General features: G+C 71.0%; 52 protein-coding genes, 3 tRNA genes and 1 pseudogene (2 of these 56 running past the window's edge). 27 read left to right on the plus strand and 29 right to left on the minus strand.

Annotated elements, in window-relative coordinates:
• Positions 1–482, minus strand: the 5' portion of a protein-coding gene (locus tag ITJ48_RS14300; RefSeq protein ID WP_194614154.1) for a universal stress protein. It extends 55 nt beyond the left edge of the window; 482 of the gene's 537 nt are visible here — the first part of the coding sequence; its start codon is at positions 480–482; its stop codon lies off the left edge, out of view.
• A 159-nt stretch (positions 483–641) separates the two neighbouring features.
• Here ITJ48_RS14300 and ITJ48_RS14305 point away from each other — a divergent pair, with 159 nt between their 5' ends.
• On the plus strand, positions 642–1325 hold the full coding sequence (locus ITJ48_RS14305; RefSeq protein WP_194614155.1) for an SOS response-associated peptidase: 684 nt from the start codon (positions 642–644) through the stop codon (positions 1323–1325).
• Here ITJ48_RS14305 and ITJ48_RS14310 read toward each other — a convergent pair.
• The 6 genes from ITJ48_RS14310 to ITJ48_RS14335 are packed head-to-tail and all read right to left on the minus strand — an operon-like array spanning position 1306 to position 9786.
• The gene (locus tag ITJ48_RS14310; RefSeq protein ID WP_194614156.1) at positions 1306–2028 is read right to left on the minus strand and encodes a hypothetical protein; all 723 of its coding nucleotides are present in this window, start codon (positions 2026–2028) and stop codon (positions 1306–1308) included. The genes ITJ48_RS14305 and ITJ48_RS14310 overlap by 20 nt on opposite strands.
• On the minus strand, positions 2025–6005 hold the full coding sequence (gene eccCa / locus ITJ48_RS14315) for a type VII secretion protein EccCa (protein ID WP_194614157.1): 3981 nt from the start codon (positions 6003–6005) through the stop codon (positions 2025–2027). Before eccCa ends, ITJ48_RS14310 begins: the two co-directional genes overlap by 4 nt.
• On the minus strand, positions 6002–7003 hold the full coding sequence (locus ITJ48_RS14320; protein WP_194614158.1) for a hypothetical protein: 1002 nt from the start codon (positions 7001–7003) through the stop codon (positions 6002–6004). The genes eccCa and ITJ48_RS14320 overlap by 4 nt, the downstream gene beginning before the upstream one ends.
• Positions 7000–8328 carry an EsaB/YukD family protein gene (locus ITJ48_RS14325; protein ID WP_194614159.1) on the minus strand — a complete coding sequence of 443 codons (1329 nt, stop codon included), beginning with the start codon at positions 8326–8328 and terminating at the stop codon, positions 7000–7002. The genes ITJ48_RS14320 and ITJ48_RS14325 overlap by 4 nt, the downstream gene beginning before the upstream one ends.
• The gene (locus ITJ48_RS14330) at positions 8325–8690 is read right to left on the minus strand and encodes a hypothetical protein (RefSeq protein WP_194614160.1); all 366 of its coding nucleotides are present in this window, start codon (positions 8688–8690) and stop codon (positions 8325–8327) included. Before ITJ48_RS14330 ends, ITJ48_RS14325 begins: the two co-directional genes overlap by 4 nt.
• A complete protein-coding gene (locus ITJ48_RS14335; RefSeq protein WP_194614161.1) occupies positions 8680–9786 on the minus strand; it encodes an FHA domain-containing protein in 1107 nt (368 codons plus the stop codon). Before ITJ48_RS14335 ends, ITJ48_RS14330 begins: the two co-directional genes overlap by 11 nt.
• Positions 9787–9998: 212 nt before the next feature.
• Here ITJ48_RS14335 and ITJ48_RS14340 point away from each other — a divergent pair, with 212 nt between their 5' ends.
• A complete protein-coding gene (locus tag ITJ48_RS14340; RefSeq protein ID WP_314100643.1) occupies positions 9999–10385 on the plus strand; it encodes a hypothetical protein in 387 nt (128 codons plus the stop codon).
• Positions 10386–10403: 18 nt separating this feature from the next.
• Complete coding sequence (locus ITJ48_RS14345; RefSeq protein ID WP_194614162.1) at positions 10404–10712, plus strand: pore-forming ESAT-6 family protein; 309 nt, start codon at positions 10404–10406, stop codon at positions 10710–10712.
• A gap of 216 nt (positions 10713–10928) precedes the next feature.
• Here the strand turns inward: ITJ48_RS14345 and ITJ48_RS14350 are convergent.
• Positions 10929–11012 (minus strand) — tRNA-Leu (locus ITJ48_RS14350).
• 109 nt (positions 11013–11121) lie between these two features.
• On the opposite strand from ITJ48_RS14350, the gene ITJ48_RS14355 reads away from it, so the two are divergent.
• The 7 genes from ITJ48_RS14355 (at position 11122) to pknB (ending at position 20261) form a co-directional block, all read left to right on the plus strand.
• The gene (locus ITJ48_RS14355) at positions 11122–11835 is read left to right on the plus strand and encodes a DUF3662 and FHA domain-containing protein (RefSeq protein WP_123547418.1); all 714 of its coding nucleotides are present in this window, start codon (positions 11122–11124) and stop codon (positions 11833–11835) included.
• On the plus strand, positions 11832–12365 hold the full coding sequence (locus ITJ48_RS14360; protein ID WP_370544942.1) for an FHA domain-containing protein: 534 nt from the start codon (positions 11832–11834) through the stop codon (positions 12363–12365). The genes ITJ48_RS14355 and ITJ48_RS14360 overlap by 4 nt, the downstream gene beginning before the upstream one ends.
• Positions 12366–12372: 7 nt before the next feature.
• The gene (locus tag ITJ48_RS14365; protein ID WP_123547417.1) at positions 12373–13617 is read left to right on the plus strand and encodes a PP2C family serine/threonine-protein phosphatase; all 1245 of its coding nucleotides are present in this window, start codon (positions 12373–12375) and stop codon (positions 13615–13617) included.
• A complete protein-coding gene (locus ITJ48_RS14370; RefSeq protein ID WP_194614163.1) occupies positions 13601–15094 on the plus strand; it encodes an FtsW/RodA/SpoVE family cell cycle protein in 1494 nt (497 codons plus the stop codon). The genes ITJ48_RS14365 and ITJ48_RS14370 overlap by 17 nt, the downstream gene beginning before the upstream one ends.
• Positions 15094–16566, plus strand: coding sequence for a penicillin-binding protein 2 (locus tag ITJ48_RS14375; protein WP_123547415.1), 1473 nt, complete (start codon positions 15094–15096; stop codon positions 16564–16566). The genes ITJ48_RS14370 and ITJ48_RS14375 overlap by 1 nt, the downstream gene beginning before the upstream one ends.
• Positions 16563–18362, plus strand: a complete 1800-nt coding sequence (locus ITJ48_RS14380) for a protein kinase (RefSeq protein WP_194614164.1) — start codon at positions 16563–16565, stop codon at positions 18360–18362. Before ITJ48_RS14375 ends, ITJ48_RS14380 begins: the two co-directional genes overlap by 4 nt.
• A gap of 189 nt (positions 18363–18551) precedes the next feature.
• Positions 18552–20261 carry a Stk1 family PASTA domain-containing Ser/Thr kinase gene (pknB, locus tag ITJ48_RS14385; RefSeq protein WP_194614165.1) on the plus strand — a complete coding sequence of 570 codons (1710 nt, stop codon included), beginning with the start codon at positions 18552–18554 and terminating at the stop codon, positions 20259–20261.
• Between the two features lie 52 nt (positions 20262–20313).
• On the opposite strand, the gene ITJ48_RS14390 is transcribed toward pknB, so the two are convergent.
• Genes ITJ48_RS14390 through ITJ48_RS14400 form a run of 3 tightly spaced genes read right to left on the minus strand, consistent with a single transcriptional unit; the run spans position 20314 to position 21886 of the window.
• Positions 20314–20952, minus strand: a complete 639-nt coding sequence (locus tag ITJ48_RS14390; RefSeq protein WP_123547412.1) for an aminodeoxychorismate/anthranilate synthase component II — start codon at positions 20950–20952, stop codon at positions 20314–20316.
• Positions 20949–21110: a hypothetical protein gene (locus ITJ48_RS14395; protein WP_194614166.1), complete on the minus strand. Its 162-nt coding sequence runs from the start codon at positions 21108–21110 to the stop codon at positions 20949–20951. The genes ITJ48_RS14390 and ITJ48_RS14395 overlap by 4 nt, the downstream gene beginning before the upstream one ends.
• A gap of 2 nt (positions 21111–21112) precedes the next feature.
• The gene (locus tag ITJ48_RS14400; RefSeq protein ID WP_194614167.1) at positions 21113–21886 is read right to left on the minus strand and encodes a class E sortase; all 774 of its coding nucleotides are present in this window, start codon (positions 21884–21886) and stop codon (positions 21113–21115) included.
• A 114-nt stretch (positions 21887–22000) separates the two neighbouring features.
• On the opposite strand from ITJ48_RS14400, the gene ITJ48_RS14405 reads away from it, so the two are divergent.
• On the plus strand, positions 22001–22264 hold the full coding sequence (locus tag ITJ48_RS14405; protein ID WP_123547410.1) for a cell division protein CrgA: 264 nt from the start codon (positions 22001–22003) through the stop codon (positions 22262–22264).
• Positions 22265–22468: 204 nt separating this feature from the next.
• Here the strand turns inward: ITJ48_RS14405 and ITJ48_RS14410 are convergent, their stop codons facing one another.
• Both ITJ48_RS14410 and ITJ48_RS14415 read right to left on the minus strand, forming a co-directional pair.
• Positions 22469–23314 carry a rhomboid family intramembrane serine protease gene (locus tag ITJ48_RS14410; protein ID WP_194614168.1) on the minus strand — a complete coding sequence of 282 codons (846 nt, stop codon included), beginning with the start codon at positions 23312–23314 and terminating at the stop codon, positions 22469–22471.
• On the minus strand, positions 23315–23854 hold the full coding sequence (locus tag ITJ48_RS14415; protein WP_146902103.1) for a peptidylprolyl isomerase: 540 nt from the start codon (positions 23852–23854) through the stop codon (positions 23315–23317). It lies immediately after the preceding gene.
• Positions 23855–23992: 138 nt separating this feature from the next.
• On the opposite strand from ITJ48_RS14415, the gene ITJ48_RS14420 reads away from it, so the two are divergent.
• Complete coding sequence (locus tag ITJ48_RS14420) at positions 23993–24538, plus strand: hypothetical protein (protein ID WP_194614169.1); 546 nt, start codon at positions 23993–23995, stop codon at positions 24536–24538.
• A gap of 440 nt (positions 24539–24978) precedes the next feature.
• Here the strand turns inward: ITJ48_RS14420 and ITJ48_RS14425 are convergent.
• From ITJ48_RS14425 to dnaA, 10 genes are all read right to left on the minus strand, one after another.
• Positions 24979–25051: transfer RNA gene (locus tag ITJ48_RS14425), tRNA-Ala, on the minus strand.
• A 37-nt stretch (positions 25052–25088) separates the two neighbouring features.
• A tRNA-Ile gene (locus ITJ48_RS14430) sits at positions 25089–25162 on the minus strand.
• A gap of 71 nt (positions 25163–25233) precedes the next feature.
• Complete coding sequence (locus tag ITJ48_RS14435) at positions 25234–25641, minus strand: DUF3566 domain-containing protein (protein ID WP_123547406.1); 408 nt, start codon at positions 25639–25641, stop codon at positions 25234–25236.
• Positions 25634–28306 (minus strand): DNA gyrase subunit A, encoded by a 2673-nt coding sequence (gene gyrA, locus ITJ48_RS14440; RefSeq protein WP_194614170.1) that lies wholly within the window; start codon positions 28304–28306, stop codon positions 25634–25636. Before gyrA ends, ITJ48_RS14435 begins: the two co-directional genes overlap by 8 nt.
• Positions 28307–28382: 76 nt before the next feature.
• Positions 28383–30356 carry a DNA topoisomerase (ATP-hydrolyzing) subunit B gene (gene gyrB / locus ITJ48_RS14445; RefSeq protein ID WP_194614171.1) on the minus strand — a complete coding sequence of 658 codons (1974 nt, stop codon included), beginning with the start codon at positions 30354–30356 and terminating at the stop codon, positions 28383–28385.
• A 165-nt stretch (positions 30357–30521) separates the two neighbouring features.
• Positions 30522–31091, minus strand: coding sequence for a DUF721 domain-containing protein (locus ITJ48_RS14450; protein WP_370544943.1), 570 nt, complete (start codon positions 31089–31091; stop codon positions 30522–30524).
• A complete protein-coding gene (gene recF / locus ITJ48_RS14455) occupies positions 31088–32251 on the minus strand; it encodes a DNA replication/repair protein RecF (RefSeq protein ID WP_194614172.1) in 1164 nt (387 codons plus the stop codon). Before recF ends, ITJ48_RS14450 begins: the two co-directional genes overlap by 4 nt.
• Positions 32252–32266: 15 nt before the next feature.
• The gene (gnd, locus tag ITJ48_RS14460) at positions 32267–33151 is read right to left on the minus strand and encodes a phosphogluconate dehydrogenase (NAD(+)-dependent, decarboxylating) (protein WP_194614173.1); all 885 of its coding nucleotides are present in this window, start codon (positions 33149–33151) and stop codon (positions 32267–32269) included.
• A 56-nt stretch (positions 33152–33207) separates the two neighbouring features.
• A complete protein-coding gene (dnaN, locus tag ITJ48_RS14465) occupies positions 33208–34356 on the minus strand; it encodes a DNA polymerase III subunit beta (protein WP_133739079.1) in 1149 nt (382 codons plus the stop codon).
• 490 nt (positions 34357–34846) lie between these two features.
• A complete protein-coding gene (gene dnaA, locus ITJ48_RS14470) occupies positions 34847–36262 on the minus strand; it encodes a chromosomal replication initiator protein DnaA (protein ID WP_123547400.1) in 1416 nt (471 codons plus the stop codon).
• A 307-nt stretch (positions 36263–36569) separates the two neighbouring features.
• Here dnaA and rpmH point away from each other — a divergent pair, with 307 nt between their 5' ends.
• The 8 genes from rpmH (at position 36570) to ITJ48_RS14510 (ending at position 42109) form a co-directional block, all read left to right on the plus strand.
• Positions 36570–36707 (plus strand): 50S ribosomal protein L34, encoded by a 138-nt coding sequence (gene rpmH, locus ITJ48_RS14475; protein ID WP_123356527.1) that lies wholly within the window; start codon positions 36570–36572, stop codon positions 36705–36707.
• Positions 36708–36715: 8 nt separating this feature from the next.
• Complete coding sequence (gene rnpA / locus ITJ48_RS14480) at positions 36716–37051, plus strand: ribonuclease P protein component (RefSeq protein ID WP_123547399.1); 336 nt, start codon at positions 36716–36718, stop codon at positions 37049–37051.
• Positions 37048–37410, plus strand: coding sequence for a membrane protein insertion efficiency factor YidD (gene yidD / locus ITJ48_RS14485; RefSeq protein ID WP_194614174.1), 363 nt, complete (start codon positions 37048–37050; stop codon positions 37408–37410). The genes rnpA and yidD overlap by 4 nt, the downstream gene beginning before the upstream one ends.
• 10 nt (positions 37411–37420) lie before the next feature.
• Positions 37421–38383 (plus strand): membrane protein insertase YidC, encoded by a 963-nt coding sequence (gene yidC, locus ITJ48_RS14490; RefSeq protein ID WP_133739077.1) that lies wholly within the window; start codon positions 37421–37423, stop codon positions 38381–38383.
• 94 nt (positions 38384–38477) lie between these two features.
• Positions 38478–39077 carry a R3H domain-containing nucleic acid-binding protein gene (locus ITJ48_RS14495; protein WP_194614175.1) on the plus strand — a complete coding sequence of 200 codons (600 nt, stop codon included), beginning with the start codon at positions 38478–38480 and terminating at the stop codon, positions 39075–39077.
• Between the two features lie 7 nt (positions 39078–39084).
• Entirely contained in the window at positions 39085–39735 is a 651-nt protein-coding gene (gene rsmG / locus ITJ48_RS14500; protein ID WP_194614176.1) for a 16S rRNA (guanine(527)-N(7))-methyltransferase RsmG, read from the plus strand.
• Positions 39736–40244: 509 nt separating this feature from the next.
• Entirely contained in the window at positions 40245–41147 is a 903-nt protein-coding gene (locus tag ITJ48_RS14505; RefSeq protein ID WP_370544944.1) for a ParA family protein, read from the plus strand.
• Entirely contained in the window at positions 41147–42109 is a 963-nt protein-coding gene (locus tag ITJ48_RS14510; RefSeq protein ID WP_194614178.1) for a ParB/RepB/Spo0J family partition protein, read from the plus strand. The genes ITJ48_RS14505 and ITJ48_RS14510 overlap by 1 nt, the downstream gene beginning before the upstream one ends.
• Positions 42110–42532: 423 nt before the next feature.
• Here ITJ48_RS14510 and ITJ48_RS14515 read toward each other — a convergent pair whose 3' ends face one another.
• The 6 genes from ITJ48_RS14515 to ITJ48_RS14540 all read right to left on the minus strand — a co-directional run bounded on the left by ITJ48_RS14515 (position 42533) and on the right by ITJ48_RS14540 (position 50531).
• The gene (locus tag ITJ48_RS14515) at positions 42533–43492 is read right to left on the minus strand and encodes a D-alanine--D-alanine ligase (RefSeq protein ID WP_192040487.1); all 960 of its coding nucleotides are present in this window, start codon (positions 43490–43492) and stop codon (positions 42533–42535) included.
• 64 nt (positions 43493–43556) lie between these two features.
• The gene (locus tag ITJ48_RS14520; protein WP_123547391.1) at positions 43557–44864 is read right to left on the minus strand and encodes a PLP-dependent aminotransferase family protein; all 1308 of its coding nucleotides are present in this window, start codon (positions 44862–44864) and stop codon (positions 43557–43559) included.
• A 123-nt stretch (positions 44865–44987) separates the two neighbouring features.
• Entirely contained in the window at positions 44988–45314 is a 327-nt protein-coding gene (gene trxA, locus ITJ48_RS14525) for a thioredoxin (RefSeq protein WP_123547390.1), read from the minus strand.
• A 71-nt stretch (positions 45315–45385) separates the two neighbouring features.
• The gene (gene trxB, locus ITJ48_RS14530) at positions 45386–46393 is read right to left on the minus strand and encodes a thioredoxin-disulfide reductase (protein ID WP_194614179.1); all 1008 of its coding nucleotides are present in this window, start codon (positions 46391–46393) and stop codon (positions 45386–45388) included.
• A gap of 209 nt (positions 46394–46602) precedes the next feature.
• Positions 46603–48276, minus strand: coding sequence for a murein biosynthesis integral membrane protein MurJ (murJ, locus tag ITJ48_RS14535; protein WP_194614180.1), 1674 nt, complete (start codon positions 48274–48276; stop codon positions 46603–46605).
• Positions 48273–50531: a DUF6049 family protein gene (locus ITJ48_RS14540; RefSeq protein WP_194614181.1), complete on the minus strand. Its 2259-nt coding sequence runs from the start codon at positions 50529–50531 to the stop codon at positions 48273–48275. Before ITJ48_RS14540 ends, murJ begins: the two co-directional genes overlap by 4 nt.
• A gap of 173 nt (positions 50532–50704) precedes the next feature.
• Here ITJ48_RS14540 and ITJ48_RS14545 point away from each other — a divergent pair, with 173 nt between their 5' ends.
• The 7 genes and pseudogenes from ITJ48_RS14545 to dnaB form a co-directional block, all read left to right on the plus strand.
• Positions 50705–52135 (plus strand): CCA tRNA nucleotidyltransferase, encoded by a 1431-nt coding sequence (locus ITJ48_RS14545; protein WP_194614182.1) that lies wholly within the window; start codon positions 50705–50707, stop codon positions 52133–52135.
• A 16-nt stretch (positions 52136–52151) separates the two neighbouring features.
• Positions 52152–53558, plus strand: a complete 1407-nt coding sequence (locus ITJ48_RS14550) for a sugar ABC transporter substrate-binding protein (protein ID WP_194614183.1) — start codon at positions 52152–52154, stop codon at positions 53556–53558.
• Between the two features lie 203 nt (positions 53559–53761).
• Positions 53762–54124, plus strand: a pseudogene (rpsF, locus tag ITJ48_RS14555) (30S ribosomal protein S6); the annotation flags it as partial.
• Positions 54125–54217: 93 nt separating this feature from the next.
• Positions 54218–54793: a single-stranded DNA-binding protein gene (locus tag ITJ48_RS14560; protein ID WP_192040481.1), complete on the plus strand. Its 576-nt coding sequence runs from the start codon at positions 54218–54220 to the stop codon at positions 54791–54793.
• A 51-nt stretch (positions 54794–54844) separates the two neighbouring features.
• Positions 54845–55105 (plus strand): 30S ribosomal protein S18, encoded by a 261-nt coding sequence (gene rpsR / locus ITJ48_RS14565; RefSeq protein WP_055964231.1) that lies wholly within the window; start codon positions 54845–54847, stop codon positions 55103–55105.
• 28 nt (positions 55106–55133) lie between these two features.
• Positions 55134–55586 (plus strand): 50S ribosomal protein L9, encoded by a 453-nt coding sequence (rplI, locus tag ITJ48_RS14570; RefSeq protein ID WP_194614185.1) that lies wholly within the window; start codon positions 55134–55136, stop codon positions 55584–55586.
• 679 nt (positions 55587–56265) lie between these two features.
• Positions 56266–57030 carry the 5' portion of a replicative DNA helicase gene (gene dnaB, locus ITJ48_RS14575; protein ID WP_194614186.1) on the plus strand. The gene runs 639 nt beyond the window's last position, so 765 of the gene's 1404 nt are visible here — the first part of the coding sequence; its start codon is at positions 56266–56268; its stop codon lies off the right edge, out of view.

A 57030-nucleotide genomic window follows, 5' to 3' on the forward strand; every position in this document is an offset into this window, starting at 1 on the left:
ACGACGACCACGGGCCGCGTCTGCCGGTGGCTGAGGTGCAGCGCCACGGAGCCGGCGAAGAACTCGCGCAGGCTCCCCCGGAGCCCCGCCTCCCGGCTGCCCACCACGATCATCGGCGCGTCGATCGTCCCGGCGAACGACGCGAGGCCGGTCGCGGGGTCGCCCGTGAGCGCCACGAAGGCGACGGGGCCGGCGTGGTCCACGAGCACGGTGAGCAGGCGCTCGCGCAGCTCCGGCTCGAAGGCGATCTCGTCGGCCCAGTCCTCCGGCGCGATCGGGTACGAGAGCACGGTCCCGTCGATGCTCTCGGCGAAGGCCATCCGGTCGGGCTCGACGGCCACGCAGGCGAGGCCCGTGCCGAAGCGGCGGGCGAACTCCGCGGCCCGGGCGACGACGGCCTCGGCTGTGGCGGGGACGACGCCCACGACCACCCAGCCGCGCAGCTCCTCCGCCGGGTCCGGGATCTCTCCTGAGCGAGCCACGGCGACCACCTCTCCTGCTCCCGGACGGCGGCGGCGCCGCCGAGCGTGGCCACAGTGAACCACGCGGGTGCCCCTGAGGGGAACCGTCGGACGCCCCGTCGGCCACGGGTCGTGGTCCGGCCTCTTCCCCCGACGTCCCGACGGGAGCAGACTGACGCCATGTGCGGCCGCTACGTCATCGCGAAGGCCACGTCCGACCTGATGCCCGACCTGCTCGCCGGCCTCGGCACCCTGCCGGACGACTTCAACGTCGCCCCGACGACGACGGTGCCCGTGGTGCGCACGCGCCACGGCGGCCGTGAGCTCGCCCAGGCGCGCTGGGGGCTGACGCCCTCGTGGTACCCCGACCTGAAGAAACGGCCCCAGCCGATCAACGCCCGCGTCGAGACCGTCGCGACGAGCGGGATGTTCCGCCGGCCGTTCGCGCAGGCACGCTGCATCGTGCCTGCCCTCGGGTACTACGAGTGGGTCGTCACCGAGACGGGCAAGCAGCCGCACTTCGTGCACCAGCCGGACGCCGGCCTCGCGATGGCCGGCGTGATGAGCGCCTGGCCCGACCCCGCCAAGGACGAGGACGACCCGACGCGGTGGGTGCTCTCGATGTCGATCATCACCCGCGACGCCCACGTCGCGCCCGGCGAGGTCCACGACCGGATGCCGTCCTGTCTCACGCCCGACGCCTACGACGACTGGCTGGGCGACCACCTCGACACGGGCGAGCTGCTCTCGCTGCTCGACCGCGCCTCCTTCGAGGTGGCCCACGACCTCGTGCACCACGAGGTCACGCGCGACGTCGGCTCGGTGCGGAACACCGGGCCGAGGCTCATCGAGCCGGTGGGCTGAGGCCCGGACCGTCCACCGGGCCCCCCGCCGGACCAGCGGGCGCCTCGCCCGGCACGCCGCCGGGCGACACCGGAGGCGAGGAGCCCGGGGCGACCGGGGGCGGAGCGGTCGTGGTCGCGCCCGCGTGGCTCACGAGCCGCTCGCGCAGGTACGAGGCCAGGGTGCCCTGAGCACGGCGCGACTCGGCGTTCACGCGGTTGAGCGGCACCCGACCGCCCGCGGCGAGCGCCGGGTCGCGCGGGACGACCACGAGCGACCGCCGGCCGAACTCGTTCTGGAGCGCCTCCTCGGCACGCGCGGTCGAGTGCTGGCCGAAGGTCCCCACGACGACCACGAGGATGCGCCGCAGCCCGCCGCTGCCGTGGCGCTCGCGCACCTTCTCGAGCACGCGGCGGACGTCGGCCGTGCCGGCCTCGGTGGTCGGCCCGACGACGACGCCGAACACGTCGGGCTCGGCCAGCAGGTCGATCAGGGCCCCGTCGGCGTGCGCCCCGAGGTCGTGCAGCGACAGCGACCGGTCCACGCGGCCCGCGTCGTCCCCTCCGGTCAGGCGTGCGCCCAGGTCGCCTCCCGAGTGGTCGACGAGCCGGGGCGACGAGTCGCCGGAGAGCGTCGTGAAGAGCAGGGCCGTGACGGTGGTGGTGCCCACGCCCCCCGCCACGCCCGCGACGACGACGCGACGGCTGCCGGCGACGGCGCTCACGACGCCGTCCCGGACGCGGAGGACTCGCCCGCACCGGCAGGCCCGCCCGCACCAGGAGGCCCGGCAGGCCGGAAGTCGGCCACCTGCACGATGCGGGGAGACTGCCCCCGGCGGACGAGCCGGCCGCGCCCCGCGGTCATCTGCTCCGCGTAGACCTGCGGCAGGATCTGCCCCTCGCTCCGCTCGCCGGACATCACCAGCGACGACCCGCCCGTGTCGCGGAGCGTCTGCAGCGCGGAGTCGTAGAGCGCGCGCGAGGCCCCGGCGACGGGCCGGCTGAGCAGCACGTGCAGCCGCAGGTCCCGAGCCGACGGCAGGAACGGGAGCAGGGGACGCAGCGGCTCGGTGCCGCCGGACGCGACGATGTCGTAGTCGTCGACCACCACGACGATGCGCGGCCCCGCCGCCCGGTCCCCCGCCTGCCGCGCCGCGAGCTCGCCCGCGACGGCCGTGGCGAGCGCCCTGGCGTCCGTCGAGGTCGAGGCGTGTCCGCCCAGGTAGTCGTCGGGCACCTCCGAGACGAGGTCGCCGCGGAGGTCCATCAGGGCGACGACGAGCTCGTCCGGCGAGGCGCGCTCGACGAAGCCGCGCACCAGCCCGCGCAGCACGGTGGACTTGCCCGAGCGGGAGTCGCCGAACACGAGCAGGTGCTGCTCGAGCGCAGGATCGAGCAGCACGGGCTGCATCGTGTCCTGCCGCAGGCCGAAGGGCACCGCGACGGGCTCGTCGTGGACGTCCGGCAGCTCGTCGGGCGAGAGCTCCGTCGGGAGGAGGCGGATCGGCGCGGCGGCCGGTCCGTTCCAGCTCGTCGCCGAGCGGCGCGCGAGGGCCTCCAGGGCCGCCCCGAGGTCGTCGTCGTCCGTGTCGTCGAGCACCGGGAGGGCGACCTGGGCGAACAGGTGGTCGTCCGTCAGCGCGCGGCCGGGCTGGTCGGAGCGGATCGTCTGGGCGAGCTTCCGGCCGATGACCGAGTCGGCAGGGTCGTTCAGGCGCAGCTCGACCCGCGTCCCGACGAGCGGCTGCTGCGCCATCCGCAGCTCGTTCCAGCGGGTCATGCCGAGCACGACGTGCAGGCCGTAGCCGCCGCCGCGCTGCAGCAGGTCGCCGAAGGGCGTCTCGAGCTCGGCGAAGTCGTTCCGCAGCGCGCCCGTGCCGTCGACGACGAGCACGACGTCGGCCGAGATCAGCTCGGGCACCTCGCCCGCCGCGTGCAGGCGACGCAGCATGGCGAGGGAGTCGATGCCGTGGTCGCGGAACACGCGCTCGCGCACCACGAGCATCGCGGCGAGCTCCTCGAGCAGCCGGAGGAGGCGGTCCTTGCTGGCCCGCGTCGCGACGCCTCCCACGTGCGGGAACCCCTCGATCCGCGCGAGCCCGCCGCCCGTCAGGTCCATGCCGTAGACGGTGACCTCGCGGGGGGTGTGCGTGAGGGCGAGGGAGGCGACGACCGTGCGCAGGAACGTGCTGCGGCCGGTCTGCGGGGCGCCGATCACGGCGACGTGCCCGCCGGCCCGGGAGAGGTCGAGGAGCCAGGGGTCCTGACGCTGGCGCACGGGGTCGTCGAGCAGCCCGACGGGCACGCGCAGCCCGCCCGCGCCGGGCTCGCCGACGACCCGCGAGAGGGCGAGCCGGTCGGGCAGCGGCGGCAGCCAGACGGGGTCGACCGCCGGTCCGCCGGCCATGAGGCGGTCGACGGCCTCGTCGATGACCGCACGCCCGACGTCGGGCCGGCTCAGCTCCTCCTCGCCCTGGTCGTCGTCGGACGACGCGATGCCGTTGTAGGTCGGCAGCAGCAGGGGCACGGGACGCACGTCCTCCGTCGACAGGGCGCGTGCCGCCTCCGAGGGGAGGGGACCCGAGACGAAGCCCGCGCGGAAGCGCCGGTACACCGACGTGTCGACCTTGAGGAACCCGTAGCCCGGCACGGCGGGCAGGTGGAACGCGTCGGGCCGGTCGAGCACGATCGAGCTCTCGGCCTCGGAGAAGGTGCGGAGGCCGATCCGGTACGAGAGGTAGGTGTCGAGTCCGCGCAGCTTGCCAGCCTCGATGCGCTGGCTGGAGAGCAGCAGGTGCACGCCGATCGACCGGCCGATGCGACCGATCGTCAGCAGCAGGTCGACGAACTCGGGCTCGGCGGTGAGCAGCTCGCCGAACTCGTCGATGACGACGAAGAGGTGCGGCATCGGCGGCAGCTCCGGCCGCTCGGCCCGCATCTCGCGGTAGTGGCTGATCGAGGCGGCCCCGCCCGCGTCGCGGAGCTGCTCCTGGCGCCGGACGACCTCGCCCTGGATGCTGACCCGGGCACGCTCGGTCAGCTGGGCGTCGTCGGCGAGGTTGTCGATCAGTCCCGCGACGTGCGGGAGGCCCTGGAAGGGCGCGAAGGCCGCCCCTCCCTTGTAGTCGACGAGCACCATGCTGAGGTCCTCCGGGGGGTGCGACAGGGCGAGCCCCAGCACGAGCGTGCGCAGCAGCTCGCTCTTGCCCGAGCCGGTCGCGCCGATGCAGATGCCGTGCGGGCCCATGCCGAGCTGCGCCGACTCCTTGAGGTCGAGCAGCACGGGCGCGCCGAAGTCGTCGAGCCCGATCGGCACCCGCAGGAAGTCCCGCGGCGAGCGCGGCGTCCACGCCGTCGCGGGGGTCAGCGTGGTGACGTCGTCGATGCCGAGCAGCTCGGTGACGCTGATCGAGCGGGCGGAGTCGACCTCGTCCTGGCGGCTGAGGCTGAGGCGCAGCGGCGTGAGCGTGCGGGCGACGGCCTCGAAGAGCTGGGGGGTCGTGGTGTCGACGACGGCCCGCTGCACGCGCACCTGGCCGTCGTCCTCGACCCGCGCGTCGGTGACGACCGCCTCCTCGCCCTCGACCGTGATGCGGAGCGTCACGTCCGACGGCTCGTGCAGGCGGTCGCTGAGCAGGTGGACCGTGGTGACGCCGAGGTCGGTCAGCGACAGGTCGGCGTCGGGCACGGGGATGCTCGAGGCGACGTGGCCCCAGTCGTCGACGAAGACGACCAGCCGGGAGCCGTCGGTGCGCGCGGTCGTGCCGATCGAGCGCTTCGTGGTCGCCGCCTCCTGCGCCCTGTCGCCCAGCTCGCCGCCGATCACCGAGAGCAACGAGGAGGCGCTGGGCGCGACGCGGCGCGCCGGCACCGGCCCGTCGAAGAGCGAGTCGACCACGGCGTGGGGCAGCAGGTCGACGCCCTTCCAGTCGGCGGCAGCGCTCTCGGGGAAGGCCGCGGCGATGTGCACGTCGTCGGGCGAGTGCAGGGCGGCCAGCTGCAGGATCATCGAGCGCGCGACGCGCAGGGCGGACTCGCGGTCGCCGAGCACGGCGACCGAGCCGGCACGGTCGAGGTCGACGGTGATCGGCATGCCGCGCACCGTCGAGAGGTGGTCGACGACCGACTGGGCCTCGCTCACCATGATCGGGTCGAACGGCTGGACGGGGTCGGGGTCGTCGGGGACGGACATCGGGAACCAGGCCAGGTCGCCCTCGCCGATCCGGACGGAGAGGAAGTCGTCGTGCTGACGGCGGCGCTCCCAGAGCCGTGCGGGGTCGCGGACGAGCTCGAGCAGCGCTGCGGGCTCGGGGTCGAGCACGGCCGCCGTCGCGCGCACGGCCCGGCCCTTGGTCCGCATGGCGGCGCGCAGCCGCTCGAGGAAGTCGAGGTAGCGCTCACGCTGCACCCGGCGCTGCCGCACGGCGTTGCCGCGCTGGCTGAGGGTGACCGCCAGGCCGCCGATCAGGGCGACGAGCAGCAGCACGCCGCCCACGAGCAGGAACAGCGGGTTGGAGCTGCCGCGGTAGACGACGATCATCACGACGGACGAGAGCGCCCCGACCACGGGCAGCAGCGCCTGCACGGGAACGCCGCCGACCTTGCCGTCGGCCAGCTGGGGCGGCGGCGTGACGTCCTGGTGCTCGGCCGGCTTCACCGGCCGGGTGATCCGGGTCGGACGGTGGACGAGCTTGACGGTCATCGCCGTGCCTCCTGGCTCCGCGTGGCGGTGGTCGACCCGGCTGACCGGCGCCCGCTGCGGCGCTCGGGGTCGCGCCCGGCGGTGGCCTGCGGGTCGCGGCCCCGCACGGCGTCCCGGGCGGACGACGCCTCCGCCCGCGGCGACGCGGCCGACCCTGCTGCTGCCGACGAGCCGGCCGCGGGCATGAGCGCCGCGGCCAGCCGCGCGTACGCGATGCGGGTCCGCGTGCCGAGGGCGGCGCTGCCCACGGGACGGGCCGCTCCGCGCCGGGCGTCGTAGGGCACGTGGACGACGGGCACGGTCGGGTCGTCGCCCACCGTCGTCGGGGCCGCCCGCCCGGCCGCCCCCACGTCGACGAGCGCGATCACGACGTCGGGCCGGTCGGGGTGGTCCTTGATCGCGGGCACGAGGGCCGCCGCCTCCTCGGCCGAGTGCCGGTCGGCGCGGGCGACGATGCAGACCGTGCGGCTGGCCGAGACGACGTCCGCCAGGTCGGCCCGCCAGTCGCGGACGCCCCAGTCGGTGACGACGAGCTCGAAGAACCGGCTGACGGGCGTCACCTCGTCGAACCAGGTCTCGGCGGACGCGACGGCGCGCGACTCGTCCCGCGGGTCGAGGTCGAGGGCCCACAGTCCGGACGGGGTCCGGGCCAGGCCGTCGACCGCCTCCGCCGAGCTCGTGGCGCCGCGTCGACGGCCCCGGTGCGCCGAGCCCCCGCCCGTGGGCGCCCCGGCGTGCCAGAGCATGCCGCGCGGCCCACGGGACGCGTCGACCCCGAGCACGAGCCCGGGGCGACGACGGGCGAGCAAGGACGCGACGTAGCCGGCGGTCGAGCTGGCGCCCGCGCCGCCCCGCGTCTGCACGACGCCGATGCGCCGCGACACCGGGAGGGGCCTCCGCAGCACCTCGTCGACGGTGCTGAGCTCGTGCACCCGCGCCGACACGCTGCCCAGCAGGGCGAGCGGCGCCGACCGGACGAACGCGTCGAAGGCGGTCACGAGAAGGCCGCCAGGAGCTCGCCGTACACGCCGAACACGCCCACGAGGACGGGCAGCAGCGCGACGACGCCGAGGGCCTCGACCGTGTTGCCGAACCGGCGGAGCGAGGCGCGCTGGTGGGCGACCGGGTCGACGCCGCCCGCGACGACGGCCACGACCACGCCGGCCGCGAGCACGACGACGAGCAGCCACGTGGGGGCGAGGGCCTGCACGAGCACGCCGCCGGCGAGGCCGACGAGGGCCGCGGCCCAGAGCGCCCAGCCCTGCACGGCCACGGGCAGGGCGCGGGTGCGGGCCGCGACGACGAGCACCACGGCGACGCCGAGCCCGACCTGCCAGAGGTCGTCGGCACCGACGAGGGCCACGGTCGTCACGGCGATCGGTCCGGCGACCGCGAACGTCGCCCAGGTGAGCGTGCGGTACGCCTCCGAGACGGTGACGAGCACCTCGTCGCGCCGCCCCCGTCGACCGTCGACGACCTGGTCGTCGAGCCCGGTCAGGCCGGAGGCGCTCATCGCGTACCAGGGCAGCAGTCCGCAGACGACGACGGTCAGCACGGCCCCCGTCCCGACGGCCCCGGCGTCGTCGACGCCGAGCAGCCGCAGCACGACCGGGGTCGCGGCGAGCACCGTGCCGAGCACGCCCGCCCACCACGCCGACCGGTGGCCGAGGCCCGCTCCGACCCCGAGGGCGAGGGCCGCCCAGACCAGCACCAGCGCGACGAGCGGCAGGTCCACGGCGGGCACGAGCAGGCCGGAGGTGCCGCTCGCGACGATCGTCGCGGCCAACGGCACCGAGGTGCCGAGCGCGACGGCGGTCGCGGCGACCGAGAGCCAGCGGCCGCGGAACCGGCCCGCGACGATCGCGACGGCGACGGCGAACAGCCAGGCGCCGCCGAGCGACCCGAGCGGCTCGACCTCGTCGAGCCGCACGGCGACCAGCGAGAGCACCCCGGAGAGCGCACCGATCGTGACGGCCGCGGTGGCCGTCCTCGAACGACGGGTCCAGAGTCCCGGTCGCGAGGCGAGCGACTCGGCGAGCACGTCGGTGACGTCGGCGACCTCGGGAGGCGGCGGGGCGGCGTCCTCGCGCAGCAGACGCAGCAGCTCGCCGTCCACCACGCGCTGCTCCGCCGCCGACAGCGACGAGTCGAGCTGCTCGCCCGTCGAGCGCACGAGGGCGAGCGGGCGCGACACCGCGCCGGGCACCTCGCCGAGCAGCTCCATGAGCCGGGGCACGAGGCCGCCGATCGGCTCGTCGGCGGGCACGACGAGATCGGCGCGCCGCGTGGACCCGACGATGGTCAGACGGGTGTAGTCGGTCATCGGGGCTCCGTGGTCGGGATCTGGCTGGGGTCGGGACCGTCGGTCCGGACGATGTCGGCGGGGGCGGTGTCGGCCGGCGTCGGCGACGTCGTCGCACCTCCCGTGCTGCCGAACCGCTGCTGCTGCTCGAGCTGCTGCTGCGCCTGGGCCTCGCGCTGGTCCGCGAGGACCGAGAGCACGAACGAGGTGCCGGCACAGCCCGCGCAGGCGACGGCGGCGACGACGAGGCTCACCACGAGGCGGCGCACGTTGTCGACGACGGGCCGGCGCTCCTCTAGCTCGCCGAAGAGCAGGGCCGAGACGAGTCGTGACCGGTGGGTCTTGACGGTCTCGAGCAGGACGACGTCGCGGTCACCGCTCACGGGACGCTCCTTCCCCGGGGGCCGCGTGCGCGCCGGCGCCGACGGACGCGGCGGCCCGGGTGGGCGCCCCTGCGGCGAGGCGGCGGTCGTCGACGACGCCGGACGGCTGCACCACGACCGTCCGCTCGCCGAGCTCGATCGTGTACCCCACGGCGGCCGGGCCGCGGAGCCCCGGCACGAGCGGCTGCCGCGTGCCGTCGGGCGCGACGAGCGACGACCCGTTGGTCGAGCCGAGGTCGGTCACCCAGAGCACGGGGCCCTGCCACTCGAGCAGGGCGTGGGTCTTGGTGAGGCTCCGCCCGAGGTCGGCCCAGGCGAACACGGGGTGGTCGTCGCCGTCGCGGACGACGGGCGCGCGGCCGATCAACAACGACGTCTCGAGCTCGAGCCGTTCGCCGCTGTCGAGCACCAGCACGACGACGGCGTCGCCCTGGGTCGCCCGTCCCGAGCCGGTCCGCCCGAGCGTGGCCTCGTCGGGGCGCCAGGCCGGGTCGGCAGCGTCGTGCTGCCGCACGGGACCGGCACCGATGCCGGCTCCGGGAGGCGCGAGCACGGGACGCCGGACCACCGGCGCCGACGACGTGAGCGGGTCGCGCCCGCGCCGCAGGTCGACGGTCACGGTCTGTCGGCGGATCGAGAACCTCCCGCGACGGTCGACGCGGAGCACCGCGGGCGGTCGCCCGGTGAGGTCGTCGACGGTGCGGAGGGAGAGGGCGAGTCGGCCGAGCGAACGGCCTCGGGTGACGAACGCGGCGACGTCGACCACGACGAGCGCCACGGCGGCGACGGCGACGGCGACCTCGACGGGCAGGGGCACGAGGGCGGCGCCGGGAGCAGCCGAGGAGGCGCCCGTCACGACCCCGAGGACGAGCACGGCCAGCAGCGCGAGGGGCACGCCCCAGTCGAGCGCGACGGCGGCGCGACGTCGCGAGGGAGCAGCGGGCTGCACGCCGGCGAGCAGGCCCGAGTAGGTGCCGATGGCGCTGCCGGGCGCGGCCGGGACGATGCGGACGCCGCAGGAGGAGCACCACGAGCCGCCTGTGGCGAGCGGGGCCCCGCACCGACCGCAGCTCCGCGCGCCCACCAGAGCACCCATCGGCGCCGCCTCTCGTCCCCGGGACCAGCCGTGCCGCCCGCCGCGACCGGCGGCGCGCCCGGCGAGGTCCCCTCGACCGCCGAACCGCCTCAATCTAACGGATCACGAGCTGCGCGGGTCGGTCACGGCCGAAGGGGGGAGCAGACCGATCTGTCCGTCCTCCTCGGCGCACGAGATGTACCCCTCCGACGGGTGGCGGAGGGGTCGTCCTCGTGGTTTCCTCATATGTCGACCACCAGTTCGAGACGCACGAGGAGACGATGATGAAGTTCGCCATGGGGAGCGAGACACTCACGCAGCTGAGCCAGAAGACGAGCGGGGCCGGCGACGACCTCGGCGCCCTGGTCCGCCAGCTGGCCGACGCCGCCGAGCCGCTCGAGGGGCGCTTCAACGGCGCCGGACGAGCGGCCTTCGACCGCTTCAAGAACGAGGTCGACGGCATCTCCGTCGAGCTCAACGCGGCCCTGTCGTCGGTGCTCACCGGCATCACGGGCCAGAACCGCGCGTTCCTCGAGGGGGAGCAGCAGATCGCCGACGAGACCTCGTCGGCCCAGGCGGGCGCCGGCTTCGAGTCGGCCCGTTTCGGCACGCAGGCATAAGGCGAGGGGAGCAGACAGATGGCCAACGCAACGGACCGCCGCGACTACGACCTCGCGGCCTCGGGCAACGCCCAGGACAACTTCAACGCCGTCGCCGGTCGGCTCGAGGCGCTCATCACGCAGCGCGACGCCGACGTCAAGACGGCGATGGCCGACTACCAGGCCGACGGCTCGAGCGAGGAGTACGCCACCAAGGAGCAGCGCTGGAACCGCGTCGCGACCGAGGTGCGCACGATCATCAACACCCTCCGCACGTCCCTGCAGTCGAACGACGAGTCGGCCCAGACCGCCATGCAGCGCGCCAAGGCAGCCGTCGACGGCATCTGAGGCACGTCCGCGCCCGTGACCCGCTCACGGACCGACCGAGAAGGGCCCTCCACCGGAGGGCCCTTCGTCGTCGCGCCGCACGCCCGGCGGCGCAGCCTGACGAACACGAAGGAAATGGCCCACCCGCAGGGGTGAGCCATCTTCGCGACGTGGCGGCGGCGCGACAGAAGACACCGCGAATGGAAAAGGCCCTCCAGAGGAGGGCCTTTTCGTTCGTGCGCGAGGGGGGACTTGAACCCCCACGCCCTTTCGAGCACTGGCACCTGAAGCCAGCGCGTCTGCCAATTCCGCCACTCGCGCGAACTCGAGAACATTATCATGTCCGAGCGCCCCGTCAGAGCACCTGCGGGGGCCGTCCACGCCGTCCGGCTAAGATCGGGCGACCAGCGACCCCCGAACCTGGAGACCCATGGGACTGCTCGACAACTTCGAACGCGGGCTGGAGCGCGCCGTGAACGGCGCCTTCGCCAAGACGTTCCGTTCGAGCGTGCAGCCCCTCGAGATCACGAGCGCGCTGCGGCGCGAGCTCGACACGAAGGCGGCCGTGGTCTCCCGTGACCGCATCCTCGTGCCGAACGAGCTCCTGGTCCGGCTGTCCCCGGCCGACCACGAGGCGATGGCCTCCGTGGGACCGGCCCTGATCGACGAGCTCACGCAGCTCACGCAGCGTCACGCGACGGCACAGGGCTACCAGTTCGCCGGGCCGCTCCGGGTCCAGCTCCGGGAGGACGAGGCGCTGAGCGTCGGCATCCTCGCCGTCGACTCGCGCAACGTGCAGGGCGACGTGAAGTGGCGCCCGTTCGTCGACGTCGACGGGACGCGCCACGCGATCACCGGCCAGCGCACCGTCATCGGCCGGGGCAGCGACGCGGACATCACCGTGCAGGACACGGGCACGAGCCGCAAGCACGTCGAGATCCTCTGGGACGGCCAGCGCGCGCAGGCTCGCGACCTGGGCTCCACGAACGGCTCGAAGCTGAACGGCGCACCGCTCTCGAAGGCGGCCCTGCAGCCCGACTCGGTCATCGAGATCGGTCGTACGCGTATCGTGTTCCGGGTGCTCCCCCAGTCATCGACGCCCGACCCCTTCGACGGGCCCGACGTCCGAGGGGGATCCTGGTGACCAGTGAGCTGACCCTCTTCGCCCTGCGCTTCGCCTTCCTGGCCGTGCTGTGGCTCTTCGTCTTCGCCGTCGTCTTCGCCCTGCGGTCCGACCTCTTCGGGCAGCGGGCGCGCAAGATGCCGACCGACCAGCAGCCGGGACGGGCCTCGTCGGCCGCCGCCGCGCCTCCTGCGCCCCGGCCCGTGTCCACGCCGGCGCCCGCGCAGCAGCGCCCGCCTGCCGCCCCCTCGTCCGACGGGGCCGCGACGCGCCTCGTCATCACGAAGGGCGCCAAGGCGGGTCTCGAGATGCCGCTCGGCGACGGCCCCCTCACGATCGGTCGGTCGCAGGAGAGCAACCTGGTCATCCGCGACGACTACACCTCCACGCACCACGCCCGGCTGATGCTCTGGAACGGACGCTGGGTCGTGCAGGACCTGGACAGCACGAACGGGACGTTCCTCGCGGACGAGCGCGTCACCGTCCCCACTCCGGTGCCGACGGGCGCCACGGTGACGATCGGGCAGACGAGCTTCGAGCTGCGACGGTAGCCGCCCGATGACGACGCCCAAGAGTGCCGCCCTGTCCAACGTGGGCAAGATCCGGTCCAACAACCAGGACAGCGGCTACGCCGGTCAGCAGCTGTTCGTCGTCGCGGACGGCATGGGCGGCCACGCCGGCGGCGACGTCGCCTCGGCCATCGCCATCCGCCGCATCCGCGAGACCGACAAGCAGTACACGTCGCCGGGCGACGCGGAGTTCGCGCTGCAGTCGTCGCTGATCGCGGCCAACCAGCTGCTCGCCGAGACGGTCTTCGAGCACCAGGAGCTCACCGGCATGGGCACGACCGTGAGCGCGCTGCTCCGCGTCGGCGACAGCATGACGATCGCCCACATCGGCGACTCCCGCATCTACCTGTGGCGCGACGGCGAGCTGAGCCAGATCACCGCCGACCACACCTTCGTCCAGCGGCTCGTCGACAGCGGCCGGATCACGGCCGAGGAGGCGGCGGTCCACCCCCGCAGGAGCGTCCTGATGCGCGTCCTCGGCGACGTCGACGCGGCCCCCGAGATCGACACGGCCATCATCGGCACCCAGCCGGGCGACCGCTGGCTCATCTGCTCCGACGGACTGAGCAGCTACCTCGCCGAGGACCGCATCAAGAAGGCCCTCGCCGCCGGCCTCGACGCCGACCAGACCACGCGCCGCCTCGTCAAGGAGACCCTCGACCACGGCGCCCCCGACAACGTGACGGTGGTGGTCGTCGACGTCGACGACACCGGCGACTCGTCCGTCGAGCCCCCGGTCACGGTCGGCTCGGCCTCGGCCCCGCTCACCTTCGAGGGCGAGGCCGGTCGCAAGTCGCTGCGCCTGCCGACGATCCTGCTGCACCCCCTCAAGGTCGCGTCGACCCCGGAGGACAGCCACTTCGAGCCCGAGTCCGACGAGTACCTCGCCGAGCTCATCGCAGAGGACAGACGTCGGCGTCGCCGTCGTCGCGTCACCTGGCTGGTGGCGCTCGTCGTCGCCGTCGGCGCCCTCGTCGCGGGCCTGTTCCTCGCCTACCAGTGGACCCAGGACCACTACTACGTCGGCGAGCGGAACGGCACGGTCGTGATCTACAAGGGCGTCCAGCAGACGCTCGGCCCGATCACCCTGAGCGAGGTGCACGAGGTCACCGACGTCCGGGTGGACGACCTGCCGAACTACACGCAGCAGACCGTCGAGGACACGATCAACGCGGACTCGCTCGGCGACGCCCGCGCCATCGTCGAGAGGCTGGCCGATGCCGTCGCTCGATGACCAGCGGTCCGACGAGGCCTCCACCGAGCTGATCGGCCGTCCCGCAGGAGGCGCGGGGGCGTCCCGCGGACCCGCCCGCTCCTCCGGCGCCTCGGCCGGTGGCCCCGGGCAGGCCCAGAACCTGACGCAGGCGATCACGCTGCGGCTGCGCCAGCCCGCGAAGCTGCGGAACCTCGAGCTGCTGCTGCTCGTCGTCGCGGCCGGCATCTGCGCCGGGGCCATCGTGCTCGTGCAGCTCGGCGCGACCGGGGCGATCGACGCCTCCGTGCTGGTGGCCGGCTCCGCCGTGCTCGGCCTCGGGCTGATCTTCCACCTCGTGCTCCGGGTCGTCGCCCGCGAGGCCGACCCGTTCCTCCTGCCGATCGCTCTGACGCTCAACGGCATCGGCATCTCGATGATCTACCGCATCGACCTCGCCTACGGGCGCGAGGGCTGGGCCGCCTTCGGCATCAAGCAGATCGCGTGGACGGTCATGGCCATGACGATCGCGCTCGTCGCGCTGATCGTGGTCCGCAACTACCGGGTGCTCTCGCGGTACCGCTACATCGCGATGTTCGTCTCCATCGCCCTGCTCCTGCTCCCCTTGATCCCCGGTCTCGGCCGTGAGGGGCTGAACGCGCGCGTCTGGATCGACATCGGCCCGTTCTCGTTCCAGCCGGGCGAGATCGCGAAGATCACGCTGGCGATCTTCTTCGCGGGGTACCTGGTCACCGCCCGGGACAACCTCTCGCTGATGGGGCCCAAGATCCTCGGCATGCGGTTCCCGCGCGCGCGCGACCTCGGGCCGATCCTCATCGTGTGGGTGGTCGCCATGGGCGTGCTCATCTTCCAGCGCGACCTCGGCACCTCGCTGCTGTACTTCGGCCTGTTCCTGGTCATGATCTACATCGGCACGGGCCGCGGCAGCTGGATCGTGCTGGGCCTCACGATGTTCCTCGGGGGCGCCATCGTCGCCAGCACGTTCCTCGGGTACGTCCAGGGGCGCTTCCGGGCCTGGCTGAACCCGTTCGACCCTGCCGAGTACACGGCGGACGGCGGCTCGTTCCAGCTCGTGACGGGCCTGTTCGGCTTCGCGAACGGCGGCCTCGTCGGCACCGGGCTCGGCCAGGGCCGTCCGCAGACGACGCCCCTCGCCGAGAGCGACTACATCTTCGCCTCGCTCGGCGAGGAGCTCGGCCTGGCCGGGATCTTCGCGATCCTGGCGCTCTACCTGCTGCTGGTCTCCCGCGGCTTCCGCATCGGCTTCGTCGGCCAGGACGACTTCGGGCGGATGCTCGGCGTCGGCATCGCCTTCGTCATCGCCCTGCAGGTGTTCGTCGTGATGGGCGGCGTCACGCGGGTGATCCCCCTGACCGGGCTGACGGCTCCCTTCATGGCCGCGGGCGGCTCCTCCCTCGTGGCGAACTGGATCATCGTGGCGCTCCTGCTGCGGCTGTCCGACTCCGTCCGCGACCAACCGAGGCTGGTGATCGGCTGATGAACAAAGAACTCAAGCGCGTGAGCTTCGTGGTGCTCGCCATGTTCGTGGCGCTCTTCATCTCGAGCTCGTACATCACGACGATCCAGGCCGACACCCTGCGGGCCGACGGGCGCAACTACCGATCGCTGCTGGCGAGCTACTCGGCCCAGCGCGGCCCGATCCTCGTGGGCGGCCAGCCCGTGGCGCAGTCGGTGCCCGTCGACGACGTCTACGAGTTCCAGCGGACCTACCCGCAGCCCGAGCTCTACGCCCCCGTGACGGGCTACTACACGCTCGGCCAGGGCTCGCGCGGCGTCGAGGACGCCATGAACCAGCAGCTGACCGGCAACGCGAACTCGCAGTTCTTCGACCAGATCAACTCGCTGCTCACCGGACAGGACCCGGAGGGCGCCACGGTCAACCTCACGCTCGACCCCGCGGTGCAGCAGGCGGCGTACGACGCGCTCGGCGACAACTCGGGCTCGGTCGTCGCCATGGACCCGGCGACGGGCAAGATCCTCGCCATGGTGTCGAAGCAGAGCTACGACCCCAACCCGCTGGCGTCGCACGACCCCGCCGCGGTCAAGAGCTCGTACGACGCCCTCGTCGCCGACCCGTCCGACCCGCTGCAGAACAGGGCCATCCAGGGCGACCTCTACGCCCCCGGCTCCACCTTCAAGCTCGTCACGGTCGCCGCGGCCCTCGAGAGCGGCGACTACACGCCCGACAGCGAGTTCCCGAACCCCGCGACCCTGCAGCTGCCCGGATCCACCTTCAGCATCAACAACGCCGAGGGCGGCAGCTGCGGAGGCGGCGAGACGGCCACCATCGCCACCGCCCTCCGCCTGTCGTGCAACATCCCCATGGCCCAGCTCGGACAGGCGCTCGGCGCCGACGCCATGGCCGACCAGGCCGCGGCGTTCGGCTTCGGCGACGACTCGATCGACATCCCCCAGGCCGTGACGCCGAGCCGTTTCCCGGTCGAGCGCGACGGAGAGCCGATCGACGACGCCACGCTCATGCTGCAGTCGTTCGGCCAGGGCTCGGACCGGGTCACGCCGCTCCAGATGGCCATGGTCTCGTCCGCGATCGCCAACGGCGGCACGCTCATGGACCCGACGCTGATCGAGAGCGTCCTCAACCCCGACCTCAGCCCTGTGGAGGACTTCTCGCCCAGCGAGTACGGGAAGCCCGTCAGCACGGCGACGGCTCAGACGATGACCGACATGATGGTGCAGGACGTCGCGGACGGCGCCGCCAGCGGTGCGAGAATCGCTGGTGTCGACGTCGCGGGCAAGACGGGAACGGCCGAGAACGGCCCAGGCGACCCCTACACGTTGTGGTTCACCGGCTTCGCGCCGGCGGCGGACCCAGAAGTGGCCATCTCGGTGGTCGTCGAGAACGGCGGCGGACTCGGACAGTCCGCGTTCGGGAACAGTGTCGCGTCACCAATCGCGAAGAAAGTACTAGAGGCGGTGCTGAACAAATGAGACCTTCCGGCGGAATCACCTTCGGTGGGCGATACCAGTTGTCGACCCGCGTCGCCATCGGCGGCATGGGCGAGGTCTGGGAAGCCACGGACCTGGTCATCGGCCGCACGGTCGCGATCAAGATCCTCAAGGACGAGTACCTCGGCGACCCCGGCTTCCTCGAGCGCTTCCGCGCCGAGGCACGGCACGCCGCCCTCGTCAACCACGAGGGCATCGCGAACGTCTTCGACTACGGCGAGGAGGAGGGCAGCGCCTACCTCGTGATGGAGCTCGTCCCCGGCGAGGCCATGTCGACCGTGCTCGAGCGCGACCGGGTGCTGCCCACCGACAAGGTGCTCGACATCGTCGCGCAGACCGCGTCCGCCCTGCAGGCTGCCCACGCCGCGGGCCTCGTGCACCGCGACATCAAGCCGGGCAACCTGCTCGTCACGCCCGACGGCCGCGTCAAGATCACCGACTTCGGCATCGCGCGCATCGCCGACCAGGTGCCGCTCACCGCCACCGGCCAGGTCATGGGCACCGTGCAGTACCTGTCGCCCGAGCAGGCGAGCGGGCACCCCGCGTCGCCGAGCACCGACATCTACTCGCTCGGCATCGTGGCGTACGAGGCACTGGCCGGCCGACGTCCGTTCACGGGCGAGTCGCAGGTCGCCATCGCGATGGCGCAGATCAACGAGCAGCCGCCGGACCTGCCCTCGACGGTGTCCGAGCCCGTGCGTCGCCTCGTGCTCTCCTGCATCGCCAAGAAGCCGGCCGACCGCCCCGCCAGCGCCTCCGCGCTCGCCCAGGCCGCTCGGGCCCTGCGTCGCGGCGACGTGGCCGCGGCGACCGTCGCGGTCCCGATGATCGGCATGGCCGCCGCCGGGGCAGGCGACGCCGCGACCCAGGCCTTCAGCGCACAGGACGCCACCACCCAGCTCTACGACCCCACCGGCAGCACGCGCCAGCAGCCGGGCGCCGCCGCCTGGACGCCCGGCGCCGCCGACCCCGAGGCCCAGCGCGGCGAGGGCGACGAGCCGGACGACGAGAAGAAGCCGCGCAGCCCGTGGTTCTGGCCCCTCATCGTGCTGGGCGTGATCGTCCTGGCCGGTGTCGGTGCCCTCATCGCCTTCGCCGTGAACTCGGACGGTCCGGCGCCGGCCCCGACCACGCCGTCGTCGTCGGCCCCCGCGCCGTCCCCGTCGACCACGACGCCGGAGCCCGAGCCGAGCCCCACGACGGTCGCCGTCGACGAGAACGCCTACATCGGCCTCGCCGAGGACGACGCCCGCGCGCGCCTCGGCGACCTGGGCCTCGACGTCCTGTCCGTCGACGCGACGACCGCCGCTCCCGACGAGGCGAGGGTCGGCACCGTGGCGGGCCTCGACCGCAGCGGCAACGTGCCCATCGGCGCCACGGTGACGATGTCCATCTACCGGGCGGCACCGACGCCCCCGCAGCCGACGGCGCCGACGGCCTCCGCGACCACCGTTAAGGGGGACGGCCAGCAGACCGTGACCATCTCGTGGCAGGCGTACGGCAACTGCCCCGTGGGCTACACGCTGACCGGGTACACCTACTCGGTCACGGGCGGCTCGGACACGGCAGGCCAGACCACGGGCCAGCTCGGCACCAACGTCACGAGCGTCTCCGTGAAGTCGGCGACGCCCGGCAACATGACCGTGCAGTACGTCGCGGTGTGCGGCCAGCTGAGCTCGGCTCCCTCGGCCGGCGTGACGGTCGCCGTCACGGCTGACGAGGCTTCTCCGGGCACTGACCCTGACGAGCCGGGCACCGGCATCAGCCCGAGCGCCTGAAAGAGCCACAGAGAGGCCGCGACCGTCACGACGGTGGCGGCCTCCGTCGCGTCCCGGGGCGTCACGAAGCGCTGACAATCATCCCTCTGGCGTAGGCGACGGCCCCGTCCGGGGGTCGACGCCCGGATACACTGGGTCCGGTTCGGAAGGGTCGCGCAGGCAGCGGGGTCCCAGAGGGGAGACTGGCGCGTGGCTGAAGGCGTGAGAGAGGGCATCCACCTCCTCGCCAACCGGTACCAGATCGGCGAGCTGATCGGCCGGGGCGGGATGGCCGACGTCCACGTCGGCACCGACGCGCGGCTCGGCCGCCGCGTGGCGATCAAGCTGATGAAGCCGTCGCTCGCCACCGACCCCGCGTTCCGCACCCGCTTCCGCCAGGAGGCGCAGGCCGCGGCCCGCATGGCGCACCCCACCATCGTCCGCGTCTTCGACGCCGGCGAGGAGTCGACGCGCGACCGCAGCGGCCACGAGGTGCAGGTCCCCTTCATCGTCATGGAGTACGTCGAGGGGCGGCTCCTCAAGGATGTCGTCCGCGAGGGCCCGATGGACCCGACCGAGGCCGTGCGCATCACCGAGGGCATCCTGACCGCCCTCGAGTACTCGCACCGGGCGGGCGTCGTGCACCGCGACATCAAGCCCGGCAACGTCATGATCACGCACTCCGGCCAGGTCAAGGTCATGGACTTCGGCATCGCCCGCGCCATCTCCGACTCCTCCGCCACGGTCGCGCAGACGACGACCATCCTCGGCACGGCCCAGTACTTCAGCCCCGAGCAGGCACGGGGCGAGACGGTCGACGCCCGCTCCGACCTCTACTCGACCGGCGTCCTGCTCTTCGAGCTGCTCACCGGTCGGGCGCCGTTCCGCGGCGACTCCCCCGTGGCGGTCGCCTACCAGCACGTCAGCGAAGCACCCGTGCCCCCGAGCACCGTGGCGCCCGCGGTCTCCCCGGCCCTGGACGCCGTGGTGCTCCGTGCCCTCGCGAAGGACCGCTTCGAGCGCTTCCAGACGGCCGCGGACTTCCGGGCCGACGTCCACGCCGCCGGCGAGGGGCGCGCGCCCGAGCGACGCCGGGCCGCGCCCGAGGCCGGCTCGACGCTGTTCGGCGTCGACCCGCACAGCCGGGTCGGCAGCGAGGCGGCGCTCAAAGAGCTCTCCTCCGACGACAACGACCGACCCCAGCGGACCCAGACACGACCCCCGGTCGCCTGGATCTGGGCGGGCATCGTGCTCGTCGGCATCGTGATCGTGGCCGTGGTGTTCTGGGTGGTGAACCTCCAGCCGCCCCAGATCGACAACGCCCAGACCTCGACCATCCCCGTGGTCGCGGGCAGCACCTACGACGACGTCGCCGCTCAGCTGGGCGACCTCGACCTCACGGTGACGCGGACCGACGCCCCGAGCGACACCGTCGACGAGGGCCTCGTCATCTCCACCGACCCGGAGGCGGGCACGGCCGTGCTCAAGAACTCCGCCGTCGCCGTGACGGTCTCGTCGGGCCCCGTCACGGTCGCCATGCCCTCCGTGGACGGCCAACAGCTCGACGCAGCCTGGGCGGCGATCACCGCGGCGGGGCTCGTCCAGGGGCAGCAGACCTCCGACTACTCTCCCGACGTCCCCGAGAACGCCGTGCTCGAGTCGACGCCGGCGGCCGCCAGCGATGTGCCCGAGGGGACGACCGTCGACCTCGTCGTCAGCAACGGCAAGGTGAACGTGCCCGACGTGACCCGCCAGTCGTTCGAGCAGGCAGTCTCCGTCCTCGGCGACCAGCTCGGCCTGACGGTCAAGTCGTACGTCGACCCCGGCTGCTCCGGCGGCAGCGTGTCCGCCCAGTCCCTGCCGCCGGGCGACCAGCCGCAGGGCTCGGAGATCACCCTCGGCGTGTGCAGCGCAGGCTGAACCACCGCTGCTGACGCTCGCGGGCCCGATCGCCGACGCCGCGGGGCCGCCGTCAGCTCAGGTCGACCAGCGGGCTCAGGGAGCGCGCGGTGACCGCCGCCTCCGGCAGGCCGGCGACGCCGAGCCAGTTGCCGATCATCTGGTATCCGCCCTGGGTGAGCACGGACTCCGGGTGGAACTGCACGCCGTAGAGCGGCGCGGAACGGTGCTGCAGGCCCATGATCACCCCGCCGGAGGTGCGGGACGTGACCTCGAGGTCGCCCGGCACCGTCTCGTCGACGACAGCCAGCGAGTGGTACCGGGTGGCCGTGAAGGGCTGGGGCACGTCGGCGTAGAAGGCGCTGTCGTCGTGCTCGACGCGCGACGTCTTGCCGTGCATGAGTTCCTCCGCGTGGGTGACGGTGGCGCCGAGGGCCTCGGCGATGGCCTGGTGGCCCAGGCAGACGCCGAGCAGCGGCTTGTCGACGGCGAGGGCGGCGTGCACGACGTCGACAGAGACGCCCGCCGCCGCCGGCGTGCCCGGGCCGGGCGAGAGCAGCACGGCGTCGTACTCGGCGATGCGACCGGCGATCTCGTCGCGGCCGAAGGCGTCGTTGCGGACGACGTCGGTCTCGGCCCCGAGCTGCTGCAGGTAGCCGTTCAGCGTGTAGACGAAGCTGTCGTAGTTGTCGACGACCAGGATGCGCGTCATTGTTCCTCCACGGTGACGTCGGGGGCGGGGACGATCTCGTTCACGAGCGGGAAGACCCACTCGACCAGGGCGAACAGCACGGCGGCCAGCAGCACGAGCACCACCAGGAGCCGCAGCCACCAGGGGCCCGGGAGCACGCGCCAGAGGGCGCCGTACACGGTCAGCCCCCGATCCCGGCCGCGGCCAGGGCGGCGGGCGGGCCGTCCGAGAGCGGCTGCCACGAGTCGAAGACGCCGTAGGCGACGATGCGCTCCTGGGCGGTGAACATGGGGTTGCAGCTGGTGAGGGTGATGAGGCGCTCCCCGGAGGCGGCGGACACGTCGGGCGAGTCGGGCACGGGCTGCAGCACCGAGACCTGGGTCGCCTGCACGTACTGGAGGTTGCGGAAGGTGTAGGTGTACCAGCCGTCGGCCGTCTGGACGTAGAGCTCGTCGCCCGGACGCAGGTCGGCGACCTTGTTGAAGGGGGCGCCGTAGGTCGTCCGGTGCGCCGCGATCCCGAAGTTGCCGACCTCGCCGGGCATCTGCGTGTCGTCGTAGTGCCCGATGCCGATCTTGTTCAGGGTGCGGACCGTGCTCGTGCCGCCCGCGATCGGCACGGCGTAGTCGGCGCCGAAACGCGGCACGTACAGGTTCCCGAACTGCTCGGCCTCGGCGGGGGCGGCGGTGACCGGGGGGTCGCCGGCCTCGTCCGCGGTGGCGGGAGGCGCCTCCTGCGCCTGGCGCTCGAGCTGCTGCGAGAGCTGCGACGCCTGGTCCCGGTGCTCGCCCGCCACGACCAGGTCGTTGAACCACTGCTGCCACGCGATGAAGAGCAGCACCAGGACGCCGGCGGTGATGAGGAGCTCGCCCAGCACGCCGACGAACGACACGGGGCGACGCCGTCGCCGGGGACGACGGCCGTCGGCGGGGGCGATGCGCGCGTCGACGGTCATGGGGTCGATCCTAACGGCGGCGCCTGGGGTGTCGGCGGCTACTCGCAGGAGCCTGTGGACGAGGTCCCGGCCGGCCGAGGGGCCCGTCAGGGCCGCCACGCTAGGATGTGCGCCATGGCTGCAGACAAGAACCCCACCTCGAAGCCCGCCCGCGCCCGCGCGGACCGCTCCGCCGAGGCGCGCCCCGCGGCCGACGCCCCGAACCCGGTGTGGTTCAAGCCGGTCATGTTCGGCTTCATGCTGATCGGCCTCGCCTGGATCGTCGTCTTCTACGTGAGCCAGAGCGCCCTGCCGATCGGCTCGCTCGGCTCGTGGAACATCCTGATCGGCTTCGGGATCATGTTCATCGGGTTCCTCATGACGACCCGCTGGCGCTAGGCACCCGCGACTCCGGCCCTCTCGAACAGGCGTTCGCACTTACACGGCTGTAACTATCCCCACTGTGGACAGTCCTGTGGACAAGTCGGTGGAGAACCCCGCTCGCCGGGTCTGGACCGGTCCGACGACGAAGGAGGCGGCACCCACGTGGGTGCCGCCTCCTTCGTTCTCCTCGCCTCGCGTCGGAGGCGCCGGGGCGCTGCGTCAGAGATAGCCGAGGTACATCGCCGAGCGCCCGAGGACGATCAGCAGGCAGGCCACGCCGATCGCGACGAGCCCCGCCGTCTGCAGACCGGCCTTCGAGCGGTGGCGAGTCTTCGTGTAGAGGAACGACACGAGAGCGCCCACGACGAGCCCGCCGACGTGCGCCTGCCACGAGATGTTCGGGGACACGAAGCCGATGGCGAGGTTGATGCCCAGCAGGACGAGCAGCTGGACGCCGTTCGAGCCGCCCAGGCTGCGCGCGATCACGAAGAAGCCCGCCATGAGGCCGAAGATCGCCCCGGAGGCGCCCACCACCGGGGTGGTCGGCGACAGGAGCGTCACCGCGGCCGCGCCGCCCAGCCCGCTGATGAAGTAGAGCGCCGCGTAGCGGGCCCTGCCCAGCGTCCGCTCGAGTTGTGCTCCGAAGATGTACAGCGCGTACATGTTGAAGAGGATGTGCAGGACGCTGCCGTGGGTGAACATCGACGTGACGATGCGCCACGGCTCGACGAGCGCGATCGGCGCGTAGTACGAGAACGCCGAGCTGACGACGCCGCCCGTGAGCACCTGTGCGAGGTACACGACGAGGCTGACGCCGATGAGGCCGTAGGTGACGACCGGGGCCCCGCCGCGGGAGGCGCTGCGGATGCTGCCCATGACACGAGGCTGCACACGCGGAGCGGAGGCCTGGGCCTCGCGCACGCACTCGGGGCAGTGCACGCCCACCGCGGCCGGGGTCTGGCACTGGCCGCAGATGGTGCGCCCGCACCGCTGGCAGAGCACGAAGCTCTGCCTGTCGGGGTGCCGGTAGCAGTAGTTCGCTGCGTCGGCGGGGACCTGTGTCACCTAGACCTCGTCGATGGTGACGCTCTCGATCACGACGTCCTCGAGGGGCTTGTCGCGCGCGTCGGTGGGGACGCCCTCGATGGCGTCGACGACCTTCTTGGACTCGTCGTCGGCGACGACGCCGAAGATGGTGTGCTTGCCCTGCAGCCAGGGGGTCGCCACGGTCGTGATGAAGAACTGCGAGCCGTTGGTGCCGCGGCCGCCCTGCTTGCCGGCGTTCGCCATGGCGAGGACGTAGGGCTCGCCGAAGGTGAGCTCGGGGTGGATCTCGTCGTCGAACTGGTAGCCGGGGCCGCCGATGCCCTGGCCGAGCGGGTCGCCGCCCTGGAGCATGAAGTCCTTGATGATGCGGTGGAACACGACGCCGTCGTAGAGCGGGTCGGTGCTGACCTTGCCCGTGGAGGGGTGGGTCCACTCGATGGTGCCGGTCGCGAGACCGGTGAAGTTGGCGACGGTCTTGGGTGCGTGGTCGCCGAAGAGGTTCACGGTGATGGTGCCGTGGTTGGTCTTGATGGTGGCGACAGCGGTGTGCGTAGACATGCCGCCATTCTCCCACAGGGCCCCCGGCACCTCAGCGGGTGCCCAGCGAGCACGGTGTTACCTGCCAGGAAGCCTCGTGCCAGACTGGGAAGCCAGCATCGAACCGAGCCGTTGCCTACTAGTCGTTGGAGGAACACTGTGGCCCTGTCACGCAAGCAGAAGAAAGAACTGAAGAAGTTCAAGAAGCACGCGTTCGACGTGTGGTCCGAGCAGCGCGAGGTCGTCAGCCACGCAGGCAAGGTCATCGGCGACGCCCGCGACCACGGCGTCCGCTACGCCAACAAGAACGTGACGCCGCGCATCAAGCACGCCGTCGACCAGAACGTCCGCCCTGCCGTGTCGCAGGGCCTGTCGGCCGGCAGCCACGCCGCGACCGTCGCCCAGGACCGTCTGAAGCACGACGTCTACCCCGCCCTCTCCTCCTACTTCGGCGGTCTCGACCTGGTCAACGACCCCAAGGTCAAGAAGGCCGTCAAGAAGGCCAAGAAGCAGGGCGGCAAGTTCGCCTCGCAGGCGTCGAAGTACGCGCCGACCAAGAAGAAGTCGGGCCCCGGCGTCGGCGGCGTGCTGCTGATCGGCCTCGGCGTCGTGGCGCTCGGCGGTCTCGTGTTCGCCGCGGTGCAGACGCTCCGCGCCGACGACGAGCTCTGGGTCGCCGACGACGACGCCGACACGAAGGCCTAGCCACCCGCACCCCGCACCACCCCGCAGGGCCCGCCTCCTCCCCGGAGCCGGGCCCTCCGTGCACCCGTGCCCGCCCGCCCCGCCGCAACGAGCGAAGCGACGTTGCGACCACCAACGAGCGAGGCGAAGTTGCGGCCACCAACGAGCGAAGCGAAGTTGCGGCCACCAACGAGCGAAGCGAAGTTGCGGCCAGCGACGAGCGAAGCGACGTCGCCCCCGTGACGAGCGAAGCGACGTCGCCCCCGTGACGAGCGAAGCGACGTCACCAGCTGCGCAGGCGGCTGTGCCGTCTGGGTCGGCGGAGCCGACACGCTGCGCCGCAGGAGCGGCGGCGCAGCCGACACGCTGCGCCGCAGGAGCGGCGGCGCAGCCGAACCAGCACGAACGAAAAATCCCCGCGAACCCACGACGTGGGCGAGCAGGGAAGAGCCTATTTTTCGTGGAGCCTAGGAGAATCGAACTCCTGACATCCTGCTTGCAAAGCAGGCGCTCTACCAACTGAGCTAAGGCCCCGAGGTACCGGGTGCACCCGTCGGAGGACCTTCGGGAGTGGGGCTAACAGGACTTGAACCTGTGACCTCTTCGTTATCAGCGAAGCGCTCTAACCGCCTGAGCTATAGCCCCCGGACCGTCGTAAAGCCTACAGCACCACGACGGAGATGACGAATCGGCCGCAGGGGCCGATCCGACCCGGATCAGTTGTTCGTGAAGCCGACCAGGAGGCCGCCGGTGACGCGGACGCTCAGGTTGTAGAGCACGGCGACGACGGCACCGAGCACGGTGCCGACGACGACGTTCAGCACGGCCACGACGATCGAGAACAGCATGACCTGGCCGACGTTGAAGCTGTCCTGGATGGTGAAGTTCTGGTCGCCCAGGATGTCGCGCAGCACCTGGTCGAGGTCGTTGAAGATGCCCGTCTGGTTGAGGATCAGCCAGATGAGGAACGTCGCCACGACGGTGACGATCCCCAGCGCGACGGCGATCAGGAACGACAGCTTCACGACGGACCAGAAGTCGATGTAGACGAGCTTCAGGCGCACCTGCTTGGTGCCGGACGGGCGCGCGGTCTTGCGCTGAAGCTTCTCGGCGACGCTACTCATTGGTCGGTTCCTCTCCGGTGCTGCTGTCGTCGGCCGTGTCCGCGGGCGCCTCCGTGACGGGCTCGACGGCGTCGATCACGTCTCCGGGGCTGACCGCGGGCACGGCGTCGTTGTCGCCGACGGCGTCGATGACGGCCTCGTCGGACGGTGCCACGAGGTTGCGCTCGGTGTTGCGCGCCAGTGCGATGATTCGGTCGTCGGCGGCGAACCGCGCGAAGACGACACCCATGGTGTCACGTCCCTTCGCCGGTACCTCGGCCACGGCAGAACGTACCACCTTGCCGCTCGAGAGCACCACGAGCACCTCGTCGTCGTCGCCGACGATCAGGGCGCCGGCCAGGTCGCCCCGGGCCTCGGCGAGCTTGGCGACCTTGATGCCGAGGCCGCCGCGGTTCTGCACGCGGTACTGGTCCGCACCGGTGCGCTTGGCGTAGCCGCCCTCGGTGACGACGAAGACGTAGCCCGTGTCGTCGGCCACGGAGGCCGACAGCAGCGTGTCGCCCTCGCGGAAGGTCATGCCCTTCACGCCGGACGTGGAGCGGCCCATCGGGCGCAGCGAGTCGTTGGTGGCCGTGAACCGCAGCGACATGCCGTGGCGCGAGACGAGCAGCAGGTCGTCGCTCTCGTCGACGAGCAGCGCCGAGACGAGCTCGTCGTCGTCGCGGAGGTTGATGGCGATGATGCCGCCGGTGCGGTTCGTGTCGTACTCGGTCAGGGCCGTCTTCTTGATCAGGCCGTCGCGGGTCGCGAGCACGAGGTACTGGGCGACCTCGTAGTCGCGGATGTCGAGCACCTGCGAGATCGACTCGTCCGGCTGCATGGCGAGGAGGTTCGCGACGTGCTGTCCCTTGGCGTCGCGTCCCGCCTCCTGCAGCTCGTAGGTCTTGGCCCGGTAGACGCGTCCCTTGTCGGTGAGGAAGAGCAGCCAGTGGTGGGTCGTCGTGACGAAGAAGTGGTCGACGACGTCGTCGGCACGCAGCTGCGCGCCGCGGACGCCCTTGCCGCCGCGGTGCTGGCTGCGGTAGTTGTCGCTGCGGGTGCGCTTCACGTAGCCGCCGCGGGTGATGGTGACGACCATCTCCTCCTCGGGGATCAGGTCCTCGACGCTCATGTCGCCGTCGAAGCCGAGCATGATCTCGGTGCGCCGGTCGTCGCCGAACTTGTCGGTGATCTCGCGCAGCTCGTCGCTGACGATCGTGCGCTGGCGCTCGGGCTTGGCGAGGATGTCCTTGTAGTCGGCGATCTCGCGCTCGAGCTTGTCGGCGTCGTCCTGGATCTTCTGGCGCTCGAGGGCGGCCAGGCGGCGCAGCTGGAGGTTGAGGATGGCGGAGGCCTGGACCTCGTCGACGTCGAGCAGGTCCATGAGGCCGGCGCGCGCCTCCTCGACCGTGGGCGAGCGGCGGATGAGCGCGATGACCTCGTCGAGGGCGTCGAGGGCCTTGAGGTAGCCGCGGAGGATGTGGGCGTCCGCCTCGGCCTTGCGCAGGCGGAACTGCGTGCGCCGGACGATGACGTCGATCTGGTGCGCCACCCAGGCGGAGATGAAACCGTCGAGCGCCAGCGTGCGGGGGACGCCGTCGACGATGGCCAGCATGTTGGCGCCGAAGTTCTCCTGGAGGGAGGTGTGCTTGTACAGGTTGTTGAGGACGACCTTCGCGACGGCGTCGCGCTTGAGGACGATGACGAGGCGCTGCCCGGTCCGGCCCGAGGTCTCGTCGCGGATGTCGGCGATGCCGCCGATGCGGCCGTCCTTGACGAGCTCGGCGATCTTGATCGCGAGGTTGTCGGGGTTGACCTGGTACGGCAGCTCGGTGACGACGAGGCAGGTGCGGCCCTGGATCTCCTCGACGTTCACGACGGCGCGCATGGTGATCGAGCCACGGCCCGTGCGGTAGGCGTCCTGGATGCCGCGGACGCCGAGGATCTGGGCACCGGTGGGGAAGTCGGGCCCCTTGATGCGCTCCATCAGCGCCTCGAGCAGCTCCTCGCGGGAGGCCTCGGGGTGGGCGAGCGACCACTGCGCGCCCTCGGCGACCTCGCGGAGGTTGTGCGGCGGGATGTTCGTCGCCATGCCGACGGCGATGCCGACCGAGCCGTTGACGAGGAGGTTCGGGAAGCGTGCCGGCAGGATGGCCGGCTCCTGGGTGCGGCCGTCGTAGTTGTCCTGGAAGTCGACGGTGTCCTCGTCGATGTCGCGGACCATCTCGAGCGCGAGCGGGGCCATCTTCGTCTCGGTGTACCGGGGGGCGGCGGCGCCGTCGTTGCCCGGCGAGCCGAAGTTGCCCTGGCCGAGCGCCAGCGGGTAGCGGAGGCTCCACGGCTGGACCAGCCGGACGAGCGCGTCGTAGATCGCCGTGTCGCCGTGCGGGTGGAACTGGCCCATCACGTCGCCGACGACGCGCGAGCACTTCGAGAACGCGCGGTCGGGACGGTACCCGCCGTCGTACATCGCGTAGATCACGCGACGGTGGACGGGCTTGAGGCCGTCGCGCACCTCGGGCAGCGCACGGCCGACGATGACGCTCATCGCGTAGTCGAGGTACGAGCGCTGCATCTCGAGCTGCAGGTCGACCTGCTCGATGCTGTCGCGCTTGATCGCCGCGGGGAACGCGGTGGTGCCCTCGGCGTCGGTGCCCTCGGGGGTGTCGTTCGGCTCGTCGGCCATGATTCTCCGTCTGTCGTGGTCTGCCCCGGTGTCCGCCGCGGGGCGCGGGCGTGCTCCGGCTCAGCCGGCGCACGCGTCAGATGTCGAGGAAGCGGACGTCTTTCGCGTTCTGCTGGATGAAGTTGCGTCGCGACTCGACGTTCTCGCCCATGAGCGTGTCGAAGGTCGTGTCGGCCGCCGCGGCGTCCTCCAGGGTCACCTGCAGCAGGGTGCGCGTGTCGGGGTCCATGGTCGTCTCCCACAGCTCCTTGTAGTCCATCTCGCCGAGGCCCTTGTAGCGCTGGATCGCGTTCTCCTTGGGGATGCGCTTGCCGGCGGCCTTGCCCGAGACGAGGACGGCGTCGCGCTCGGCGTCGCTGTAGACGTACTCGTGCGCGGCGTTGCTCCACTTGAGCTTGTAGAGCGGCGGCTGCGCGAGGTAGACGTAGCCGAGGTCGATCAGCGGGCGCATGTACCGGAACAGCAGGGTCAGCAGCAGGGTCGTGATGTGCTGGCCGTCGACGTCGGCGTCGGCCATCAGCACGATCTTGTGGTACCTGGCCTTGTCGGGATCGAAGTCCTCGCCGATGTCGGCGCCGAACGCCTTGATCATCGCCTGGACCTCGTTGTTGCCGAGCGCCCGGTCGAGCCGCGCCTTCTCGACGTTGAGGATCTTGCCGCGGAGGGGCAGGATCGCCTGGGTCTCGGGGTTGCGGCCCTGCACGGCGGAGCCGCCGGCCGAGTCGCCCTCGACGATGAAGATCTCGCTGCGCGACGGATCCTTGCTCTGGCAGTCCTTGAGCTTGCCGGGCATGCCGTTCGACTCGAGCACGCCCTTGCGTCGCGTCTGCTCGCGCGCCTTGCGGGCGGCCATCCGCGCCTGCCCGGCCAGGATGCCCTTGCGGACGATCTCGGCGGCCTGCTTGGGGTTGCGGTCGAACCAGTCGGTGATCTGGTCGAAGGTGACCTTCTGCACGAACGACTTCGCCTCGGTGTTGCCGAGCTTGGTCTTGGTCTGGCCCTCGAACTGCGGCTCGCCGAGCTTGATCGAGATGACGGCCGTCAGGCCCTCGCGGACGTCGTCGCCCGTGAGGTTGTCGTCCTTCTCCTTGAGCAGGTTCTTCTCGCGCGCGTACCGGTTGATGAGCGTCGTGAGCGCCGCCCGGAAGCCCTCTTCGTGGGTGCCGCCCTCGTGCGTGTTGATCGTGTTGGCGTAGGTGTGGACGCTCTCCTGGTACGAGGTGTTCCACTGCATGGCGACCTCGAGCGAGATCTTCTTCTCGGTGTCCTCCTGCTCGAAGGCGAGGATGTCGTCGTGCACCGTCTCGACCTTCTTGACCGCGTTCAGGTACTGGACGTAGTCGACCAGGCCCTTCTCGTAGTGGAAGACGTCGTGACGGGCCTCGGCGTCGTCGGGCTGCGGGCGCTCGTCGCTGAGCTCGATCCGCAGGCCCTTGTTGAGGAACGCCATCTGCTGGAACCGCGTGCGGAGCGTCTCGTAGTCGAACTCGACCGTCTCGAAGATCTCGGCGTTGGGCCAGAAGGTGATCGTCGTGCCGGTGGTGTCGTCCTCCTCGCCCTTGGCGAGCGGCGCGACGGGGACGCCGTCGGTGAAGCTCTGGCGGTAGACGTTCCCCTGGCGGCGGACCTCGACGTCGAGCTCGCTCGAGAGCGCGTTCACGACCGAGCTGCCGACGCCGTGCAGGCCGCCGGAGACCGCGTAGCCGCCGCCGCCGAACTTGCCGCCGGCGTGCAGCACCGTGAGGACGACCTCGACGGTCGACCGGCCCTCGACCGGGTGGACGTCGACGGGGATGCCACGACCGTTGTCGACGACGCGGACGCCGCCGTCCTCGCGCATGGTGATCTCGATGTGGTCGCACCAGCCGGCCAGGGCCTCGTCGACCGAGTTGTCGACGATCTCGTAGACCAGGTGGTGCAGACCGCGCGGGCCCGTCGAGCCGATGTACATGCCCGGTCGCTTGCGCACCGCCTCGAGGCCCTCGAGCACCTGGATCGCGCTGGCGCCGTAGGAGTCGTCGGGCTGGGCGTCGGCGGGGTTCGGTGTCATGTTCGCGGGGGCTCCTGGCGTCTGGGACGAGGGTCGTCGCCCGGCCACGACCTCGCTGAGGACGGCTCGCGGACGACCTTGTGAGTCTACCGCAGGCCTGTCCCCCACGGGGCAGATTCCGCCCTCAGAGGGATTTTCCCGAGCCGGGTGGACGATTCACCCTCCCTAGCCGTAGGTATCGCGAGGGCCACGCCCTGGGACCGATCTGGGGCCGCGTTTCCAGGACGGGGCGTTGGGTGCCAGGAAACGCACCGACTGGATGCCGGCGTCGGGGTACCGCTGGACGATGGTCGTCGTCACCGTGCCGCGCATCAGGCGGAGCTGCGTCGCCCAGGCCGTCGAGTCGCACTGCACGGTCAGGGTGCCGTCGTCGATGGACACCGGGTGCGAGTGCGCGGACAGCTCGTCGCCGACCATGTCGGGCCACGCCGCCATGAGGTCGGACTGCGCCAGGGGCGACTTCCAGCCCAGCTCGGACGTGACGCTCGCGAGCACGTCGGCGATGCCCCGGGGCTCGCGTCCCGTGCCGAACGGCTGGCTCGGCGAGCCGAGCTTGATCGCCTTCCGCCGCCGGCCGTCGCGCGAGCGTCCGTTCGGGTCGCCGAAGACGCGGCGGAACCTCAGGTAGACGCGCTGCGCCTCGTCGTCCGGCAGCGGCTCGGGGAGCGCAGGAGGCGGCGGTCCCGTCGTCGAGGAGGGCGCCTCCTCCGCGGGTCGATCGTCGTCGACGCTCACGACTCGTCCTCGACGATGGTGCCCGCCGAGATCCGGACGGTGTGCGCGGCGAGCCGGTCGGGCACGTCCTCCTCGACCGCCGCGGTGATGAGGACCTGCTCGTAGTCGGCCACGGCGTCGGCCAGTCGCTCGCGGCGGGACCCGTCGAGCTCGGCGAACACGTCGTCGAGCACGATGACGGGGTCGCCCGTGGTCGCCTCCGCTCGGACGACGGCCGCGGACGCGAGCTTCAGGGCGAGGGCGAACGACCAGGACTCGCCGTGGCTCGCGTAGCCGCGGGCAGGGAGGCCGTTGAGCGAGAGGAAGAGGTCGTCGCGGTGCGGCCCGACCAGGGTGAGGCCGCGGTCGAGCTCGCTGGGCCGGACCCGGGCGAGCGCCTCGCGGAACACGTCGGCGACCTCGGCCGGCGCCACCTGCTCGGTGGGCGCCTCCGGTGCCGGAGCGTCGTCGTCGACCGTCGCGCCCCGGATGCTCAGGACGGTCGAGAGCCGTGCCGCGTGGTCCTCGCCCGCGACGGCGGCGTACGACCGTGCCACCTCGGGGGCGAGATCGGCGACGAGCCTCTCGCGCGCGACGACGATCTCCGTGCCGAGCGCCACCAGGCGCTCGTCCCAGATGTCCAGGGTGCCCAGCTGCCCCGCCTTGACACCGGAGGCGCGGGCCGACTTGAGGAGCGTGTTCCGCTGGCGGAGCACCCGGTCGTAGTCGGCCTGGACCCCGGCGAACCGGGGCGCCCGGGTCACGAGCAACTCGTCGAGGAACCGGCGACGGCCCGACGGCTCCCCGCGGACGAGCGCGAGGTCCTCCGGGGCGAACAGCACGCTGGTGAAGTAGCGCGGCAGCTCGCGGGGCTTGATCGCGCTGCGGTTGACCTGGGCCCGGTTGGCGCCGGTGCGGTTGATCTGCACCTCGGCGAGGAGCTCGCGCCCCTCGGACTCGAGGCGCGCCCGGACGATCGCCGAGTCGGTGCCCTGCCGGATCATCGCGGCGTCGGACGAGACGCGGTGCGACCCGAGGGTCGCCAGGTAGCCGAGCGACTCGACCAGGTTGGTCTTGCCCTGGCCGTTCCGGCCGACGAAGAGGTTGGGCCCGCGCGCGAGTGCGACTTCTGCGGAAGCGTAGTTCCGGAAGTCGGTCAGGCTCAGATGGAGTACTCGCACGCGGGCCGGAGGCGACTAGGCCTTCTTGACCGCGTGGCCGCCGAACTGGTTGCGCAGCGCGGCGACGGCCTTCATGGTGGGCGAGCCCTCGCCCTGGCGCGACACGAAGCGCGCGAAGATCGACGCGCTCAGGGCCGGCATCGGGACGGCGTGGGCGATGCCCTCCTCGAGCGTCCAGCGACCCTCGCCGCTGTCGTCGACGTAGCCCGAGAGAGCGTCGAGCTTGGGGTCGGCGTCGAGCGCGAGGACCATGAGCTCGAGCAGCCAGGAACGGACGACCGTGCCGCGCTGCCACGCCTTGAAGACCGCGGGGACGTCCTCGACGAGGCCCTTGGCCTCGAGGAGCTCGTAGCCCTCGCCGTAGGCCTGCATGATCGCGTACTCGATGCCGTTGTGGACCATCTTCGCGTAGTGGCCGGCGCCGACGGGGCCCGCGTGGCTGAAGCCCTCCTCGCGGGGGCCCTCGGGGCGCAGCGCGTCGAAGACGGGCATCGCGCGCTCGACGTCGGCGGAGTCGCCGCCGACCATGAGGCCGTAGCCGTTGTCGAGGCCCCACACGCCGCCGGAGACGCCGGCGTCCATGTAGCGGATGCCCTTGGCGTCGAGGAGGGTCGCGTGGACCTCGTCGTCGAGCCACTTCGAGTTGCCGCCGTCGATGACGAGGTCGCCGGGCTCGAGGACCTCGCCGAGGTCCTTGATGACGGCGTCGGTGATCTGGCCGTGGGGGACCATCACCCAGACGAGGCGAGGCGACGGGAGCGCCTGGGCCAGGGCGCCCAGGTCGGCGACGTCGGAGACCGCGGGGTTGGCGTCGTAGCCGGTCACCTCGATGCCCGCGTTGCGCAGGCGAGCGCGCATGTTGTTGCCCATTTTGCCGAGACCGACGAGGCCGATGTGCATGAGGATCCTTCGTTCTGTGGAGGCGTCGAACGTGGCGCCTCCGTCGTGTCGCGCTGTCAGCGCAGGAGGAGGTTGGGCTGCAGCAGGTAGCGGTAGCTGTCAGCCCCCGCCTGGTCCTTGGAGGACTGACTGGTGATCAGCACAGGACCGGGCTTGTTCGGGTTCTCCGTCTTGGTGAAGGAGATCCGCACGAACTCGGAGTGGACGGCTCCGAGGCCGTCGAGGAGGAACTGGGGCTTCAACGAGACCACCGTGTCCTCTCCCGTCAACAACGCGTCGATCGACTCTGATGCCTGCGCTTGTTCGCTGCCGACCGCCTCGAGGGTGAGGCCGTCGATCGTGAACGTGAACCTGAGGGCCGCCTCGCGCTCGAGCACGAGCGAGACGCGACGGATGGACTCGACGAGCTCGGCGGTGTTGATCACCGCGAAGTTCTCGACGGTCTCGGGGAAGAGCCGCTTCACCGGGGGGAAGTTGCCCTTGATCAGCAACGACGTGACGGTCTTGTCGCCGGCCTGGAACGCGATCAGCTCGCGGTCGTCGCTGCCGGTGATCGAGACGGACACGGTGCTGGCGCTGCCGAAGGTCTTGCCGACCTCCTGCAGGGTGCGGGCCGGGACGAGTGCCGTCGTCGTCTCGGTGCTCGCGGCGGTGCCGGGATCGAACTCGATGCCCCGGACGGCCACCCGGTAGCGGTCGGTGGCCACGAGCGACAGCGCGTTCTCGGTGACCTCGAGCTGCACGCCCGTGATGACCGGCGTCACGTCGTCGCGCGAGGCGGCGACGGCGACCTGCGAGATGGCAAGCGAGAAGGCGTCCCCGGGCACGACTCCCGACCGCTCGCCGACCGTGGGCAGCGTCGGGTACTCCTCGACGGGCATGCTCAGCAGCGAGAAGTTGGCGGAGCCGCAGCTCACGGCGATGCGGTTCTCGTCCGTCGAGAACGTCACGGGCGCGTTGGGCAGACGGTTGGCGATGTCGGCGAGGAGGCGCCCCGAGACGAGGATCGTTCCTGGTTCGTCGACCTCGGCGGCGATGCTCGTCTGGGCCGAGACCTCGTAGTCGAACGACGAGAGCGTGAGGCCGTCGGCGTCCGCCTCGATCAGCACGCCGCTGAGGATCGGCAGCGTCGTCCGCTGGGGCAGGAGCTTCACGGCGAAGGAGACGGCATCGCTGAAGACGTCGCGGTTGACCTGGAACTTCACGCGGGGACCCCTGTTCGACTACTCGCTCGTGGATGGCCCGCCAATACTGCCACAGCGAGGAGGCGGGCGGTCCCTGGCCCGAGGACCGCCGCCGGCTGTCCACAAGGTTGTCTCTCCAACAATTTCTTGTAATCAGGATTAACAGTCTTAACCGTTGTGCACAGTGTGGATAACCTGTTTAAAACCCCGAGGCCAGAGGGAACTACACGATTGTGACTTGTGCACGGAGTGTGGATTCGACGGGGTGATCGGACCACGTCCTCCTCGTGCACCGAGGTCCATTCCCACAGGCCCGACCGATCCGTGAACACCTGAGCCGTAGTTGTCCACGTGTTTCCACAAGTTATCCACACTGTGGGATCGATGGCTCTCCCCAGGTGCTGCAGGCCGCCTCCTGCGGGCTCGTGGACGCACGAACGGGCGCCGACCCGAGGTCGACGCCCGTCCGGGGCACGCGGCGAGGAGGCGCCGGCAGGGCGCCTCGACTCGCCTACTTGTAGCGGGTGTCCTGCTTGATCCGGCTCGTCAGCTCGGTCACCTGGTTGTAGATCGAGCGGCGCTCCTTCATGAGCTCGCTGATCTTCTTGTTCGCGTACATGACCGTGGTGTGGTCGCGGTTGCCGAAGAGCTGGCCGATCTTGGGGAGGGACAGGCTGGTCAGCTCGCGGCAGAGGTACATCGCGATCTGTCGAGCCGTGGCGATCGCCTGCGAGCGGGACGACCCGTAGAGGTCGTCGACCGAGAGCTTGAAGTAGTCGGCGGTGTGGTTGATGATGTCGACCGGCGCGACGATGTTGTCCTCGTCGAGCGTGATCAGGTCCTTCAGGACTGTCTGCACGAGGGCCATGTCGACCGCGGTGCGGTTCAGGCTGGCGAACGCCGTGACCCGGATGAGCGTGCCCTCGAGCTCCCGGATGTTGCTCGACACCTTCGTGGCGATGAACTCGAGCACCTCGTCGCGGACCTGCAGCTTCTCGCTCTGCGCCTTCTTGCGGAGGATCGCGATGCGGGTCTCGAGGTCGGGCGCCTGCACGTCGGTGATCAGGCCCCACTCGAACCGCGAGCGCATCCTGTCCTCGAAGCCCGTCAGGTGCTTCGGGGGCAGGTCGCTCGTGATCACGAGCTGCTTGTCGTGGTCGTGCAGGGTGTTGAAGGTGTGGAAGAAGGCCTCCTGCGTCGAGTCCTTGCCCTGCAGGAACTGGATGTCGTCGATCAGGAGGATGTCGATCTCGCGGTAGCGCTGCTGGAACAGGTTCGAGCGGTTGTTGGCGATCGAGTTGATGAAGTCGTTCGTGAACTCCTCGCTGCTCACGTAGCGGACCCGGATGCCCGGGTACATCGTCTCGGCGTAGTGGCCGATGGCGTGGAGGAGGTGCGTCTTGCCCAGCCCGGACGACCCGTAGATGAAGAGGGGGTTGTACGCCTTGGCCGGCGCCTCGGCGACGGCCACCGCCGCGGCGTGGGCGAACCGGTTCGAGGCGCCGATCACGAAGTTGTCGAAGCTGTACTTGGGGTTCAGTCGCGAGTCGTTGCGCTTGCCCGTCGAGGGCGACTCGACCGGGGCCGGCACGAACGGGGCCTCGATGTAGTGGGCCGGCTCCGACTCCTCGGGCTGCTGGGTGAGGGTGTCCGGCGTGATGTCGGGGTTGACGGTGATGGCGAAGCTCGCGACGGAGGTGTCGCCGAGCGCGGCGATCGACTCGAGCAGCGGGGTGCGGATGCGCTGCTCGAGCATGCCGCGGGTCAGGTCGTTGGGCACCTCGAGGTAGAGGGTGCCGCCCAGCACGCCCTTGGGCTCGACCAGGCTGATGAAGCCGTGCAGCTGAGGAGTGATGCGATCGTCGGTCGTCAGGGTCGCGAGCACGGATCGCCAGAGGTCCTGGACCGGATCGACGGTGTTCGCCACGGGGCTCTTCCTACCTACTTATGCACAGGTTTCTCCACCGGCCGACGATCGTCGTCAGAGCCAGGAACACTGCTACTTCCCCAGAACTACGCGGATGCGGAGCGGGAGGTGCCCACTTTAGTTCGTCGAGCCGCACCCTCCGCAACCGAGGTTGTCAACACTGTGGAGAACTCCGGGGAGGGCTGTCGTTTGACCACAGGACAGAACCCGCGTACTTTTAATCAGTTGAATCCCAGCCGACTCGGCTGACGAAGACTTCTCGGATCACGGCACCAGGCCAGGTCCGCATCCCCCTGGAGAGAACACCATGAGCAAGAGAACGTTCCAGCCGAACAACCGCCGCCGCGCCAAGAAGCACGGTTTCCGTGCCCGCATGCGCACCCGTGCCGGTCGCGCCATCCTGGCTCACCGCCGCGGCAAGGGCCGCACCGAACTCTCCGCGTAGCAGCCTCCGTGTTGGCCCGGGCCAACCGGATCGTCCGCGCAGACGACTACCGCAACACAGTGCGCCGTGGCCGCAAGTCGGGCACGGCGCACTCGGTCGTCTACGTGCGTCGTCGAGACGACGACCTGGTCCGGTTCGGCTTCATCGTGGCCAAGACGGTCGGCAACGCCGTGGCGCGCAACACCGTCCGTCGGCGTCTCAAGCACGTGTGCCACGACATCCTCCCGGGGGTGCCTCCGGGCACCGACGTGGTCGTCCGGGCGCTGCCAGGCAGCCTCGACGTTCCGTGGTCTACCCTGCTCAGGGACATCTCAGGGGTCGTCGACAAGGTCGTGGGACAGTGAAGCAAGCGGTGCAGTTCGTGACGTTGCTGCCGCGCAACGTGTGCGTCGTGCTGCTCCGCGCCTACCGGGCCGTCGTCTCCCCCCTCTACGGCGAGGTCTGCCGGTACCACCCGTCCTGCTCGCGGTACGCGCTCGAGGCCATCCAGCAGCACGGCGTCGTGCGGGGCTCGGCGATGGGCGCGTGGCGGATCGGCCGCTGCAACCCCTGGGCTGCCGGCGGCATCGACGACGTCACCCCGCCCCGGCGACAGAAGTACACCACCACGGCCTTCGGCTTCGTGGTCCCTCGATCCGACGCGGTCGCGTCCGCCCCGAGCGGCGTGCCCCGTCTCATCGTCCAGAGCCACGGAAAGGGCTGACCCGAACACCATGGACTTCATCGGAACCATCCTCTGGCCCCTCAGGTGGGTCGTCGAGGCGATCCTCGTGGGCTTCCACAACGTGCTCACCGCGCTCGGCATGGACACCGCCGCCGGCAGCACCTGGGTCCTGTCGATCGTCGGCCTCGTGCTCGTCGTCCGAGCTGCCCTCATCCCGATCTTCGTCCGCCAGATCAAGAGCCAGCGACGCATGATGGAGATCGCGCCCCGGCTCAAGAAGATCCAGGACAAGTACAAGGGCAAGCGCGACCAGTTCAGCCGCGAGGCGATGTCGCGCGAGACCATGGCGCTCTACAAGGACACGGGCACGAACCCGCTCAGCTCCTGCCTGCCGCTCCTGATCCAGATGCCGATCTTCTTCAGCCTCTACACGGTGCTGCACAACGCCCAGCAGGACAAGGTCGGCATCGGCCTCCTCAGCCAGGCCCTCTCCACCTCCTTCGGCGAGTCGTCGCTCTTCGGCGCGCCGCTCAAGGAGACCTTCCTCGGCGCCACGACCTGGGAGGTCCGCCTGATGGCCGGCATCATGGTCGTCGTCATGACCGCGTCGCAGTTCATCACGCAGCTGCAGATCGTCTCGAAGAACATGTCGCCCGAGACCAAGGCGAGCCCCATGTTCAAGCAGCAGCGGATGCTGCTCTACTTCCTCCCCCTCGTGTTCGTCTTCTCGGGCCTCTCGTTCCCCCTCGGCGTCATGTTCTACTGGCTGACCTCGAACATCTGGACGATGGCGCAGCAGTTCATCGTCATCCGGAACATGCCCACCCCCGGCAGCGAGGCGGCCCTCGCCCGCGAGGAACGTCTCGCGAAGAAGGCCCAGCGCAAGGGCCTCGGGCTCGGCGACATCACCGTCACCGAGATCGAGTCCGCCCCCGCCGTGCCGAAGGCGACGCAGCGCGCGCAGCCCGTCGGCAAGAACCGCGCCAAGAAGCAGAACGGCGCCAAGAAGTAAGCAGCGCGTTCTCCCCCGGCGTCGTGCGGGGGGAGCACCTCCGGCAGGCGATGCCGGCGACGTGTGACCGATCTACCCGGAAGAGGCGACGAGCATGACCGACAACGACACAGCCGACACGGACACCAGCGGCGCCGACCTCCCCGAGGGCACCGCGGCAGCACCCGAGGAGGCGACGGTCACGGACGACCGGCAGCGCACCTCCGGCGCGGCCGCCTCGGTCGACGGGGCCGACGCGGCGTCCGTCATCGACGAGGGCGAGATCGCCGCCGACTACATCGAGGAGCTCCTCGACATCTGCGACTTCGACGGCGACATCGACATCGAGGTCCGCGGCGGCCGGTCGTACATCTCGGTCGACGCCTCCGGTGAGGGGTCACTCCGGACGCTGTCGAAGCCCGACACGGTCACGGCCCTCCAGGAGCTGACCCGCATCGCGGTGCAGACGAAGACGGGCGAGTTCTCCCGTCTCATCCTCGACATCGGCGGATCGCGGCAGACCCGCGAGGCCGAGCTCGGGGCCATGGTCGACCGGGCCGTCGAGCGTCTGGAGGAGGGCGCCGAGGCGGCGTCGCTGCCTCCCATGTCGTCGTACGAGCGCAAGCTGGTGCACGACATCGTCGCCGCCCGCGGCTTCGTCTCGGAGTCCGAGGGCGAGGGCCGCGACCGGCACACCGTCATCAAGCGCGGCTGACCCGATCGTGAGCACCGACCAGGCGGGCCTCCTCGAGGCCGAGCCCGCCGTCGCGCGGGAGATCTTCGGCGACCGCCTCGAGGTCGTCCGGCAGTTCACCGCCGACCTCGCACAGCACGGCGAAGAGCTCGGGCTGATCGGACCCCTCGAGCTCCCCCGCTTGTGGACACGTCACGTGGTCAACTCGGGGCTGGTCGCGCCGCTCCTCCGATCGGGTGCGCGTGTGGGCGACATCGGCTCCGGCGCCGGCCTGCCCGGCTTGGTGCTGGCAGCCGCGCGCCCGGACACGACGCTCCTGCTCATCGAGCCGATGGAGCGACGGACCGACTGGCTCTCCGCCGAGGCCGAGCGTCTCGGCCTGACCAACGTCGAGGTGATCCGGGCCCGCGCGGAGGACGTCGAGCTCGACGCCTGGCTCGACCAGGCGACGGCCCGCGCCGTGTCGGCGTTGACCAAGCTCATCCCCCTGACGGCCAGACTGGTGCGGACCGGCGGCGAGCTGATCCTCATGAAGGGCGCGCGCGTCGACCAGGAGGTCGAGGCGGCCCGCAAGGTCATCGCGCGGACGCACCTGGTGGACGTCGAGGTGCTCGAGCTCGGCGTCGGGGTCGTCGACCCCGCGGAGACGACCCGGGTGTTCCGAGCCACCCTCGACTGACGACGGTCGAGGAGGCGCGGTTCGGCTCCACAGGAAGCGATCTGAGCGCGCCGGGTGATCCACCGTCAGGCATGTCGACGCTCACGGTCTGAGAGTGGCTTCTAGGGCGATCGGGTTGAAAATGCCGCCTGATCAGCTAATTCAGCATTCACTGTCGAAATCACGCTGATTTCGGTGTTCTCGGGTCCGGAGCACGACTCCCCGTCCGACCTAACTCGTCATGGGGGCCGGGACGAGCTGCCAGCGACCTGCTCGACGCGCCTGTGACACAGTTATGCACATGTTGGCGAGCCTGTGCACAAACATGTCTCGCGTCCTTCCCGCACATCCCGCGCCAGCGCTCGCCTCTCGTTTCACGTGAAACGCGGACATGATCGGAGGGGCTTCGATGCCTGTCAGCACGACCCGGCGAGATAGAGTAGAGGCTCGGCTCAGCAGTGATGATCACCGTCGATCGTGACCATGCGCGAGGCCGTTTCACGTGAAACACAGCGATGCGGAGATCCCCGGTGAGTTCATCCACGGAGTACGACGACAGCACTCCCCTGGCGCGCGAGCTCGCTGACCTCCGCCGCCGGCGTGAGGCATTGTCGAAGGATCCGCTCCCCGCGCCGGCCAACACTCGCATCCTGACCGTCTCGAACCAGAAGGGCGGGGTGGGCAAGACGACGACGACGGTCAACCTGGCCGCCGCCCTCGCCCGGAGTGGCGCTCGCGTGCTCGTGATCGACCTCGACCCGCAGGGGAACGCGTCGACGGCCCTCGGGGTGGAGCACCGAGCGGAGACGCCCAGTGTCTACGACGTGATCGTCAACGAGGGCGACATCTCGGACGTCGTGCAGCAGAGTCCTGAGTTCCCTGACCTGTACTGCGTGCCGGCGACGATCCACCTGGCGGGTGCCGAGATCGAGCTCGTGTCGCTCGTGGCCCGGGAGCAGAGGCTGCGTACTCAGCTCGACGCCTACCTGTCGGCCACGGAGGCGGCGGGCGAGCGGTTCGACTACGTCTTCATCGACTGCCCGCCGTCGCTCGGACTGCTGACCATCAACGCGTTCGTCGCGGCCGGCGAGGTGCTCATCCCGATCCAGTGCGAGTACTACGCGCTGGAGGGGCTCAGTCAGCTGCTCCGCAACATCCAGTTGATCGAGAAGCACCTCAATCCGACCCTCCAGGTCTCGAGCATCCTGTTGACCATGTACGACGGGCGCACGAACCTGGCGCGGCAGGTCGTCGCGGACGTGCGCGAGCATTTCCCGGCCGAGGCGCTGGACACTCTCATCCCCCGGTCCGTCCGCATCAGCGAGGCGCCCGGCTATGGCCAGACGGTCATCAGCTACGACACGAACTCACCCGGCTCGATCTCGTACCTCGAGGCCGCAGCGGAACTAGCACGACGAGGAGCACCCCAGTAGTGGCAACCAAGAGAACGGGTCTCGGGCGCGGCATCGGCGCCCTCATCCCCGTGGCAGAAGAAGGCCAGGACAGGCCTGTCGACGTCTTCTTCCCGACCGGACAGCAGACGGCGGACGAGCTGGTGGCGGTGCCGGGTGCACGGCTCGCCAACCTGAACCCGCTGGACGTCGTGCCCAATGCGCAGCAGCCCCGTGCGGAGTTCCGCGAGGAGGAGCTGGCTGAGCTGGTCACCAGCATCCGTGAGGTCGGCGTCCTGCAGCCCATCGTCGTGCGTCCCCTCCCCCGGGACGCGTCCGCGAAGGGGGCCACCGCGGCCCCGCAGTACGAGCTCGTCATGGGGGAAAGACGGCTGCGGGCGACGAAGCAGCTCGGTCTCGCGACGATCCCCGCCATCGTCAAGGAGACGGCCGACGAGTCCATGCTCCGCGACGCCCTGCTCGAGAACCTGCACCGGGCAGAGCTGAACCCGCTCGAAGAAGCGTCGGCCTATCAGCAACTCCTTGCGGACTTCGGCATCACGCAGGACGAGCTGTCGAGCCGCATCGGCCGCAGCCGGCCGCAGATCTCGAACACCCTCCGCCTCCTCCGCCTCCCCGCGAGCGTGCAACGACGAGTGGCTTCGGGTGTGCTGTCGGCAGGACACGCTCGGGCCATCCTGTCGACCGGTGATTCGCTCCTGATGGAGCGCCTCGCGGACAAGATCGTCAACGAGGACCTCTCGGTGCGCGCTGCCGAGGCTGCAGCTGCCGGCACGAGCATCAAGCCGCGCACAACCCGCGGGGCCGTGGGACGTCACCAGGCTCACCTCGACGAGGTAGCCGAGAACCTCGGTGATCGGCTCGAGACCAAGGTGAAGGTCAAGATGGGTGCGAGGAAGGGGTCGATCGCCATCGACTTCGCCTCGATGCAGGACCTCAATCGGATCCTCGCTGCCCTGGGCCAGGATCCGTTCTCCCAGTAGTCCTCGCCCGTGGCTGACTCAGCCACGGTGTGTTCCCCGTGAAACGCCCGCTCTACTTCTCGGAGGAGGCGGGCGTTTCGCCGTCGACGGCGTCGTTGTCCGCCGGACCATCGCTGTTTCACGTGAAACGCTCGCCCATGCCAGAAAGGAAGGCTCGCGATGGTCGGCGTCTCGCGGGCCCGGCGGGTTGTGCGTGTGCACGGTACGAGTTCGCCCTGCCCGAGCTAGAGGACCACGATGTCGGGGTGGGCGATCGGGCCCGGTTGATCGGGCCGGTCTCCTGTCTGGTGTGCAGGTCTGCGCTCCCATGGCAGCAAGCTCTCGATGTGGGTGGATCTGGCAGGGGCCTGCTTGGCCACGAGTGTTTCACGTGAAACGCCCGCCCTCTCGACCGAGAGGACGGGCGTTCGACGTGAAACATCTTCACGCGTGGTCGAGGACGGCCTTCTCGGCGAGGGCCGCGTAGACCAGGCCGAGCTCGAAGCCGGCGGCATCGAGAGCCATGGGGACCAGAGAGGTCTCCGTCAGGCCGGGCAGCACGTTGACCTCGAGGAACCACGGGGTGCCCGCCGCGTCGACGATCAGGTCGACCCGGGAGAGGTGGCGGAGGCCGAGCGCCTGGTGGACGGTCACCGCGGTCTGGGCTGCCGCCTCCTGTGCTCGGGCGTCGAGGCGGGCCGGCGTGAAGAACGTCGTCTCGCCCGCGTTGTACCGGGCTTCGAAGCCGTAGACGCCGTTCCTGGGGACGATCTCGACGGCCGGCAGGGCGGACGGGCCGTCACCCGTGTCGATGACGCCGACCGCGACCTCGGTGCCGGTGATCTTCTGCTCGACGATCACGTCGTCGCAGTACGTGTAGGCGTCCACCATCGCACGGGGCAGCTGATCAGCGGATTCGACGACGGTGACGCCCTGTGCCGAACCGCCGCGGGCCGGTTTGACGACGACCGGGACGGGGTGTTCCTCCGAGATCGCGGCGAGCACACCTGCGGCGCCGAGTTCACGGAAGGCGTCGTGCGAGAGGGTGATGCCCCGGGGCGTCCGCACCCCCGCACGGTGCGCGAGCTCCTTGGCGGTGGGCTTGTCCCACGCGAGCCGCGCCGCCGCCGAGCTGCTGCCGACGAACGGGATGTCCAGCGCCTCGAGCAGGCCGCGCAGGGCGCCGTCCTCACCGCTGGCACCGTGCAGGGCCGGCCACACGACGTCGGGTCGCGTGGTGGTGAGGTGCCCCAGCAGCGAGGCGTCGGGATCGCGCAGGTCGACCTCGATGCCGTTGGCGACCAGGCTGTCGACCACGCGCCTCCCCGACCTCAGCGAGACGTCTCGCTCGTGGGAGATGCCCCCGGCCAGCACGGTGACCTTCTTGACGGCGCTCTGGGTCATCGGGGCTCTCTCTCGTGGGTCGGCCACGCGATCGTCTCGTGGCGCATTGCGGGTTAAGTGCTGATCAGTTGGTGTTCGGCGGCGGCGTCGACACACCGGTGCGCATCGTCAGCGGCGAGCCGAGCCGGGCACCGGAGAACGTCGCGAGGAGGTCGAGCTCGCCGTTGACCACGGTCGCGAGCCGGGCGATGCCGGTGCGGATCGACTCGGGCGTCGGGTAGCAGAACGACAGCCGGATGTTCTGGCGGCCACCGCCGTCGGCGAAGAACGCCGTGCCGGGCGTGTACGCGACGAGCTCCTTGACGGCACGGGGCAGCATCGCCTTCGAGTCGAGCTCGTCGGGGAGAGTGACCCAGACGAAGAAGCCCCCGTCGGGCACGGTCCAGCTGAGCGACGGGAGGTACTCCCCCAGGGCCGAGATCATGGCGTCCCGGCGCTCCCGGTAGAGCCCCCGGAACGACTCGATCTGACCGCGCCAGTCGGCCTGGTCGAGGTACTCGGTGATGACGAACTGGCCGAACGAGTTGGGCGAGAGCGTCGCGGACTCGTTGGCGAGGATGAGCTTCTCGCGGATCGCGTGCGGGGCCAGGGCCCAGCCGACGCGGAAGCCGGGAGCGAGCGTCTTCGAGAACGAGCCGAGGTAGATGACGCCCTCGTCGTCGACCGAGCGCATCGCCTGCGGGGCCGGCTGGTCGAAGTAGAGCAGCCCGTAGGGGTTGTCCTCGAGGACGAGGATCCCGGCGTCGCGGCAGATCTCGAGGATCTCGAGCCTGCGTGCCCAGGTCAGCGTCACGCCGGCGGGGTTGTGGAAGTTGGGGATCGTGTAGAGGAACTTGATGGTGCGGCCCTCGGACCTGACCCGCGCGATCGTCTCTCGCAGCGCCTCCGGCACGAGGCCCTCGGCGTCGGTCGCGACGTGCGAGACGTCGGCCTGGTAGGCCTTGAAGACGCCCAGGGCGCCCACGTAGCTGGGCGACTCGGCGAGGACGACGTCGCCCGGGTTGACGAAGAGGCGCGTCACCAGGTCGAGGGCCTGCTGGGAGCCGGTGGTCACGACGACGTCGTCGGCGCTGCCCCTGATGCCCTCCATCGCCATGATCTGCATGATGTGCTCGCGGATGGCCGGGGTGCCCTGCCCGGAGCCGTACTGCAGGGCCATCGCCCCGCCGTTCTGCGACATGACACGGTCGATCGCACCGGTCACGAGCTCGCGCGGCAGGGCAGAGACGAACGGCATGCCGCCGGCCAGGGAGACGACCTCGGGTCGGCTGGCGACGGCGAAGAGGGCTCGCACCTCGGAGGCGCTCAGGCCGGCCGTGCGGTCGGCGTACGAGTCGTACCACGGGTCGAGGTTGGTGCCCTTGTCGGTCATGTGCGTCCCTGTCGGTCAGAGGTGGTGCGGTTCAGGATATGCCCGGAGCGGCCCGGAGACGGCGAGAGCCCGCCCAGCGGGTGCTGGGCGGGCTCTCGGGCGGTGCGTCGACGCGGGGTCGACCTACGCGAGGAACTCCGCCAGGTCGGCCTCGAGGGCCGGCTTCGGCTTGGCGCCGATGACGGTCTTGACGACCTGGCCGCCCTTGTAGACCTTCATCGCCGGGATCGACGTGATCTGGTACTGCATCGCGGTCTGCGGGTTGTCGTCGACGTTGAGCTTGACGATCTCGATCTTGTCCGCGTTCTCGGCCGCGATCTGGTCGAGGATCGGCGAGACCGCGCGGCACGGGCCGCACCACTCGGCCCAGAAGTCGACCAGGATCGTCTTGTCGGACTTGAGGACGTCGGCCTCGAAGGAGGCGTCGGTGACTGCCTTGGCGCTGCTCATGGTGGTTCCTTTCGTCAGGGGGTTCGTGTGTTCGTGCGTGCGGGCCGACGTCGTCGACCCGCGGTCGCAGGTCAGGCGGAGACGGGCTCCGGGGCGACCGACTCCGCGGTGTCGATGCCCTCGGCGGCGCCCTCGGTGTGCTCGGCTAGAAAAGTCTGGTCGAGGCTGGCGAGGAAGTGCTCGGCGTCGAGCGCGGCGACGACCCCGGAGCCGGCCGCGGTGGCCGCCTGGCGGTAGGTGTCGTCGACGACGTCGCCCGCCGCGAAGACGCCACGGAGGTTGGTCTTCGAGCTGCGGCCCTCGACGGCGATGGTGCCGCTGGTGGTGAGGTCGACCTGGCCGTGCACGAGGTGCACGCGGGGGTCGTTGCCGATGGCGATGAAGAGGCCGTCGAGGTCGAGGTCGCTCGTGCTGCCGTCGACCGTGTCGGTCAGCTGCACGCCCGTGGCCTTCTCGTCGCCGAGGATCGCCGTGACCTGCTTGTTGAACAGGAACTCGATCTTGTCGTTGCCCTGCGCGCGGTCCTGCATGATCTTCGAGGCGCGCAGCGTCTCGGAGCGGTGGATGACGTACACCTTCGAGGCGAAGCGCGTCAGGAACGTCGCCTCCTCCATGGCCGAGTCGCCGCCTCCCACGACCGCGATCTCCTTCTGCTTGAAGAAGAAGCCGTCGCAGGTGGCGCACCAGCTGACGCCGCGGCCGCTGAGGCGCTCCTCGTCGGGCAGGCCGAGCTTGCGGTAGGCGCTGCCGGTCGCGAAGATCACGGTCAGCGCCTCCTCGACGGTGCCGCTGCCGAGCGTGACCTTCTTGACGTCTCCGGTCAGGTCGACGCTGGTGACGTCGTCGAGCAGCACCTCGGCGCCGAACTTCTCCGCCTGCTCCTGGAGCTTGAACATGAGCTCGGGGCCCTGGATGCCGTCGGGGAACCCGGGGAAGTTCTCGACCTCGGTGGTCTTCATGAGCTCGCCGCCCGCCTCGACCGAGCTCGCCACGATGAGCGGCTCGAGACCGGCGCGCGCCGCGTAGATGCCCGCCGTGTAGCCGGCGGGGCCGGAGCCGATGATGATGATCTGGCGCATGGCACCTTCCTCAGTGACGTTCGTGGATGACGGGAGAGGGACTGCGGGCGGTGTGCCCGTCTCGCCCTCGCTCGACCGTCTGGTGCAACACATCCTAGGGTCGGGGCATTCCGTCGGCCCGGGGCTCGCAGACGGCGCTCAGCGACCGGCCTGCGACCCGGTCGGCGACCGTGCCGGCCATGGCGTCCGCGACCGCGTCGCGGGCCGGGTCAGCGACGAAGGAGGCGCGCCGCCAGCGGGCGCACCCGGCGGATCACCGGGGCGGTCAGGTCGGTCAGCTCGGGCAGGCGGATCAGCGCCAGGAGCCCGAGGTACACGACGGCCATGACGAGCCCGGCGACGACGACGGTCAGGATGCCGGCGATGCGGCCCGAGTGCGCGAATCCGTCGGGGGTGAAACCGCCCAGACCGGTCACGACGACGAGCCCGACGGCCCCGGCGACCAGCGAGAAGAAGGCGAACTGCAGGTAGCGGCGCAGCACCCAGCGACCGTCGATGCCGCCGAGCCTGCGCTTCACGAGCACGAGGGCGACGATCGTCTGGGCCGAGCCGGCGATCGAGGTGGTGACCGCGATGGCCACGGCGATGAGCTCGTCGGGCACGACCGCCGACGAGATCAGCGTGCCGACGACGAAGATGCCCGACTGGACGATCTGCATGAAGAACGGCGTGCGCTGGTCGTGCAGGGCGAAGAAGACGCGCTGAACGACGAACAGGACGCTGAAGAGGACGAGCCCGGGCATGAAGCCGAGGATGACCTGCGCCATCTGGCTCGCCCCGGTGAAGGTGCTCTCGAAGAAGCTCGCGAACGGGTAGGCGACGACGCACATGGCGACCGTCGCGAAGACCATGAACATGCCGATGGTGCGGAGCGACTGAGACAGGTCGGTGCGCACGGCACGCAGGTCGCCGCGGGAAGCGTGCCCGCTCATCCGCGTGAAGTAGGCGGTCGCGATCGAGACGGCGACGATGCCGTGGGGCAGCATGAAGAGCAGCCACGAGTTGGCGAGCACGGCGTTCGAGGCGCCGGTGCCGCTGCCCTCGGACGCGACGCGGCTCTGCACGAGGCCGGCCAGCTGGGTCACGAGCACCATGCCGAAGAGCCAGCCGGCGGCCTTGCCGGTCGCCCCGAGGCCGACGCCGCGCCAGCGGAAGTCGGGACGGAACGACAGCCCCGCACGGCGCCAGAAGAGCAGCAGGAAGCCCGCCTGCGCCAGGACGCCGAGGCTCGCCGTGCCGGCGAGCACGGTGATGCGGCCGGGGGTCCAGACGTCGACGACCGAGTTCTCGGCCGATCCGCCGAAGAGCACCATGAAGACGACCAGGCCCGCGATGGCGACGACGTTGTTGATGACCGGCGCCCAGGTGAACGGCCCGAACACCTGGCGGGCGTTGAGCACCTCGCTGAGCAGCGAGTACATCGCGTAGAAGAAGATCTGCGGCAGGCACCAGTAGGCGAACGCCGTGGCGAGGGCGATCGCGTCCGAGGTGTAACCGCCTTGACCGGTCGACCCTGCCTGTTGGGCGTAGATCCGCACGAGCAGCGGCGCGAGCAGGGTCCCGACCAGGCCGACCGCGGCGAAGACGATGGTGCCGAGGGTCACGATCTTGTTGATGAACCGCTGGCCGCCGTCGTCGTCCTGGGTGGCGGCACGCACGATCTGCGGCACGAGCACCGCGCTCAGCAGGCCGCCCGCGATGAGCGCGTAGATGTTGTTCGGCAGCTGGTTCGCGAGGGCGAACGAGTCGGCGGCGCGGCTGGCCGACTGGCCGATGGCCGCGGCCAGCACGGCGGTCTTGACGAAGCCGAGCACCCGGGACACCATCGTGCCCGAGGCGAGCAGCACGCTCGCGCGGCCCAGGCCGGCCTGCTGAGCGCTCATGGACGGACACCCGTCTCGGTGGTGTCGGGCCGGACACCGGTCTCGGTGGTGTCGCTGCCGGCGGCACCGGCGGCACTGGCGGAGGCCCCTGTCGTGGCCTCCCTGCGAGCGAGTCGCCGCTTGCGGAACGTCCGGTAGATCCCGCCGCCGAACAGCACCAGGAACCCGACGGCGAACACCCAGGTGATCGCGGTCTCCCAGCCGGCCTGCACCGAGATGGACACGGTGGACGGCGTCGAGATGGCGACCCCGGTCGCGCTCACGAGGCTGAGCGACACGTCGACGGTCCCGTTGGCGACGGACTGCACCGGGACGCGGACGCGGGCCTGCGAGTCGGAGGCGACGGTCACCTCGATGCGGTTCTGCTCGACCGACAACAGCGAGTTCGACGGCTGCACCATCAGGTAGACGGTCGCCGCCGACGAGGTCGAGTTCTGCACGTAGAGCGGCAGGGAGGTGCGGTCGCCGAGGATGGAGAGGTCGCTGCCCTGCACGATCGAGACGAGGCCCGACGTGGCGACGGACTCCGCGTCGGCCGCCGCGACCTCGGCGGCGAGGCCGTCGGGGTTGTCCCGCCAGGCGTGCGAGGCGAGGGCGAGCGTCCGCAGGCGAGCGGGGCCCGTGACGGTCTGGGGCTGTGCGAGGGCGGTGGAGAAGTCGGAGACGCGGCGGTCGGCCGTCGCGAGCGTGCGCAGCAGGGCGGCGCGCGCGTCGTCCTCGGGCTCGTCGACGACCGTGGCGGCGGTCGGGGCGCTGGCCACCGCCTCCTGCAGGGTGCTCTGGGCGGACCAGGGGAGGTCGCGCAGCGCGGCCAGCGTCCGCGTCAGGTAGGCGCTGTCGGGCGACCAGCCGCGCCCGAGCGTGGCGAGGAGCGTGCGGGCGTCGCTCGGACGCTCGCGGGCGACGGTGGCGACGCTGGCGGAGAGCTCGGCCATCGACGTGGCCCAGGCGGCGTCGTCGGAGGCGCCGGCCGCGTCCGAGAGGAGCGTCGAGAGCATGTCGTCCGAGACGAGCCCCGCGGTGGCCCCGAGCTGCGTCGCCGCGTTCTCGGTCGCCCCGGTCGAGACCTCCACGTTCGAGCTCGACACGATCGTCGAGGTGTACCCGCTCGCCGCCAGCACGTCGAGGTCGGCGGCCACGACCGTATCGGCTTCGGGCCACGCGACGCCGGTGGTCGACCAGGGCCAGCTCAGCAGCGACTCGGTGGTGGGCAGGGGCGGCGCGGCGGCGGGGTCGTCCGCCTGGTCGGTTCCGGAGCCGTCGGTGCCGTCGGCGGGCGGCTCGACGGCCGACGGGTCCGAGGTGCCGCTCGCCGAAGGCTCGGGCGTGCTGCTGGGGGTCGGCTCGGCGAAGAGGGTCGGGTCGACGAGGCCGTCGAACGAGACGGGCGTCGGGATCGTCGTCGCGCCTCCCTGGCTCAGGCCCGCGACGTCGGCGTCGGCGTACGCGAGCGGGAACATCTCGAGGCCCGACTGCTGCAGCTGGTCGAGCCAGTCGAGGGCGGAGGGCGGCGCCGAGGTGCCGAGCAGCCGGACGGAGGCGATGATCATGGGGTCGACGGCCACCGCGGCCTGCGTGCCCTGCACCGCCCTCAGCTGGCGGGTGAGCGTGCCGTCGATCGAGGTGTACGCCGAGAGGGCGCTCGCGTCGAGCACCCCGTTCTCGGTCTCGGGCGTCGTGATCGGCACCGCGACGGCGACCTTCGTCGCCTGGAAGCTCTCGGCCGGGAACCAGGCGACGCTGCTGCGCGCCTGGGCGAGCTGGGCGCCGTCCGCGTCGACGAGGCGGGCGCCGAGGGCGCGGGCACCCCAGCCGTAGCCGCCGAGCGCGACGGTCGCCGCCGGCACGGTCACGGAGCCGACGGTGCGCGACTGCCCCGACGGGACCTCGGGCACGTCTACCCGCGTCAGGGAGGTGCCGAGGTAGTCGCTCCCGCTCGTGGAGGCGGGCGAGAGCCAGCCGGCGAGCTTGGCGCGGGTGACGAAGGCCTGCCGGTCGAGGTAGACGCGGGCGACGGAGGCCGCCAGGTCGTCCTCGGTCGCGTTCGTGACGACGACGTCGAGCACGAGGTCGCGGTCCGGCACGAGCACGCCCGACTCGGCGGGTGCCAGCGAGAGCGTGACGGCGTCGTCGGGAGCGCTCGACGCGGTCGCGGCCGCGCGGGCGGGCGACGCGCCCGACGCCCCGAGGCCCAGCCCGACGACCACGACGAACACCGCCGTCAGCGCGGCGAGCAGGGCGTGGAGTCGTCTCATAGGCAGGGTGCGGCCGGCGCGGGACGGCCGACGAGCATGCCGAGTCTAGGCAATCGAGCCCGGACGATCGCGGTCGGCGCCCCGAGACGCGACGTGCGACGGACGGCCTCAGCCCTGGGGAGGAGGCGCCCGCCGCCCGGTGCGCGGGGCGCACTGTGGCAAAGTGGTCGGTCATGGACACCGTCGCCTCCGCAGTCGAGCGACTGGACCGACTGGCCGCCGCTCCCCGCATCGAGAAGCTCGCCGCCGCGTTCGCCGCAGCCGGCCACGAGCTCGCCCTCGTCGGCGGCCCCGTCCGCGACGCGTTCCTCGGACGCCGGGTCAACGACCTCGACTTCACCACCGACGCCTCCCCCGACGAGATCCTCGAGATCGTCGTGCCCCTCGCGGAGGCGCACTGGGACGTCGGCCGCGAGTTCGGCACCATCGCCGCCCGCGTCGACGGCGAGGTCGTCGAGATCACGACGTACCGCAGCGACGTCTACGACGGCGAGACCCGCAAGCCCGTCGTCGAGTTCGGAGACACCCTCGAGGGCGACCTCGTCCGGCGCGACTTCACCGTCAACGCGATGGCGCTGCGACTGCCCGAGCGGGTCCTCGTCGACCCGTCGGGCGGCGTGGAGGACCTGCTGGCCGGTCGTCTCGCGACGCCGGGCAGCGCCGTCGACTCGTTCCGCGACGACCCGCTCCGCATGATGCGCGCCGCGCGGTTCGTCGCGCAGCTCGGCTTCTCGGTGTCGGACGAGGTGCGCGAGGCGATCTCGGCCCGCGCCTCCACTCTGTCGATCGTCTCGGTCGAGCGCGTCGCCGACGAGCTCTCGAAGCTGCTCCGCACCGACACGCCCCGCGACGGCATCCGGCTGATGGTCGACACGGGCCTCGCCGACCACGTCCTGCCCGAGCTCGCGGCGATGCGCCTCGAGATCGACGAGCACCACCACCACAAGGACGTCTACGAGCACAGCCTCACGGTGCTCGACCAGGCCATCGGCTACGAGCGCGAGCGCCACCCGGGCGAGGCGCCCGACCTGACCCTGCGGCTCGCCGCGCTGCTGCACGACTGCGGCAAGCCCGACACCCGCAGGCTCGAGCCGGGCGGCGTCGTGACGTTCCACCACCACGACGTCGTCGGGTCCAAGCTCGCCCGGAAGCGCCTGCGCGCCCTCCGGTTCGACAACGACACGACCAAGGCCGTGTCGCGCCTGATCGAGCTGCACCTCCGCTTCTTCGGGTACACCGAGGGCGCCTGGACCGACTCGGCGGTGCGCCGCTACGTCCGCGACGCCGGCGACGAGCTCGAGCGCCTGCACATGCTGACCCGCGCCGACGTGACGACGCGCAACGCGCGCAAGGCCGACCGGCTCGGCTTCGCCTACGACGACCTCGAGGCCCGCATCGCCGACCTGCGCGAGCGCGAGGCGCTCGACTCGCTCCGTCCCGACCTCGACGGCGACGACATCCAGCGCGTGCTCGGCATCTCCCCCGGCCGCGAGGTCGGCGAGGCTTACCGGTTCCTGCTCGAGCTGCGCACCGAGGAGGGGCCCCTCGGCAGCGAGGTCGCGACCGACCGGCTGCTGGCCTGGTGGGCGGCGCGCGCCTCCTAGGCCGTACTGTCGGGTCGTGCGCACCCGACCCAGCTCCGTCACGATCGCCGCCGCCGTCTGCGTCGTCGTGGTCGCCGGCTCCGCGGCGGGCATCGCCGCCTACGGCGCCTCCCACTCGTCCGAGGGCGCGACCGCGTCGCCCGGCCGCGACGGTCGGACGACCGTCACCGTGCGGCTCTGGGACGAGGGCGTCGCCGCCGGCTACGAGAAGTCGTTCGCGACCTTCGAGCGCGACAACCCGACGATCGACGTGGACGTCGAGGTGGTGCCGTACGCCGAGTACGCCGCCGACCTCGAGTCGGACGTCGACGACGGCACCGCCCCCGACGTCTACTGGCTGAACAGCGCCGGCTACGCCGACCAGGCCGAGGCGGGCGACCTGCTCGACGTCGACCGGGTGCTCGGCGCCTCGGCGCACCGGGCCTGGAGCCCCGAGGTCACCGAGCAGTACACGCTCGACGGCCGGCTCTGGGGCGTGCCCCAGCTCAGCGACGGCGGCGTGGCGCTCTACTACAACGCCGACCTGCTCGCCGCGGCGGGCATCGACCCCGCGGCGCTCGACGAGCTGACCTGGGCGCCCGGCGGCGGCGAGGGCGACACCCTGCTGCCGGTGCTCGAGCAGCTGACCCGCGACGCTCAGGGCCGCACCGCCGCCGACCCCGCCTTCGACGGCACGCCGGTGCAGTACGGCTACAACGCCGGCGAGGACCTGCAGGCGATCTGGCTCGACTACCTCGGGTCGAACGGGGCGAGCCTCGAGGACGCGACGGGCACCTCCTTCGAGCTGGACACGCCGGAGGCGCAGGCCGCGTTCCGGTACGTGGTCGACCTGGTGCAGCAGCACCGGGTCGCTCCCCCGGCGTCGCTCACCAACGCCGACCCGGACTACAGCCGCGACCAGTTCACCTCCGGCCACATGGCCCTCTTCCAGTCGGGCCTGTACAGCCTGGCGCCGGTCGCGGCCGGGTCCGACTTCACCTGGGGGGTCGCGCGGATGCCCGCCGGCCCCGAGGGCCGCGTCAGCGTCTCTAACGGCATCGTCGCGGCCGGCAACGCCCACACGCCCCACCTCGACGCCACGGCACGGGTGCTCGCCTGGCTCGGCTCGACCGACGGCTCCCGCTACATCGGCGCCGACGGGGCGGCCGTGCCGGCGGTGCTCGGCGCCCAGGCCGCCTACTACGAGCACTGGTCGGACCAGGGCGTCGACGTGGCGCCGTTCTTCGACGTCGTCTCGTCGGGGCGCTCGATCCCGGCCCCGACCGGCATCTGGGGCGACGCCGAGCCGGTCGTCGACCCGGTGCTCGACGAGATGTTCCTCGGCACGACGACGGTCGAGGAGGCGCTGGCCAGGGCCCAGGAGCTGGCGACGGCCACGCTCGAGGACGACCCCGGCGAGGGCGGGCGCGGGACGCCTCGCTGATCGGTCGCCTCGTTGATCGGGCGCCGGGCTGCCCGGGCGCCGGGCTGATCGTCGTGCGCTGGTCGCCGACCCGGCATTGTGCGGGGCGGGGCGACCGGCTACGCTGGGAAGGTTGCGTCTGCCCCCGGGCGGGCGCGACGTCATGAACACCCTCCTGCTGCAGAACGTCTGTAGCCGCGAAGTCCGAAGGAGGTGGGTTAGTCATGCACCAGTACGAACTGATGGTCATCCTGGACCCCGAGATCGATGAGCGCACCGTCGCCCCGAGCTTGGACAAGTTCCTCAACGTCATCCGCAACGACGGCGGCACGATCGACAACATCGACATCTGGGGTCGTCGTCGTCTCGCCTACGAGATCAAGAAGAAGACCGAGGGCATCTACGCCGTCGTCAACATGACCTCGAACTCGGCCGCCACGGTCGAGCTCGACCGTCAGCTGGGTCTCTCCGAGGCCGTGCTCCGCACCAAGGTGCTGCGCGCCGAGGAGGCCATCGCGATGGTCGCCGAGGCCAAGAAGCTCTCGGACGAGAAGGCTGCCCGCAAGGCCGCCAAGGCTCCCGCCGCTGCTCCGGCCGCCGCTGCTGCACCGGCCTCCGCCGGTGCCGCGACGCCTGCCGGCTCCGCGACGCCCGCCGCACCGAAGGCTGCCGAGTAGCCGATGGCAGGCGAGACCGTCATCACAGTGGTGGGCAACCTCACCAGTGACCCCGAGCTGCGCTACACGCAGAACGGGCTCGCGGTCGCGAACTTCACCATCGCGTCGACCCCCCGCACGTTGGACCGCGCGTCCAACGAGTGGAAGGACGGCGAGGCGCTCTTCCTCCGTGCCAGCGTCTGGCGCGAGTTCGCCGAGCACGTGGCGTCGTCGCTGACGAAGGGCTCGCGCGTCATCGTGCAGGGCCGTCTGAAGCAGCGCAGCTACGAGACGAAAGAGGGCGAGAAGCGCACCAGCTTCGAGCTCGACGTCGACGAGATCGGCCCCTCGCTCCGCTACGCGACCGCTCAGGTCACGCGTGCGGCCTCGTCCCGCGAAGGCGGCGGCGGCGGTGGCTCCTTCGGGGGCAACCGCGGCGGCGGCCAGCAGGGCCAGGTCGGCGGCGGCCAGCAGTCCGAGCCGTGGGGCCAGTCCGCACCGGCTCAGGGCGGCGGCCAGCAGGGCGGCGGTTCCCAGGGCGGCGACGTCTGGAACACGCCCGGCGGCGGCGGCACCTACAACGACGAGACGCCTTTCTAGGCCTCGTCGCACCTCACTTCTTCTTCATCTGAACTCGAAAGCAGAAAAACAATGGCTGGAAAGAGCAGCGGCGACCGCCGCAAGCCCCTCCGCGGCAAGGGCGGCAAGAACGCCGCTCCCGCGAAGGCGATCCGCGTCGGCGTCATCGACTACAAGGACGTCGCGACCCTCCGCAAGTTCATCTCGGAGCGTGGCAAGATCCGCGCCCGTCGCATCACCGGCGTCTCCGTCCAGGAGCAGCGCCTCATCGCCCGTGCCGTGAAGAACGCCCGCGAGATGGCGCTCCTCCCCTACGCCGGCTCCGGCCGCTGATCAGCGGCGAACGGAAGAGAGAGCAACCATGTCCAAAGTGATCCTCACGCACGAGGTCTCCGGCCTCGGCTCGGCCGGTGACGTCGTCGACGTCAAGAACGGCTACGCCCGCAACTACCTCGTCCCCCAGGGCTTCGCCGTGGCGTGGTCGCGTGGTGGCGAGAAGCAGGTCGAGCAGATCCGCACCGCCCGCACGACCCGCGAGCTCAAGACCATCGAGGAGGCGCACGACCTCAAGGCCCGCCTCGAGGCCCAGAAGATCCGCCTCACGGTCAAGACCGGTGCCGACGGCCGCCTGTTCGGCTCCGTCCGTCCCGGCGACGTCGCGGACGCGGTCAACGCCCAGGGCGTCGCGACCATCGACAAGCGCAAGGTCGAGATCCCGACCGCGATCAAGCTCGTGGGCGACCACGAGGCGACCCTGCGCCTGCGCGAGGACGTCGTCGCCACGATCACCCTCACGGTGGTCAGCGCGAAGTAGTCCCGCGCTGCGTCAGCAGCCAGCACCACCGCAGCACAGCAGAGCGGCGGCCCCTCCGGGGGTCGCCGCTCTTCTGCGTCCCCGGGGGGATGCGGTCGGGGTTGCGGATGCTCGTCTGCTGCCTTCGAACCGCGTTCCGTTCAAAGAACCACAGTGCAACGGGGTTCTTTGAACGGAACGCGGTTCGGTGCCCGCAGAAGGCGGTCTGGGGGCTGCAGAGGGGTCCGCAGGAGGCGGGGAACAGCCCCCGAACAGGGGGTTACGTCAAGCTGAACGCGACCTGCGCTCGTACCGGGTGCTGCGCCTCCTTGTCAACTTCTCTGTGCACAGCCAGAAGTCAAATCGGGACTCTCAACCCACGGTTCAAGGAACTTTCTACACACAGGCTGCGCGAAAATAAAGCCCAGGTCAGAGGCGCCTAGTCGGTGTGAAGTATCTGTTTGTCCACAGGACGATCCACAGTTGTCAACAAGCACCCCCGGCGTTTCTCACCGGTTCTCCCCAGAGTTATCCACAGGTGCATTTGCTGTGGAGAACTAGGTGTCCATAAGGTGTACCGCGCTCGCCAGACGGGGGTCGCGGTGGCTCGGCACGGGGATGTCGGTCGCTCGCTGTAGAACCGTCCTGGACGACGTCCGTCGCCGTCCGGCACGCACCCGAACACCCTGCAGGAGGTCCCATGTCGATCGCTCACCTCGGTATCGCGAGCGGCACCTCCGACGACACCGGTCGGCAGCAGCGCAGCGACCGCGGCGGCATGGGCACGGGCATGGACCGGGTGCCCCCGCACGACCTGCTGGCCGAGCAGAGCACCATCGGCGGCATGCTGCTGAGCAAGGACGCGGTGGCCGACGTCATCGAGACCGTCCGCGGCATGGACTTCTACGTGCCGAAGCACGAGGTCATCTACGACGCGATCCTCGGCCTGTACTCGCACGGCGAGCCCACCGACGTCATCACGGTCAGCGACGAGCTGATGAAGTCGGGCGACCTGTCGAGGGCAGGAGGCGCGGAGTACCTCCACACGCTCACCGGCGTCGTGCCCACGGCCGCCAACGCCGGCTACTACGCGTCGATCGTCGCCGAGAAGGCGGTGCTGCGGCGCCTCGTCGAGGCCGGCACCCGCATCGTGCAGATGGGCTACGCGAGCGAGGGCGAGGTCGTCGACCTGGTCAACAACGCGCAGGCCGAGGTCTACAACGTCGCCGGGGGAGTCCAGACCGAGGACTACGTGCCCCTGAACGAGGCCGTGACGGTCGCGATCGACGAGATCGAGGCGGCCAAGGGCCGTGACGGGCAGATGACGGGCGTGCCCACCGGTTTCGCACAGCTCGACGCCCTGACCAACGGGTTCCACCCCGGCCAGCTGATCATCGTGGCCGCGCGACCGGCGCTCGGAAAGTCGACGCTGGCGCTCGACCTCGCGCGGGCGGCGTCGATCAAG

It is taken from the genome of Frigoribacterium sp. VKM Ac-2530 (assembly GCF_015350835.1).
Lineage (GTDB): Bacteria > Actinomycetota > Actinomycetes > Actinomycetales > Microbacteriaceae > Frigoribacterium.

Bases quoted from the DNA above. Each gene is read 5' to 3' on its own strand.
- ITJ48_RS14305 (WP_194614155.1), top strand. From the start codon at position 642: ATGTGCGGCCGCTACGTCATCGCGAAGGCCACGTCCGACCTGATGCCC.
- eccCa (WP_194614157.1), bottom strand. From the start codon at position 6,005: ATGACCGTCAAGCTCGTCCACCGTCCGACCCGGATCACCCGGCCGGTG.
- ITJ48_RS14325 (WP_194614159.1), bottom strand. From the start codon at position 8,328: ATGACCGACTACACCCGTCTGACCATCGTCGGGTCCACGCGGCGCGCC.
- ITJ48_RS14335 (WP_194614161.1), bottom strand. From the start codon at position 9,786: ATGGGTGCTCTGGTGGGCGCGCGGAGCTGCGGTCGGTGCGGGGCCCCG.
- ITJ48_RS14345 (WP_194614162.1), top strand. From the start codon at position 10,404: ATGGCCAACGCAACGGACCGCCGCGACTACGACCTCGCGGCCTCGGGC.
- ITJ48_RS14355 (WP_123547418.1), top strand. From the start codon at position 11,122: ATGGGACTGCTCGACAACTTCGAACGCGGGCTGGAGCGCGCCGTGAAC.
- ITJ48_RS14365 (WP_123547417.1), top strand. From the start codon at position 12,373: ATGACGACGCCCAAGAGTGCCGCCCTGTCCAACGTGGGCAAGATCCGG.
- ITJ48_RS14370 (WP_194614163.1), top strand. From the start codon at position 13,601: ATGCCGTCGCTCGATGACCAGCGGTCCGACGAGGCCTCCACCGAGCTG.
- ITJ48_RS14375 (WP_123547415.1), top strand. From the start codon at position 15,094: ATGAACAAAGAACTCAAGCGCGTGAGCTTCGTGGTGCTCGCCATGTTC.
- ITJ48_RS14380 (WP_194614164.1), top strand. From the start codon at position 16,563: ATGAGACCTTCCGGCGGAATCACCTTCGGTGGGCGATACCAGTTGTCG.
- ITJ48_RS14390 (WP_123547412.1), bottom strand. From the start codon at position 20,952: ATGACGCGCATCCTGGTCGTCGACAACTACGACAGCTTCGTCTACACG.
- ITJ48_RS14400 (WP_194614167.1), bottom strand. From the start codon at position 21,886: ATGACCGTCGACGCGCGCATCGCCCCCGCCGACGGCCGTCGTCCCCGG.
- ITJ48_RS14405 (WP_123547410.1), top strand. From the start codon at position 22,001: ATGGCTGCAGACAAGAACCCCACCTCGAAGCCCGCCCGCGCCCGCGCG.
- ITJ48_RS14415 (WP_146902103.1), bottom strand. From the start codon at position 23,854: ATGTCTACGCACACCGCTGTCGCCACCATCAAGACCAACCACGGCACC.
- ITJ48_RS14435 (WP_123547406.1), bottom strand. From the start codon at position 25,641: ATGAGTAGCGTCGCCGAGAAGCTTCAGCGCAAGACCGCGCGCCCGTCC.
- gyrA (WP_194614170.1), bottom strand. From the start codon at position 28,306: ATGGCCGACGAGCCGAACGACACCCCCGAGGGCACCGACGCCGAGGGC.
- gyrB (WP_194614171.1), bottom strand. From the start codon at position 30,356: ATGACACCGAACCCCGCCGACGCCCAGCCCGACGACTCCTACGGCGCC.
- gnd (WP_194614173.1), bottom strand. From the start codon at position 33,151: ATGCACATCGGCCTCGTCGGTCTCGGCAAAATGGGCAACAACATGCGC.
- rpmH (WP_123356527.1), top strand. From the start codon at position 36,570: ATGAGCAAGAGAACGTTCCAGCCGAACAACCGCCGCCGCGCCAAGAAG.
- yidC (WP_133739077.1), top strand. From the start codon at position 37,421: ATGGACTTCATCGGAACCATCCTCTGGCCCCTCAGGTGGGTCGTCGAG.
- ITJ48_RS14495 (WP_194614175.1), top strand. From the start codon at position 38,478: ATGACCGACAACGACACAGCCGACACGGACACCAGCGGCGCCGACCTC.
- ITJ48_RS14515 (WP_192040487.1), bottom strand. From the start codon at position 43,492: ATGACCCAGAGCGCCGTCAAGAAGGTCACCGTGCTGGCCGGGGGCATC.
- ITJ48_RS14520 (WP_123547391.1), bottom strand. From the start codon at position 44,864: ATGACCGACAAGGGCACCAACCTCGACCCGTGGTACGACTCGTACGCC.
- trxA (WP_123547390.1), bottom strand. From the start codon at position 45,314: ATGAGCAGCGCCAAGGCAGTCACCGACGCCTCCTTCGAGGCCGACGTC.
- trxB (WP_194614179.1), bottom strand. From the start codon at position 46,393: ATGCGCCAGATCATCATCATCGGCTCCGGCCCCGCCGGCTACACGGCG.
- murJ (WP_194614180.1), bottom strand. From the start codon at position 48,276: ATGAGCGCTCAGCAGGCCGGCCTGGGCCGCGCGAGCGTGCTGCTCGCC.
- ITJ48_RS14540 (WP_194614181.1), bottom strand. From the start codon at position 50,531: ATGAGACGACTCCACGCCCTGCTCGCCGCGCTGACGGCGGTGTTCGTC.
- ITJ48_RS14545 (WP_194614182.1), top strand. From the start codon at position 50,705: ATGGACACCGTCGCCTCCGCAGTCGAGCGACTGGACCGACTGGCCGCC.
- ITJ48_RS14560 (WP_192040481.1), top strand. From the start codon at position 54,218: ATGGCAGGCGAGACCGTCATCACAGTGGTGGGCAACCTCACCAGTGAC.
- rpsR (WP_055964231.1), top strand. From the start codon at position 54,845: ATGGCTGGAAAGAGCAGCGGCGACCGCCGCAAGCCCCTCCGCGGCAAG.
- rplI (WP_194614185.1), top strand. From the start codon at position 55,134: ATGTCCAAAGTGATCCTCACGCACGAGGTCTCCGGCCTCGGCTCGGCC.